This is a genomic window from Collinsella aerofaciens (assembly GCF_005844325.1).
In the GTDB taxonomy this organism is placed as follows: domain Bacteria; phylum Actinomycetota; class Coriobacteriia; order Coriobacteriales; family Coriobacteriaceae; genus Collinsella; species Collinsella aerofaciens_G.
Genome location: NZ_SPFY01000007.1, coordinates 1 through 57,671 on the forward strand (window position 1 = coordinate 1; position 57,671 = coordinate 57,671).

At 59.1% G+C, this 57,671-nt stretch carries 44 protein-coding genes; 14 read left to right on the plus strand and 30 right to left on the minus strand.

The annotated features are described in order from the left end of the window. On the plus strand, positions 1-543 hold a 543-nt coding region (locus FGQ61_RS09795), incomplete at its 5' end, for a transposase (RefSeq protein WP_171021495.1). Positions 544-605: 62 nt separating this feature from the next. On the opposite strand, the gene FGQ61_RS03590 is transcribed toward FGQ61_RS09795, so the two are convergent. Both FGQ61_RS03590 and FGQ61_RS03595 read right to left on the minus strand, forming a co-directional pair. Then, complete coding sequence (locus tag FGQ61_RS03590) at positions 606-1,631, minus strand: aspartate-semialdehyde dehydrogenase (RefSeq protein WP_138374600.1); 1,026 nt, start codon at positions 1,629-1,631, stop codon at positions 606-608. Between the two features lie 173 nt (positions 1,632-1,804). Beyond that, positions 1,805-3,193, minus strand: coding sequence for an aspartate kinase (locus FGQ61_RS03595; RefSeq protein WP_138113249.1), 1,389 nt, complete (start codon positions 3,191-3,193; stop codon positions 1,805-1,807). Positions 3,194-3,297: 104 nt separating this feature from the next. Here FGQ61_RS03595 and thrC point away from each other — a divergent pair, with 104 nt between their 5' ends. Together thrC and thrB are read left to right on the plus strand one after the other, a co-directional pair. After that, complete coding sequence (thrC, locus tag FGQ61_RS03600) at positions 3,298-4,815, plus strand: threonine synthase (protein ID WP_138374601.1); 1,518 nt, start codon at positions 3,298-3,300, stop codon at positions 4,813-4,815. A gap of 203 nt (positions 4,816-5,018) precedes the next feature. Further along, positions 5,019-5,900, plus strand: a complete 882-nt coding sequence (thrB, locus tag FGQ61_RS03605) for a homoserine kinase (RefSeq protein WP_138374602.1) — start codon at positions 5,019-5,021, stop codon at positions 5,898-5,900. A 258-nt stretch (positions 5,901-6,158) separates the two neighbouring features. On the opposite strand, the gene yihA is transcribed toward thrB, so the two are convergent. The 13 genes from yihA to FGQ61_RS03670 all read right to left on the minus strand — a co-directional run bounded on the left by yihA (position 6,159) and on the right by FGQ61_RS03670 (position 21,774). Further along, positions 6,159-6,749, minus strand: coding sequence for a ribosome biogenesis GTP-binding protein YihA/YsxC (yihA, locus tag FGQ61_RS03610; protein WP_055252447.1), 591 nt, complete (start codon positions 6,747-6,749; stop codon positions 6,159-6,161). A gap of 38 nt (positions 6,750-6,787) precedes the next feature. Continuing rightward, positions 6,788-7,528, minus strand: coding sequence for a 5'-methylthioadenosine/S-adenosylhomocysteine nucleosidase (mtnN, locus tag FGQ61_RS03615; RefSeq protein WP_138374603.1), 741 nt, complete (start codon positions 7,526-7,528; stop codon positions 6,788-6,790). 78 nt (positions 7,529-7,606) lie between these two features. After that, a complete protein-coding gene (locus FGQ61_RS03620; protein WP_171021496.1) occupies positions 7,607-8,725 on the minus strand; it encodes a serine hydrolase in 1,119 nt (372 codons plus the stop codon). A gap of 261 nt (positions 8,726-8,986) precedes the next feature. Beyond that, positions 8,987-9,805 carry a pyruvate formate-lyase-activating protein gene (gene pflA / locus FGQ61_RS03625; protein WP_138113263.1) on the minus strand — a complete coding sequence of 273 codons (819 nt, stop codon included), beginning with the start codon at positions 9,803-9,805 and terminating at the stop codon, positions 8,987-8,989. Between the two features lie 186 nt (positions 9,806-9,991). Next, positions 9,992-10,846 (minus strand): DegV family protein, encoded by an 855-nt coding sequence (locus tag FGQ61_RS03630; RefSeq protein ID WP_229025905.1) that lies wholly within the window; start codon positions 10,844-10,846, stop codon positions 9,992-9,994. 276 nt (positions 10,847-11,122) lie between these two features. After that, a complete protein-coding gene (locus FGQ61_RS03635) occupies positions 11,123-12,565 on the minus strand; it encodes a glycoside hydrolase family 32 protein (protein WP_138113267.1) in 1,443 nt (480 codons plus the stop codon). A 101-nt stretch (positions 12,566-12,666) separates the two neighbouring features. Next, a complete protein-coding gene (locus tag FGQ61_RS03640) occupies positions 12,667-14,118 on the minus strand; it encodes a PTS transporter subunit EIIC (RefSeq protein WP_138374604.1) in 1,452 nt (483 codons plus the stop codon). A gap of 45 nt (positions 14,119-14,163) precedes the next feature. Continuing rightward, positions 14,164-15,546, minus strand: a complete 1,383-nt coding sequence (locus FGQ61_RS03645) for a family 43 glycosylhydrolase (protein WP_117743236.1) — start codon at positions 15,544-15,546, stop codon at positions 14,164-14,166. Positions 15,547-15,730: 184 nt separating this feature from the next. Beyond that, entirely contained in the window at positions 15,731-16,741 is a 1,011-nt protein-coding gene (locus FGQ61_RS03650) for a LacI family DNA-binding transcriptional regulator (RefSeq protein ID WP_225093894.1), read from the minus strand. A 303-nt stretch (positions 16,742-17,044) separates the two neighbouring features. Further along, the gene (gene grcA3, locus FGQ61_RS03655) at positions 17,045-17,296 is read right to left on the minus strand and encodes an autonomous glycyl radical cofactor GrcA3 (RefSeq protein WP_117583521.1); all 252 of its coding nucleotides are present in this window, start codon (positions 17,294-17,296) and stop codon (positions 17,045-17,047) included. A gap of 85 nt (positions 17,297-17,381) precedes the next feature. Then, complete coding sequence (gene pflB, locus FGQ61_RS03660) at positions 17,382-19,433, minus strand: formate C-acetyltransferase (RefSeq protein WP_035137643.1); 2,052 nt, start codon at positions 19,431-19,433, stop codon at positions 17,382-17,384. A gap of 466 nt (positions 19,434-19,899) precedes the next feature. After that, positions 19,900-20,916: a 2-keto-3-deoxygluconate permease gene (locus FGQ61_RS03665; RefSeq protein WP_229025906.1), complete on the minus strand. Its 1,017-nt coding sequence runs from the start codon at positions 20,914-20,916 to the stop codon at positions 19,900-19,902. 108 nt (positions 20,917-21,024) lie between these two features. After that, entirely contained in the window at positions 21,025-21,774 is a 750-nt protein-coding gene (locus FGQ61_RS03670; protein WP_006234857.1) for an SDR family NAD(P)-dependent oxidoreductase, read from the minus strand. Between the two features lie 366 nt (positions 21,775-22,140). On the opposite strand from FGQ61_RS03670, the gene FGQ61_RS03675 reads away from it, so the two are divergent. The 4 genes from FGQ61_RS03675 (at position 22,141) to FGQ61_RS03690 (ending at position 28,422) form a co-directional block, all read left to right on the plus strand. Next, positions 22,141-22,590 carry a MarR family winged helix-turn-helix transcriptional regulator gene (locus tag FGQ61_RS03675; RefSeq protein WP_022093916.1) on the plus strand — a complete coding sequence of 150 codons (450 nt, stop codon included), beginning with the start codon at positions 22,141-22,143 and terminating at the stop codon, positions 22,588-22,590. Beyond that, positions 22,587-24,953 carry an ABC transporter ATP-binding protein gene (locus tag FGQ61_RS03680; protein ID WP_138113273.1) on the plus strand — a complete coding sequence of 789 codons (2,367 nt, stop codon included), beginning with the start codon at positions 22,587-22,589 and terminating at the stop codon, positions 24,951-24,953. Before FGQ61_RS03675 ends, FGQ61_RS03680 begins: the two co-directional genes overlap by 4 nt. Beyond that, positions 24,953-26,809: an ABC transporter ATP-binding protein gene (locus FGQ61_RS03685; RefSeq protein ID WP_138113275.1), complete on the plus strand. Its 1,857-nt coding sequence runs from the start codon at positions 24,953-24,955 to the stop codon at positions 26,807-26,809. The genes FGQ61_RS03680 and FGQ61_RS03685 overlap by 1 nt, the downstream gene beginning before the upstream one ends. A gap of 581 nt (positions 26,810-27,390) precedes the next feature. Then, positions 27,391-28,422, plus strand: coding sequence for a 3-deoxy-7-phosphoheptulonate synthase (locus FGQ61_RS03690; protein ID WP_006234851.1), 1,032 nt, complete (start codon positions 27,391-27,393; stop codon positions 28,420-28,422). A 333-nt stretch (positions 28,423-28,755) separates the two neighbouring features. On the opposite strand, the gene FGQ61_RS03695 is transcribed toward FGQ61_RS03690, so the two are convergent. The 4 genes from FGQ61_RS03695 to FGQ61_RS03710 form a co-directional block, all read right to left on the minus strand. Continuing rightward, positions 28,756-29,961 carry an agmatine deiminase family protein gene (locus tag FGQ61_RS03695; protein ID WP_138113277.1) on the minus strand — a complete coding sequence of 402 codons (1,206 nt, stop codon included), beginning with the start codon at positions 29,959-29,961 and terminating at the stop codon, positions 28,756-28,758. 368 nt (positions 29,962-30,329) lie between these two features. Next, positions 30,330-31,760, minus strand: a complete 1,431-nt coding sequence (locus tag FGQ61_RS03700) for an APC family permease (RefSeq protein WP_006234849.1) — start codon at positions 31,758-31,760, stop codon at positions 30,330-30,332. Positions 31,761-32,069: 309 nt separating this feature from the next. Continuing rightward, positions 32,070-34,292, minus strand: coding sequence for an ABC transporter permease (locus FGQ61_RS03705; protein ID WP_138374605.1), 2,223 nt, complete (start codon positions 34,290-34,292; stop codon positions 32,070-32,072). Next, positions 34,282-35,067 (minus strand): ABC transporter ATP-binding protein, encoded by a 786-nt coding sequence (locus FGQ61_RS03710; protein WP_138374606.1) that lies wholly within the window; start codon positions 35,065-35,067, stop codon positions 34,282-34,284. Before FGQ61_RS03710 ends, FGQ61_RS03705 begins: the two co-directional genes overlap by 11 nt. A 148-nt stretch (positions 35,068-35,215) precedes the next feature. Between FGQ61_RS03710 and vsr the strand changes: the two genes are divergently transcribed. Further along, positions 35,216-36,202, plus strand: coding sequence for a DNA mismatch endonuclease Vsr (vsr, locus tag FGQ61_RS09690; protein WP_229025907.1), 987 nt, complete (start codon positions 35,216-35,218; stop codon positions 36,200-36,202). A gap of 705 nt (positions 36,203-36,907) precedes the next feature. Here the strand turns inward: vsr and FGQ61_RS03725 are convergent. Then, on the minus strand, positions 36,908-37,765 hold the full coding sequence (locus FGQ61_RS03725; protein ID WP_138374607.1) for a class II fructose-bisphosphate aldolase: 858 nt from the start codon (positions 37,763-37,765) through the stop codon (positions 36,908-36,910). A 335-nt stretch (positions 37,766-38,100) separates the two neighbouring features. Between FGQ61_RS03725 and FGQ61_RS03730 the strand changes: the two genes are divergently transcribed. Continuing rightward, the gene (locus FGQ61_RS03730) at positions 38,101-38,904 is read left to right on the plus strand and encodes a DeoR/GlpR family DNA-binding transcription regulator (RefSeq protein ID WP_138374608.1); all 804 of its coding nucleotides are present in this window, start codon (positions 38,101-38,103) and stop codon (positions 38,902-38,904) included. A 65-nt stretch (positions 38,905-38,969) separates the two neighbouring features. On the opposite strand, the gene FGQ61_RS03735 is transcribed toward FGQ61_RS03730, so the two are convergent. Both FGQ61_RS03735 and FGQ61_RS03740 read right to left on the minus strand, forming a co-directional pair. After that, positions 38,970-40,130 (minus strand): FprA family A-type flavoprotein, encoded by a 1,161-nt coding sequence (locus FGQ61_RS03735; RefSeq protein WP_171021497.1) that lies wholly within the window; start codon positions 40,128-40,130, stop codon positions 38,970-38,972. A 129-nt stretch (positions 40,131-40,259) separates the two neighbouring features. After that, entirely contained in the window at positions 40,260-41,246 is a 987-nt protein-coding gene (locus FGQ61_RS03740) for a LacI family DNA-binding transcriptional regulator (protein WP_138374625.1), read from the minus strand. A 384-nt stretch (positions 41,247-41,630) separates the two neighbouring features. Here FGQ61_RS03740 and FGQ61_RS03745 point away from each other — a divergent pair, with 384 nt between their 5' ends. Both FGQ61_RS03745 and FGQ61_RS03750 read left to right on the plus strand, forming a co-directional pair. After that, positions 41,631-42,836, plus strand: a complete 1,206-nt coding sequence (locus FGQ61_RS03745) for a galactokinase (protein ID WP_138374610.1) — start codon at positions 41,631-41,633, stop codon at positions 42,834-42,836. Beyond that, positions 42,827-44,455 (plus strand): UDP-glucose--hexose-1-phosphate uridylyltransferase, encoded by a 1,629-nt coding sequence (locus tag FGQ61_RS03750; protein WP_411160858.1) that lies wholly within the window; start codon positions 42,827-42,829, stop codon positions 44,453-44,455. The genes FGQ61_RS03745 and FGQ61_RS03750 overlap by 10 nt, the downstream gene beginning before the upstream one ends. A gap of 343 nt (positions 44,456-44,798) precedes the next feature. Here the strand turns inward: FGQ61_RS03750 and FGQ61_RS03755 are convergent, their stop codons facing one another. The 7 genes from FGQ61_RS03755 to FGQ61_RS03785 form a co-directional block, all read right to left on the minus strand. Further along, positions 44,799-45,734 (minus strand): hexose kinase, encoded by a 936-nt coding sequence (locus tag FGQ61_RS03755; RefSeq protein ID WP_117746107.1) that lies wholly within the window; start codon positions 45,732-45,734, stop codon positions 44,799-44,801. Between the two features lie 56 nt (positions 45,735-45,790). Beyond that, positions 45,791-46,672: an aldose 1-epimerase family protein gene (locus tag FGQ61_RS03760; RefSeq protein ID WP_138113291.1), complete on the minus strand. Its 882-nt coding sequence runs from the start codon at positions 46,670-46,672 to the stop codon at positions 45,791-45,793. A 119-nt stretch (positions 46,673-46,791) separates the two neighbouring features. Beyond that, entirely contained in the window at positions 46,792-47,316 is a 525-nt protein-coding gene (gene lacB, locus FGQ61_RS03765; protein WP_006234831.1) for a galactose-6-phosphate isomerase subunit LacB, read from the minus strand. Positions 47,317-47,379: 63 nt separating this feature from the next. Continuing rightward, the gene (gene lacA / locus FGQ61_RS03770) at positions 47,380-47,808 is read right to left on the minus strand and encodes a galactose-6-phosphate isomerase subunit LacA (RefSeq protein WP_006234830.1); all 429 of its coding nucleotides are present in this window, start codon (positions 47,806-47,808) and stop codon (positions 47,380-47,382) included. Between the two features lie 308 nt (positions 47,809-48,116). Further along, the gene (locus FGQ61_RS03775) at positions 48,117-49,130 is read right to left on the minus strand and encodes a hypothetical protein (protein ID WP_138374611.1); all 1,014 of its coding nucleotides are present in this window, start codon (positions 49,128-49,130) and stop codon (positions 48,117-48,119) included. A gap of 258 nt (positions 49,131-49,388) precedes the next feature. After that, positions 49,389-49,727: a PTS lactose/cellobiose transporter subunit IIA gene (locus FGQ61_RS03780; protein ID WP_055252615.1), complete on the minus strand. Its 339-nt coding sequence runs from the start codon at positions 49,725-49,727 to the stop codon at positions 49,389-49,391. Positions 49,728-49,942: 215 nt separating this feature from the next. Further along, positions 49,943-50,947 carry a LacI family DNA-binding transcriptional regulator gene (locus FGQ61_RS03785; RefSeq protein WP_006234826.1) on the minus strand — a complete coding sequence of 335 codons (1,005 nt, stop codon included), beginning with the start codon at positions 50,945-50,947 and terminating at the stop codon, positions 49,943-49,945. Positions 50,948-51,305: 358 nt separating this feature from the next. On the opposite strand from FGQ61_RS03785, the gene FGQ61_RS03790 reads away from it, so the two are divergent. Both FGQ61_RS03790 and lacG (FGQ61_RS03795) read left to right on the plus strand, forming a co-directional pair. Then, the gene (locus FGQ61_RS03790) at positions 51,306-53,069 is read left to right on the plus strand and encodes a lactose/cellobiose PTS transporter subunit IIB (protein ID WP_138374612.1); all 1,764 of its coding nucleotides are present in this window, start codon (positions 51,306-51,308) and stop codon (positions 53,067-53,069) included. A 66-nt stretch (positions 53,070-53,135) separates the two neighbouring features. After that, the gene (gene lacG, locus FGQ61_RS03795; protein ID WP_138374613.1) at positions 53,136-54,575 is read left to right on the plus strand and encodes a 6-phospho-beta-galactosidase; all 1,440 of its coding nucleotides are present in this window, start codon (positions 53,136-53,138) and stop codon (positions 54,573-54,575) included. 264 nt (positions 54,576-54,839) lie between these two features. Here the strand turns inward: lacG (FGQ61_RS03795) and FGQ61_RS03800 are convergent, their stop codons facing one another. After that, the gene (locus FGQ61_RS03800) at positions 54,840-55,868 is read right to left on the minus strand and encodes a LacI family DNA-binding transcriptional regulator (RefSeq protein WP_229025908.1); all 1,029 of its coding nucleotides are present in this window, start codon (positions 55,866-55,868) and stop codon (positions 54,840-54,842) included. 350 nt (positions 55,869-56,218) lie between these two features. On the opposite strand from FGQ61_RS03800, the gene lacG (FGQ61_RS03805) reads away from it, so the two are divergent. Continuing rightward, positions 56,219-57,661 carry a 6-phospho-beta-galactosidase gene (gene lacG / locus FGQ61_RS03805; protein WP_171021498.1) on the plus strand — a complete coding sequence of 481 codons (1,443 nt, stop codon included), beginning with the start codon at positions 56,219-56,221 and terminating at the stop codon, positions 57,659-57,661. Positions 57,662-57,671: the final 10 nt, after the last annotated feature.

The following is a 57,671-nucleotide window of genomic DNA, read 5'->3' on the forward strand; positions in this document are numbered from 1 at the left end:
TCAGGGAGGCGGGGCTGTCCCTCCCGGAATCGTCCAAATAGGTGTTGCCAATCCAGCCCCATCCCCGCCTCGAGCGGCAAGACCGTGAGGCACAGGCTCAACAGGGGCGGCGACCGGCAGGCGAACAGCGCGCTGCACGAGATCGCGAGGCAGAGGGTCATGCGCGACCCCGAGACCGCCGAGTACGCCGAGAGGGCCAGGGGGCGGGGAAAGAGCGACAGGGAGGTCATGAGGTGCCTCAAGCGCTACGTGGCCAGGGAGGCGTACCGGGCGCTGATGCGCCCGCACGAGATCAGGAGGCCCGAGGACGCCTCGGAGCTCGTGGCGGCCAGGCGCGCGGCGAAGGTCAGCCAGGTGAGGGCGGCGTCCATACTGGGCACCAGCGAGAAGTACATCTCGATGCTGGAGAGGGGCCAAAGGGAGCTCAAGCCCATAAGGAGGGCCTACGAGGCATGGGTCGAGGCCGGACTTCCGCTCGATTGGGACAGGCAAGCCTTCGAGGCCGAGCGCAAAATGGATTCTAAAAAACACCTTGCCAAATAGGAGCGCCACACATGGTCGAGGACGTTCTGAAAACTAAGCCCGGCCCCGCCGGACAGGCCACACTACTCGCAGAGCAGCTTAGCGATCTGGACGGCGTTGGTCGCCGCGCCCTTACGGATTTGGTCGCCGCAGCACCAGAAGGTAATACCGCGCGTGGCCTCGGGGTTCGAGATGTCGCGACGCACGCGACCGACCCAGATCAGGTCCTGGTCGGACGTATCCATCGGCATGGGGAAGCGATCGTGCGCATCCTCGGCGCTCATATCGTCAACCAGCTTCACGCCCGGAGCGGCAGCCAGCGCAGCACGGGCCTCTTCCACCGTGATGTCGCGCTCAAACTCGAGCGTAATGCTCTCGGAGTGCGAACGCAGCACAGGGACGCGCACGCAGGTGCAGTTCACGCGCAGCTCGGGCAGATGCATGATCTTACGGCCCTCGTTCTGCAGTTTCATCTCCTCGGAGGTAAAGCCCTCCTCCTTGACGCCGCCAATCTGCGGAATCAGGTTGCTCGCCAGCTGGGCGGCAAACGCGCGCGGCTCGGGAATCTCCTCGCCACGGCCCAGGGCGGCCAGCTGAGCCTCGAGCTCGGCCATACCGGGCGCGCCAGCGCCCGAAGCTGCCTGATACGTGGACACGATCATACGCTTCACGCCGGCAAGCTGGTGCAGCGGCCAGGTGGGAACCAGGCCGATAATGGTCGCGCAGTTGGGGTTGGCGATAAGGCCGTGATGCCATTTGATATCGTCGGCATTGATCTCGGGCACGACCAGCGGCACCTCGGGATCCATGCGGAAGGCGTGGCTGTTGTCGACCACGACGGCTCCGCGCTTGACGGCCTCGGGCAGCAGCTCCTTAGCGATATCGTCGCCGGCAGCGCCGAGCACGATGTCGCAGCCCTCAAAGGCCTCGGGGCAAGCCTCTTCGATCACGATTTGCTCGCCGCGGAACTCAACGGTCTTGCCCGCGGAGCGTGCGCTTGCCAACAGCTTGAGCTTGCCGACCGGGAACTCCTGCTCGTTGAGGCACTCGAGCATCTGGGTGCCCACGGCTCCCGTCGCGCCCAAAATAGCAACCGTGTACTGTTTCATGCTTCCCCCTTTAAAGGTTGTGGCTTTTGCCCGCACGCCGAGCAGGCCGATTATTGTTGCCAGTTTATACAAGAACGGGGCGGGCACGAAACCCGCCCCGTCGAAACGAAACCGAAACGAAACGCCCCGCCGTAGATTTTGAGGCAACTCCCAAAAATCTAGCGAGATAGCAGCTACTTGTGGAGCGCAGCCAGAGCGGGATCGACCGGCGCGGAAGCCTCCAGGTCGGAGACCTTCACAATGCCGTTCTCATCGGAGAAGGCACGGTAAATGGTCCGAATCGCTAGGTCGAAGTCCTTCTCCTCGACACCGATGATGATGTTGATCTCGTCGCAGCTCTGCGAAATCATACGCACGCTCACGCCGGCCTGGCCAAGCATGCCAAACAGATGGCCCGAGATACCTGCGCGGCCGCGCAGGTTACGACCGACGGTAGCGATAAGCGCCAGACCCTCAACGACCTCGATCTCGAGCGGCTCGACCTCCTGCTGGATGTCGCCCACAAGCGAGTACAGCGAATCGTGCACATCCTGCTCCTGCACCACGGCGCCAAAGCGGTCGACGCCGGTGGGCATATGCTCGACGGAAACGTCATAGCGCTCGAAGACCGAAAGCGCACGGCGCATAAAGCCAACGCGGGGCTTGGTGCGGTCGCGGGCCACGTTGATGGCGACAAAACCGCGCTTGCCGGTCACGCCGGTAATGATGGGCTCTGCCTCGCCCTCGTCAGCCGTCTCGCTAATGATGGTGCCGGGGTCCTGTGGCGCATTGGTGTTCTTGATGACCAGCGGAATGCCGGCCTCGCGCACGGGGAACACGGCCTCCTCGTGCAGGACACTCGCACCCATGTACGAAAGCTCGCGCAGCTCCTCGTAGGTAACGCGGGCGATGGGCTGAGCCTCGGGAACAATACGCGGATCGGCAGAATAGAAGCCCGAGACGTCGGTCCAGTTCTCATACAGATCGGCGCCCAGGCACTTAGCCAAGATCGAGCCCGAGATATCGCCGCCGCCACGATCGAGCAGCTTGATCTGGCCCTCACGCGTCGCGCCGTAGAAACCGGGCATAACAAAGCCGCCCTGCTGACCGTACTCCTGCACCAACTCGGAGGTACGATTCATGCTGAGCGTACCGTCGTGATGGAACGCCACAACCGTCGCGGCGTCCAGGAACGGTAAGCCCAGGTACTCGGCCATCAGGCGGGCGGTAAAGTACTCGCCACGGCTCACAAGCTCCTCGGTGGAGTAGCCGCCCGAGCGGGCGCGCTCGGCAAAGGCCGCGAACTCCTCACGGATGGGATAGGTGAGCTCCAGCTCGTCGGCAATATCAAAGTAGCGCTGGCCGATGTCCTCGAGCAGCTCCTCGCACGACACGTGGTACTTAACGTGCGCGTTAACCAGGTAGAGCAGGTCGGTCACCTTGGTGTCGCCCTTAAAGCGGCGACCGCAGGCGGAAACCACCACAAAACGGCGAGCCGGGTCGGCATCGACGATGGCCTTGATCTTCTTAAAGTGTTCGGCGTCGGCGACCGACGAGCCGCCAAACTTGGCAATCTTAATCATGGGCTGGAGGTTACCTTTCTAAAAAGCCTCTGCGAACCTATTTTGCGCGCTCTGATACCATGGTTTCACCGATTGGGACCAAGGCATCCGAGGAGCAGTGTTATATGGGAACTTATCATAGTACACGAGGACGCACTTTATCGTGCTCAAGTAAGGTGGCAATCCGCACCGGCATCGCTCCCGACGGGGGTCTGTTTGTCTCGGACGAGCTCGGCACCCAGCAGGTCGATATCAGCTCGCTTGCAGATAAATCGTACTTTGAAATCGCTCAAGATGTGTTGGGAGTGTTACTGAATGATTACACGACCGAAGAAATTTCGGCGTGTGTCGACGAGGCATACCGCGGCACGTTCGCGAGTGAAGAGGTTACGCCGCTCGTCAAACTCGACGCTGCGCCGGGCGCTGACGCCCCTCAGACCTATGTGATGGAGCTCTTTGGCGGCCCCACGAGCGCCTTTAAGGACGTCGCCCTGCAGATGCTCCCCCGCTTGATGGCCCGCACTTCCGCCAAGGACGGCGGCGCCGAGCGCATCATGATCGTCACCGCCACGTCGGGCGACACCGGCAAGGCCGCACTTGCCGGTTTTGCCGACGCCCCGGGCACGGGCATCACCGTCTTTTATCCCGAGGGCAAGGTCAGCCGCGTGCAGAATCTGCAGATGTCCACGCAGGAGGGCGGCAACGTCGCCGTCTGCGGCATCCGCGGCAACTTCGACGACGCCCAGAGCGCCGTCAAGCGCATCTTTGCCGATAAGGAGCTGGCCGAGCGCCTTGAAGCCGCCGGCACGGTGCTTTCGAGCGCCAACTCCATCAACGTCGGGCGCCTGGTGCCGCAGGTCGTCTACTACTTTGCCGCCTATGCGCAGCTGCTGCGCGCCGGTGCCATCGAGGCCGGCAATGCCGTGGAGTTCTGCGTGCCGACCGGCAACTTTGGCGATATCCTGGCCGGCTACTACGCCAAGCGCATGGGTCTGCCCGTTGCCAAGCTCATCGTCGCGAGCGACAAGAACAACGTTCTGGCTGACTTCCTGACCACCGGCGTCTACGACCGCAACCGTCCGTTCTTCACGACCATCTCGCCGTCGATGGACATCCTCATCAGCTCCAACCTGGAGCGCATGCTGTACTTCCTGTCCGATGGCGACTGCGAGCTCGTTGCCGGCCTTATGGAGCAGCTGGCACAGACTGGTCGCTATGAGGTTCCCGCCGACCTGCTGGCAAAGATTCAGAGCGTGTTTGGCTGCGGCTGGGCCAGCGAGGACGAGGTCCGCGCCGCCATCAAGAGCTGCTGGGACGCCAACGGCTACGTGATCGACCCGCACACCGCCTGCGGCTATCACGTCTTTGAGCAGGTCGCCCCCGCCGAGGGCGCTAAGGCCCGCGTGCTGCTTTCGACCGCCAGCCCCTACAAGTTCCCACGCGCCTGCTGCGACGCCCTGGGCCTCGACGTTCCCGAGGATGATTTTGAGGCCATGCGTGTACTCGAGCAGGCCACCAACACGGTCGCCCCGACCCAGCTCGCCGAGCTCGAGTCCAAACCCGTCCGCTTCGAAGACGTCTGCGACGTAGCCGACATGGCCAACTACGTAGAGTCTGCAGCAAAAAAGATGGCTACCAACTAAACCCCATATAAGGCGCCGGCGAAAGCCGGCGCACCTTCTTTTATCAGATACCTACCGGGATGATGACGAACGTGCATAGCGTGCCTGGCTGTTTAGTTCGTCGCGAGTTCCGCACGCAAAGGAAAGCACTTAATGTGCTTTCCGTCTTGCGCAGGACTGCCCGAGCAGCGAACTAAACAGCCAGGCACGCCAGGAGGACTCACATGATCAAGATCACCGTCCCAGCAACAAGCGCCAACTTGGGCATTGGCTACGATACCCTCGGCATGGCCGTCAGCCTCTACTCGCACTTTACCTTTGAGCGCGCCGACAAGCTCACCATCACGGGCTGCCCCGAAGAGTTCCAAAACGAGAATAACCTGGTCTATGTAAGCTTTGTCGATGCTCTGGCCGCCTGGGGCGAGCCGGCTTTTCCCGTTGCCATCGACATCCAGACCGACGTGCCCGTCGCCCGCGGCCTGGGCTCCAGCTCCACCTGCGTCGTCGCCGGCATTATGGCCGCCGCCGCACTGACAGGCCACACCGTCGACCGCGCCGAGCTGGTTCGCATCGCCACCGAGGTCGAGGGCCATCCCGATAACGTCGCCCCCGCTATCCTGGGCGGCGCCGTCTGCTCCTTTACGCCGACCGATTCGCTCCCCCAGTGCCTGCGCTACGAGGTGAGCGATCGCCTGCGTTTTATTACCGTGATTCCGCCCTACGAGGTACACACGAGCGAGGCGCGCAAGGTCGTGCCGCAGGAGATTCCGCTCTCCACCGCCGTGTGGCAGATGGGCCGCATCGCCGGTATGACGCGCGGCTTGGAGACCGGTGACCTCAACCTGATTGCCGCCGCCAATGACGACCGCATTCAGGAGCCCTATCGTCGCCGCCTGATTCCCGACTACAACGCCGTGCGCGACACCTGCCTTAACGGCGGCGCTAAGACCATCTGGATTAGCGGCTCGGGCTCGACCCTCATGGCTGTGACCGACGACACCATCGTGGCAAAGTTCCTGCAGGTCAAGCTGCGCGAGCAGTTCCCTAAGTGTGATACGCATATTCTGACGTGCGACACGGAAGGCGCTCAAATCGAGTACCTGTAGACATCGCCGATCGGTCTGTCCGGGCCACCCAGGGGCATCCCCTTAAAAACGTCCTCGCACTTGAGGCCCACTTATCCTGCTCCTTCGGAGCTGCGGATAAGCGGGCCTCGTGCTGCGGAATGTTTTTAAGGGGATGCCCCTGGGTGGCCCTATGGCAACGTAGCTAGCGATGTCTACAGGGACCCACGCTTTGAAGGGGCGCCAGGCTGAAATCATGGCCTTTTATTGATAGGGGCTCTTGCTAGGCTGGGGCACTTATTAGAGGCAGGCTTCGGCGATGCGGCGCTTGAGTTCGTCGATGCCGGTACCGGTCTGGGAGCTTGTGATGATCACGTTCTCGGCCGGGACGTTGAGCTGCTTTTTGATGGCTGCTGCTTGGCGGGCCTGCTGGGTGCGGCTGAGTTTGTCGGCCTTGGTGAGGCAGACGATAAAGTTGAACTCGTTGCCCTGTAGGTAGTCGATCATGTCGTGGTCGAGCTTGCTGGGGTCGTGACGAATGTCCACCAACGAGACGACCAAGTTAAAGCTGCGCTCGGAGTCGAAAAAGTCGCCGATAAGCTCGGCCCAGCGGTCGCGCTCGGCCTTGGAGCGACGGGCGAAACCGTAACCCGGCAGGTCCACGAAATGCACGTCATCGGCCTCAAAGAAGTTGATGTTGCTCGTCTTGCCCGGCGTACTGGAAACCTTGACCAGGTTCTTGCGGCCAAAGAGCTTGTTCATGATGGACGACTTGCCCACGTTGGAGCGGCCGACAAAGCTCACCTCGGGGCAGGTGGACTCGGGGATCTGCGAAACCTTGCCGTAGCTGGCGACGAACTTGGCAAGCTGATAGTTAATGGAATCGGCCATGGACACTCCTTGGTCGTAGGTTCTTACAAATAGACGCGCTATTGCGCAGCGGCAATGCGGCGGACGATATCGAGCGTGATGTCACTTGCGACACGCGCGTACTCGAACAGATCGAACTCGCGCTCGCAAATTGCATCGTACGCCTCGTCACAATTATCGCTGATAGCGCGCAACACCAGGCAATCGACACCATTTTTGGTTGCGACATGGGCAATTGCCGCGCCCTCCATGCCGACACAATCGGCATGCGTCGCCTCGATAGCGTCGTTGCGCATGGTGGCGCCCGTCACAAAGCGGTTACCCGTGGCAATCGTGCCGACCAGGAACTGCTTGGTGCCCTCATTCGAAGCGACTGCATTTGTCGAAGCGTCAACAAACCCACGCTCAGCAAGCACTTCGGCGGCAATATCGACCAGCGCGGGCGTCGAGCCAAACTCCTCGAGCCCCGGTGCGGACTCGGCGATAAGCGCGGTATCGGTATCCAGATAGCGCAGGCGTTTGCCAATGACCACGTCGTCGATATGGAGCTTGGGGTTCAAACCGCCCGCAATGCCCGAAAACACAACAGCCTGCGGAGCATACTTGCTAATGAGGTGCTGTGTTGCAGCGGCGGCGTTCACCGTGCCCATGCCCGCCGTTGTGGCGACAACTGTCAGGCCGTCGAGCTCACCGCTCACAACGGTCAAGCCTGCCTCCCGTGCCTCGCAAACGTCGCTCAGCTCTTCCTTAATCTGCATGATCTCTTTTTCGAGCGCACCGATAATCGCAATGGTAGCCATGCCATTCCCCAAACCTATTCGAAATTCTCAACCACGGTATGGTACCAGCATTTTGTTTGACCTCGTCAAACGAACACGCTAAGCCAGTGCAGCTCGCGTATCAAACAGAGCCTTTGCAATCGCGGCCGTAACCTCGCTCGAGCGGTCGCTCCACGGCATCGATGTCATGATACCCATGACATAGGTACAGCCATCGATGTCGATAAGGCCCGCATCGCATGTCGAGTAGTAACCATCCTCGCTAATCCAGCCTGCCTTGTTGCGCACCAAAACCTGCTCGTCCGCAATGCCATCGCGAATAAACGAGCGCGATGTTGATGCCAGAAGGCCCGACAACCACTGTGAAGTCTCGGTATCCATGCTCAGATACTCGCTCATCTCACGCCATAACCTCGCAGAAGTGCGCGGGCAGTAGGTCGGAAAATCACTCATCGGATTCAGTGCCGTTTCGTCATCAACACCCAGATTGGCAATCCAATCCTCATAGCCATCATGGTCAAACGCCGCGCGTAACGCGATAAACGAATCGTTGTCCGAGTTGACGACCGCGGCCTCGATAAGGTCACGCACTGTCTGCCAGCCCATGCTGTAACCACCATACGTGGCTAAAGGCCCATCGAGCGACACCTGCCCCGATTCGACCAACATCTCGCAAATATAGAGTGCATACAGCGCCTTATAACTGCTCGCTCCATACACCTCAACATCGGCGTTATACGTCACGCCCCTACCACTCGATAGGTCGTAGAACACTACACCCACGTCGCCCAGCTCCTGCGCCCGACACAGGGCATCCTGGAGCGAGGCAAGGCTCTCATCCTCCAAGGCAGGAGTCTTGTTATCCACCAACGAGAAGGTCCGAACGGTATCACCCGAAGGGATATCGTTGAAGTCCGCCTTCGAAAGTCTCGTCTTGAGATCTGCCGTCGACAGAGCTTGATCTGCCGACGCTTTGGACTTTGAAACCTTCTCGTTTTGCAGCTGTACCGTTGACGCATCTGGGCGCCCCGTTCGCTCCGAGGCGTAGGTTTTAACGGTAATTCCGAGGATAATAACCGCCGACGTTAGCATCCCAATAGCGGCAATCTTCCTCACGCGGATGCGAGCGCCGGCAAGGCCACGCGAAGACGTGCCCTTCGTCTTATATCTGCTGCCATGCTGCGGCACATACTCGTCCCGCGATGCGATGTTTCGCACGTGGTCTCCTGACTGCCACCGTTTATATACGAGCAGCATGATACCGAGCAGGCATTTCTTTCCAAAGATATTCAGCAGCGTTTAAGGTGTCTTTAAAGAAACCACAAGCGTATTTATCCAAATGGCACGATTCTGTTGCGCATCTCTACCCAAAACGAAGTTGCGGTGAAATGGTTCCTGTTTGGGCGACATGGGCCTAAAAACAAGAACTATTCCACCGCAACTCAGCTGGGAACGAGGGGATATGAGGGCTATGGCATGCTATCCGATAGCGTTTTTGAGCTCCGCACGGCGCTTTTTCATACCGGCCATAACGGCATTGCGCAGCTCGGGCATGCGCGCGGTATCCATCTGGGGCACGCCCTCGAGCTTATAGGGAATGCCCAGTTGCTCGTACTTGACGACACCCATCGTGTGATACGGCAGCATTTCCAGGCCCACCACGTTGTGCCATGGAGCGATGAGGCGACCGAGCTTCTCGCACTCCTCCGCCGTGTCGGTAATGCCCGGCACAACCACGTGGCGGATAACGACCTTGATATTGCGACGTGCAAGCTCATCGCCAAACGCCAGGATGCGTGCGGGATCACAACCGGTCAGCTTTTTATGCTCGACCGGGTCGGCATGCTTAATATCGAGCAGTACCATGTCGGTCTCGTTGAGCACGGCATCGAACTTCTCGGGATGCTGAGGGTCGAAGGCGTAGCCACAGCTATCCAGGCAGGTATGCACACGACCATCGGGGTTGTTGTGCATTGCACGGAACAGGTCGGCCAAAAACTCGGGCTGCAGAAGCGGCTCGCCGCCCGAAACGGTAATGCCACCGCTGCGGTAAAACTCATGGTTGCTCTGGAACTCGTCCATCAGATGCTCGACGGTCACCATGGTGCCGCCGTTAACCGACCAGGTATCGGGATTGTGGCAATACGCGCAGCGCATGGGACAGCCTTGGACAAACACTACGAAGCGGATGCCGGGACCGTCAACCGTACCCATCGTCTCGATCGAATGTACGCGGCCCAGGGCAAACGCGGAGTCCTCGGGACGAGCGTCCACACCCTCGAGCGTCATCTCAGCCATTCCCGCTACCTTGCCTCTCATTGGTTTTAGTTACATAAATGCCAGAGCCATTCTAGCCCATACATATGATGGCGAAACGGTTTAGAGGTCAATTAGGTCGTCCTATTTGACTCCACGCAAAAGCGGCGGGAGGGTTATCGCAACCCGCCCACCGCCGAGGCAATAGAAATCGATAGACTCCAGGCCTTACGCCTTAAGCGTGAGCACCGCGCCGAAGGCGGTCGGGCCGCAATGGCTCGAGATGACGCCGCCGACCTGAGTCCAGGTAATGTCCTTAAAGCCAAGATCGTGTGCATAGACTTCCATGTCGTCGCGCAGCTCCTCGGAAAGACCTACCGAATACGCCAGGCCAATGTGCGAGTAGTCAATCTCGCCCTTGGCAACCATGTGATCAATAAAGGCGCGGGCGCACTTGAGCATAGAGCCGCGGAACTTCTTGGTTGCCACGAACTTGCCGCCCGTTACCTCAATGCAGGGCTTAATCTTGAGCAGATGGGCGCCCAGGAACGCGACGTTGGACAAGCGACCGCCCGCCTTAAGGAAGGCAAGGTCCGTAGGAACAAAGCCCAACAGCACGCGGTCCATGACGGAGTTCGCGAAGGCGAAGATCTCGTCGACGGTGGCATCGGGGTGAGCCTCGATGTATTTGGCGGTCTCGACGACAACAAGCGACTGGCCTACCGAGACAAAGCGCGTGTCCATGGAGAACACGTAGTCGCGCCCCTGGGCCGCAATCTTTGAGGACTGATGCGAACAGGTCGTGGCCTCGGAATATGCAAGATGCAAAATAGTCGCGTCGGGCTGCTCAGCGTGAATGCGGTCGTACACGTGAGCAAAATCCGCAGGCGCGCAGCCACTGGTCTTGGGCATCACGCCAAACTCATTGCAGCGCGAATAAATCTCGAGCGGATCGATCGAGCCGTCCTCGACGGTCTCGTCACCAATCGTGACATGCATGGGCACGCGCACGATGCCGTAGCGCTCGCAGAGCTCCGGCGTCACATCCGACCCAGACTCGACCACGATTACGTACTTGCCCATTAATATCACGACCCATCTCGACATTGGCTTTTCAATACATGGCACGCACCGCCGCACTGTTGCACAACGGCGTCCAAGCGCCAAAGAGACGCCGCCCCTTGCACACAACAAAGGACAGCGTCTCCCTGGAAAACTCCGTGCTTATCTGAGATTCTACACGGTTTATTAAGGAGTGTTACTTATTCCGCAAACGGTAGCTATACGCGATGAACGGTAGTTCGCTGCAGCGACTGCGACACATTCCGCCCAGCAAGTCCAATCGCGCTCCACACACGGTTAATGCGCGAGGCGGTAGAAATCCATCGACGCCGCACCCTCGGCATGCAACCCCATCGCCGGAACCGCCGGCGAATAGGTACGGCTCGTAAGTGCCGCCTCGCCGCCATTTGCAAAAATCTCGACCATCGTAGTGTCCGAAAGCACGCGCAGGTCGCGAAGCTCGCTGAGCTCGATCGACCTCTGGTCGCGCCCATAGCCTTCGTCACCCATGTCGAGGGTAAGCATCCCGTCTGCATAGCGCACAAAGACACCCTTGCGGATTTCGAGCTCGATCACCTGGGCGCCCTCACAGGAAACCACAAGATCAAACAGGCGGCCCGGCTCCTCAACGGTTTCACCGCCTGTCGCGCAAACGCAGTCGCCGCGCATCCTCTCAATCTCGTGCACCGGCTGCTGACAGAGCTTACCATCGCGCATGCTCAGTTCTCTCGGCACCGTCAACGCGCACTGCCACCCGCGTGCCACCGTCGGGCTTTTTGCCGTCGCATCGGGGCAACCCGACCACCCGATCATCAAACGCCGACCCGCAGCATCCTCAAAAGACTGCGGTGCGTAGAAATCAAAGCCGGCATCGACCATCGGGGGCATGCCCTGCCCGGCGATCTTAAAACTCGGCGCCTCCCAATCGGCCTCGATGGGAAACCACACGCACTGGTGCGGATTGCGGTAACGCCATCCATCGGCGGACACACCCTGCGGACAGCAAACGAGAATAAGCTCACCATCGAGCTCAAACAGATCGGGGCACTCCCACATAAAGCCAAACTTCTCGCCCAACTCAATGCGCGTCGCATAGCTCCAGTCCTCTAGATCGCTCGAGGTATAGACAAGCACGCAGCCGCGGTCGTCTTTCGTACGAGCGCCCAGAACCATGTAGTAGATACCATCGTGTTCAAGGATTTTGGGATCACGCACGTGCGTACCGATATCGTCGGGGTAATCGACCGGCCCAACAGCTATGCGCTTCTCGCCCAATTCGTCGGGGTTCTCGGCAACCACATGAATCTGGTTTTGCTCACGGCCCGTCAACACGTAGTCGTAATCATCGCGGTCAAAATGCTTGACGTTGCCGGTATAGAAGTAGTGAATCTTGCCGTCGTGTACAAAGGCAGAACCAGAATACGCTCCGCTCGAATCCAAATCGGAATCGGGGAACAGCACAGGGCCGCGATTCTCGTACGTCACAAAATCCTTTGTTGTCAGATGATTCCAAATCACTGGACCGCCATGCGCAGCATCGAATGGATCGTATTGGTGATAGATGTGATACGTATCACCGATCTGCACCAAACCGTTGGGGTCGTTGAGCCAGCCAAGCTCAGGCTCCACATGGAACAGGAGCCTATCGGGGTCGGACGCGATGCGACCCGCCGTCTCATCCTGTCCGGCACGCCACTGCTCATAGTCCGCGCGTGTCACCTTATTTTTTTGATTAAACATCGCCGTTGACTTTCTCGTCTATGGGGAAGGACGCTCGACTCACACGAGTCGAACGCCCTTCCCCAAATGGACTTATCCTCAGATTACGCTGAACGGCTCAACTAGAAGCTGACATCGAAGCCAGCACCAGCGCCCTCTTCATCAGTGGTCGGCACGCCCTTTGCCTTGTTGTAGGCAAAGATCAAGACGATCGGCACGATAAAGGCGATGAGATTGCCAGCCACATACCACACGAGCGTCTCGGGCGTGACGATGAGCAGGCCAAGCACGCCGGTCAGACCCTGACCGATGGCGCGCACCTCAAAGAGCTTCACGAAGGCACCGCCGCAGCCTGCACCGATGCAAGCGCAGATGAACGGGATGATCGAGTAGCGCATGTTTGCAGCAAAGATTGCGGGCTCGGAGATACCGACCAGCGTCGGGATAAAGGACGACATGCAGATGTTGCGCTCTTTGGAATGCTTCTTGTGAATGAGGTACATGCCGATGGCGCCACCGCCCTGGGCGATGATGGAAACCGACCAGATTGCCTGGATGTAGTTGAAGCCAGTCGTGGCAACGAGGTTGGCCTCAATACCCTGGATGAACTGATGCGTACCGGTAACGACGAGCGGCTGCAGGAACGCGGCAAAGACAAAGGCGCCAAAGACGCCCATCCTGTTGTACAGGACATCGATTACGCCAGCGAGGACGTCGCCGATCAGGTTGCCGAGCGGGCCGAACACGGTGAACAGGGCAACGTTAGCAAGAATCAGGGTAACGGTCGGGACAAAGACAAACGAGACGACCTCGGGGATGTACTTCTGGGCAATCTTTTCGACCTTGGCCATAAACCAGGCAGTCAGGATTGCAGGGAACACGCCGCCCTGGAAAGCAACCATGGGGATGGAGAGCGGACCAAAGTTCCAGTACTCAGCACCCGACGGATCCATAACGAACGCGTTACGGTTCATAAGGCTCGGGTGAACCATGACGATACCGACGAGGATGCCCAGAATCGGGTTACCGCCAAAACGCTTCACCGCGCTGTACATAACCAGGACAGGCAGGTAGTCAAACGTGGTGGCGATAATGGCAAAGAAGCTTGCGAGGTTCTTGAGGAACTCGCTGTGGTCGGCAAGGCTGCCCTCCATGCCAAAGAGGCCGTTGGCAACGATCAGCGACTTAAGGCCGATGATGATAGCAGCGCCGACGAAAGCGGGAATGATGGGGATAAAGATATCCGAGAATACCTTGAGGACCGAGAAGAACTTGCCCTTCTTGTCCGCCTCGGCGCCCTTGACCTCGGAAGCGCTGATCTCCTTAACGCCCGTCAGAGCCATAAACTCATCGTAGACCTTGTTGACGGTACCGGTACCGAAGATGATCATGAGCTGGCCGCTGTTGTACAGCACGCCCTTGACGCCATCGATGTTCTCGAGCTCGGCCTTGTTGTACTTGCTCGTATCCTTGAGCACCAGACGCAGACGCGTAACGCAATGCGTGGCGCCCTCGATGTTCTCCAGACCGCCGACGTTATCGACGACTTGCTGAGACACTACTTTGTAGTCCATGTTCCTCTCCATTCCCTTACGAAATCATAAAACGTTTTGATGCCATTACAGAGACGCGATCGTTGCATTTGCGCACTTGAGCGTACCGTCGGTGACCGTCAGTGCCACACCCTGGCCCTGCTTATTGCAGAAGCGCGCGTTAAGCGCAACATCATCGACAAAGATGGTCGCGATATCGTCGTCAACGACCAGGCGCACATGATGAGTGCCCTCGCCCTTAAAGAACAACGGACGCTCGAGGCCCATGTTGTTGACCTGGAACCACGGATACTGGGGGGCCGCCGTAAACTCGAGCTTGCCCTCACGCAGGTTGGCGCGGAACTCATAGGCAAGACCGGACTCGGCGTCCTCGGCAAGCTTCACCGAGAAGCCGGCAGCGTCACCGGCGAGCTCGATGTCGGCATCGAGCATATAGGTGGAACCGGCATCCGCGGCGAGCACCTGCTCGACCTTGCCCGACTCGCAGGAAAGCTCAAAGGCCTCGACTGCCTTAGCCTCGCCAAAGGCGCCAAGCATGCTGTCAGGGAGCTTGGTGCCGAGCGTTCCGTCGGCACGCTGAACGATCTCGAGAGGCATAAAGGTGCCACCCCACAGGTAAGAGCTGGGGTCGCCGCCCTCGTCACGCGTAGGAACCCAACCAAAGAGAACGCGGCGCTCGCCATCAAATGCGGTACGCGCGGCATAGTACGCGCGGCCATCGAAGGAATCGTCCGCAGGAGTGATCCAAGGACCGTTGATAGAGCGAGACATGCGGTAACGGGTCTTGTTGCCATCACTGTACTCGGAGAACACCAGATACCACCAGTCGCCCATCTTAAAGAGATCAGGCATTTCGAACATGGTGTACAGGCCCGGATTCCACCAGTCGCCCTGGAACTCCCAGGTATCCAGGTCCTTGGAGGTGAACTTGACCAGACGACCGGTCATCAGACGCTTGTCCTCGCCCACACGCGTGCCGAGGATGAGCATGTACTCTTCGTTCTCCTCATCCCAAAGCACAAAGGGATCGCGCCAGTTGCGGTCATCGTAACCCTCCTGGGGCGGAAGCAGCGTCTCGGCGATGTTCTTCTCCCACTTGACGGCGTCGTCACTCGTTGCGTGAAGAAGAACCTGCTTCATCAAGCGTGCCTTGACCTTATCGCGATTGCAACCAGTGTAGAGCGCATGGTACTTGTCGCCCACCTTAAACACCGTGCCGGCATAAACATACTGGTCGACTTCCTCGTCGCCGCCACGCTCAAGGCTCTCGCCAAAGTCTTTGTAATTGACGAAGTCCTTGGTTGTCGCGAGTGCCCAGCCAAACGGCTCTCCGAAAGGTCCGGGGTTTCGCGTGTCACGCTGATGATAGAGATAGAACGTGCCGTCCTCGCCGTACGGCATGATGTCGCCTACCCAAATTCCCTCAGGCTGGTAATACACCTTGTGCATCCGAGACTTCCTTTCTCACGAGATACTAACTCGGTACAACTGCAAGATATGTCAATCGTTTTCATATGTCAAACGTTTTCACACCAATACGTCTTTTCGCAGTTCCAGTCGTCGGCAAACGGTTGACATATGCCGGCGAACGGTCATCAGAGGTGTTTGAGGAATTCTTTTGGCACGGGATGAACTACGCGGTTTTACCCTCAATGAGTTCAACGGGGAGCTTGATATTCGATTCGGGCTTTTCGCCGTTAATAAGAGCAATGATGGATTGCGCCGCGAGCTCTCCGATGCGATCGATATCTTGGCGAACGGTTGTTAAGTCAGGCATAAACGTCATAGTGCGGCGGGCACCATCCGCGCCCACGACCTTAATATCGCCCGGAGCGCTCAAGCCGCGCTGCTTCATCACGTTAAGACAGATAGCCGCCATCGTGTCGTCTCCCGCAAAGATGCCGTCAATATCGGGGTTCTCATCGAGGATCTTCGCAACGACCGCGCTCTTTTCGTCGTCGGGCTTAACGAACTCGACCTCACGGACAAGCGCGGGCAAACCGGCCTGCTCAACAACATCGAGGTAGGCATCGGTACGCTTATTGGCAGGCATGCGCATGCGGCTATTGCTGCGCAGGCACAGGATGCGCGAACACCCGTCATCGATCAGGCGACGCGTGGCAAGTTCGCCGATACTATAGCTGTCGCTCGCAATCTGAACAGAGGCCTCGCCAAGGTCGCAGTCGATACCAACCAGACTCAAACCCATCTCGGCATACGCCTCGGCACCGATATTAAGCGAGTTGACGATGACGCCATCAACCATATTGCGTCGAAGCATGTCGATATAAGAGCGCTCAAGCTCGGGTCGATTGGCGCTATTGCACAGCAGCATCTTAAAACCGTTTTCGGCCAGGGTATGCTCAATGACTTGAACCACTTGGGCATGAAACGGACTGCTGACATAGGGGACGATCATACCGATAAGATTCAGGCGACCGTTGAGCATGGCACGGGCGATATCGTTGGGCGTATAGTTGATGCGCTTCATCGCGGCATGGACCTTATCGCGGGTCTCTTGGCTAATATAGCCGCGATTATTAAGCACGCGAGATACCGTAGTAGGCGAAACCCCCGCCACCGCCGCAACTTCCTTGATGCCAGGCTTAGCCGTATCCTTAGAACGAGCACTCTCGCGAGCCATAGCACCCTCCCCCATCAACATGTCATACGTTTACATACGAACAAAGCATACCCCAACAAGAGCGGGAAGACGGTAACAGTACAAGTAAGTAAACGACTCATCCAAATAATTAGGAGAGTTCCGCCTAAAGGGTGACTCCAAAGGACCCCACATGGCCGGTTTTGGGTTATTTTCCAAAACATCCCGCAGGACGCAAAGAGGCTCCGCCGCGCAACGCGCGCAGCGGAGCCTCTTTGCATGTCCGAGGACGTTTTGGGAAATAACCCAAAACCGGCCCCAGTAATCCTACAGGAGTTGAACCCTTTAGAACTTGTCGTGGAAGGTACGCGAAATGACCTCGTCCTGCTGCTCCTTGGTGAGCGTGTGGAAGTTCACGGCATAGCCGGAAACGCGGATGGTCAGCTGCGGGTACTTCTCGGGGTGAGCCTGAGCGTCGAGCAACGTCTCACGGTTGAAGACGTTGATGTTCAGGTGGTGGCCACCCTTCTCGGCGTAAGCGTCGAGCATGTGGACCAGGTTATCGGCCTGAGTCTCGGAAACTTCAGAAACCTTCATAATGTGTCTCCTTCGATTAATAGGCGCCGGCCGAAACCGGCGCGCTAATCAGTAATCGTTATTGTTAGTATAGCACTAACAATAGTTACTCGCCCAGCTGATCAAGGTCGATATCGCCAAAGAACACCTGGTCCTCCTTGCCGAGCGCACTCGGGATGATGGAGAAGGTGTTGGAGATGCCGTCCTGAGCATCGCGGAACGGGAGCTTGGAAACCGAAGACAGCGAAGCGATGGCGCCGTGGCTATCGCGCTTGTGCATGGGGTTAGCACCCGGGGCGAACGGCTGGCCAGCCTTGCGGCCGTCGGGCGTGGAGCCGGTCTTCTTACCGTACACGACGTTGGAGGTAATGGTCAGAACCGAGGTCGTAGGCACGGAGTTGCGGTAGGTATCGTTCATGCGGATGTACTCCATGAACTGGTGCACAACGTCGTGAGCGATCTGGTCGACGCGGTCGTCGTCGTTACCGTACTTGGGGAACTCGCCCTCGGTCTCGAAGTCGACGATGATGCCGTTCTCGTCACGGACGGGGTGGACCTTGGCGTACTTGATGGCGGACAGGGAGTCAGCCACGACGGAAAGGCCAGCGATGCCCGTAGCGAACCAGCGGTGCACGTGCTTGTCGTGCAGAGCCATCTGGATGCGCTCGTAGCAGTACTTGTCGTGCATGTAGTGAATGATGTTCAGCGAGTTGACGTACACGCCAGCGAGCCACTTCATCATGTCGTTGTACTTGGCCACAACGTCGTCGTAATCGAGCGTATCGCCCTCGACGGCGCGATACTTGGGGCCGACCTGCTTCTTGGAGACCTCGTCAACACCGCCGTTGAGTGCATACAGCAGGCACTTGGCCAGGTTGGCGCGGGCGCCGAAGAACTGCATCTCCTTGCCGATGCGCATGGAGGACACGCAGCAGGCGATGCCGTAGTCGTCGCCGTGGTAAACGCGCATGAGGTCGTCGTTCTCGTACTGGATCGAGGAGCTGGCGACAGAAGTCTTGGCGCAGAACTTCTTGAAGTTCTCGGGCAGACGGGTCGACCACAGAACGGTCATGTTGGGCTCGGGGCTGGTGCCCATGTTCTCGAGCGTGTGCAGGTAGCGGTAGCTCATCTTGGTAACGAGCGTACGGCCGTCGACACCCATGCCGCCGATGGACTCGGTGACCCACTGCGGGTCGCCGGTGAACAGGGCCTGGTACTCGGGGGTACGGGCAAACTTGACCATGCGGAGCTTCATGATGAAGTGATCCACGAACTCCTGGATCTGCTCCTCGGTGAAGGTACCGTTGGCAAGGTCGCGCTCAGCATAGATGTCGATGAACGTAGAGGTACGGCCGATGGACATAGCGGCGCCGTTCTGCTCCTTGACGGCAGCAAGGTAGGCGAAGTACATCCACTGGATGGCCTCCTGCGTGTTGGTAGCAGGGTTGGAAATGTCGAAACCATAGGTCTCGGCCATCATCTTGAGCTCGCCGAGGGCGCGGATCTGCTCCTGCAGCTCCTCACGGTCGCGGATGTTGTCGGCGGTCATGACCGTCGGAGTGGAAGCCTTCTGGGCCTCCTTGTCCTTGATCAGGTAGTCGACGCCGTACAGGGCAACACGACGGTAGTCGCCGATGATGCGGCCGCGGCCATAGCCATCGGGCAGACCGGTGATGATGTGAGCCGAGCGGCAAGCACGCATCTCGGGGGTGTAAACATCGAAGACGCCGGCGTTGTGGGTCTTGCGCTCAAAGGTGTAGCGCTCAACAACGTTCTCGTCGACCTTGTAGCCGTGCTGGCTGGCAGCCTGGCAAGCGATGCGGATACCACCGTTGACGTGCAGCGCGCGCTTGAGCGGCTTGTCAGTCTGGAGACCGACGATGGTCTCCTTCTCGCGGTGGGCGTTATCGATGTAGCCAGCGGGGTGGCTCACGATACCCGTAACGGTCTTGGTGTCCATATCGAGGACACCACCCTGCTCGCGCTCCTTAAGCAGCAGGTCGAGAACCTCGCCCCACAGCTCCTTGGTACGCTCGGTCGGACCTACGAGGAACGACTCATCGCCCTCGTAGGGGGTGTAGTTCTTCTGGATGAAGTCTCGGACGTCAACCTCTCCCGTCCAGATACCTTCCTTGAAGCCTTCCCATGCCTCCTGCATTGTGTAACCACGCTCCTAGTTACGTGTAATGCGGCGCTCTCTCACACCGCTACTTATTGAATTCTTGAATTATCGGCTTGCACTACCGGCTTCTTCCGTTCTTCACCACACGTTGGTACAGGGAAAAACGTTTGTCCACCTTGGAACTGCAACCCAAAACCCAAGATTTCACCCGTTTGAGAAGGATAACATAGCCACCCCCTTCATCAGGGCTGTTATATGTTTCTTTTTTTATACCATTAGGGCATTTTTAACAAATCCGCAGGAAATGCGAGCGTGAACAACTACCGTTCACCGATTTGTTTGGTTTTTTCCTTGCCTTTGTACGACGTTCACTCTAGCTGTTATGCCAGCTTTATCAGGGTAAAGTGTCCCAAAGACCCTACAGAAACTGCAGGGCGGCCACGGGATCCCCCGTGGCCGCCCTGTGGCGTAGCTAGTTTTTAGCTTTGATTACCGTTTGGCATTAGGCGGCTGCGGAGGCCTTGTCGGTCGTTGCCTTGCCGTTGCTCTGCTGGCCCTCAAAATGCTTGTAGCACCAGCTGGTGACCAGCGGGGTCAAAATAGCCGTAACGATTGCGCAGGCAGCAACCTGTGCCGTGGCCGTCGCGAGCACCGCGCCGCCGTACATGGCCTCGTTGACGCTTGCCATGGCAGCAGGCGTGGCCACATTGGCTCCGGCGCAGCTCGAAATGGCCGCACCTGCGACACCCGTACCGCCCGTGAGCTTATCGACCGCGATGACGGGAATTGCAAAGATCACCGAGCAGATCACGCCGAGCAGGATGCCGGGAAGACCGCCGTTGATAAGCTGGCCAAAAGTCATGGTCGAGCCCATGGCAAAGAAGACGAGCACGATGATGGCGGAAAGTGCCGGTGCCATCATCTTCTTAAAGCTGGGGAACAGGTTACCCAGAATAATGCCGACGACGATCGGCAGAATGGCGCCCACGAGCGACCAGCCGATCGGGGCCTGGCCGGCAGCGCCGAGCACGATCATCGTGACCGGAGGGCCGACAACCAGCGTGGTGATGGCGACAGCGCCACGCTCAGCCTCGTTGCCCATGGTACCCATCAGCCCAGCGTACATAGCGTTGTTGGCGCCGGTGCAAGCCGCCAGCATCACCATGGCAGAGATGCCAAACAAGTTGTCGTTGAACACATAAAGGATGAGCAGCGACATGGCAACGACCACGATCTGCTTGACGGCGATGATGATGGCGCCGCGGGCAGCGGCGGCAGGAGCGCTCTTAAACGAAATCGTCGTACCGACGATGAGCAAAAAAGCGCCCACGAGCGGGCCAGCGCCCTGCTGGGTCATGCCAAGCGTAAAGCTGCCGAGCGTTTTGAACAGGTCAGGGAATAGCGTGTTGAGCAGGCAGCCCAGCAAAAGCGGCACCAAAATATTGGCACCCGGGATGGAGGACATCTTAAAGAACGGCTCCTTTGCCGCCGGCGCCTCCACCGCAGTCGATTCACTCATATATATCTCCTTTGGATGCATGCGAATCGTAGCCGCACGCGCCTATGTCAGAAAGAAGGCGACGGTCCCGAGTCGCAGGAGCCGTCGCCGAATAATCGTCGCGGGGTATTACCCGTCCAGGACGATGCCGCCGTCGCAGTCACCGATCTCGCCGTTCACGAAGCTGGCGAGATCGGAAGCGAAGAACAGCACCATCTGCGCAGGCTCGCTGGCCTGGGCGGCGCGGCCCAGAGGAATACCGTTGATGATGCGCTGAGAGTTCTCGTCAGAGAGAATCGAGGTCATATCAGTAAGGGTGAGCGACGGGCACACGGCGTTGCAGCGAACGCCAAACTTGCCGCCTTCCTTGGCGACTGCCTTGGTTAGACCGTTAACACCGGCCTTGGAGCTCGCGTAGGCCGCGGTGCCGAGCAGGCCACCGCCGATCTTGCCAGCAACGGAACTCACGTTGACGATAGTGCCGGCATGGGCCGCCTTAAAGTGCGGGTACACGGCGTTCATCATGGTAAAGGTGCCGTTGAGGTTGATGTCGATGGTGCGACGCCACTCGGTGTCATCGATCTCATCGAACTTCTTGGTGCTGATGACGCCAGCGCAGTTGATCAGGATGTTGGTTTGCGGCAGGTCCGTAAAAATCTGCTCGACAGTCTCGCGCGCCTTGGGTGCATCGGCGACATCGAGCTGATAGAACTTGTTGCCCTCGCCAAGCTCGGCCACCGCGGCCTCGCCCTTAGCAGCGTTCCTTGCGATGAGCGCGACATGTCCGCCGCCCGCGACGATGCCCTTGGCGATCTCGAGGCCAATGCCCTGAGTGCCGCCCGTGACAATCGCGGTCTTGCCCGTGAAGTCAAATGCCATGACTCCATCCCCCTTTATATAAGGTGTCTCCTCGCGGGAAGTTGGAGCATCGCACGTGGCGATTATATGAGTCCCAGTCGTCATGGTGGTGACAACCCCTCGCCTAACCGCGTGCATAATAGTTCTTTGAAACGCTACAATTATTGAATTATTTTAATTCTTTATACGCTCTTTATATTACCTAGCAACCAGGTATTTTTTTTGGGACATGCCCAGAGATCTACCCCTAACTTTGCTGATACCGACGGTGTACGGAGGTCGCCTAAAGATTGTTTTCTAGGCATGACCCAAAAATCTACCGTATAGGGTGCGCGTGCAAGGGTATCATCTTTCACCGGAAATAGTTTCTAGTGTTAGGGGTTTTCGATGGAAGATACCGATTTCCATGAGCTTGGGCGTCAGCTCTTAACTGAGTTTGGCAGCATGCATCAGCGAATTTCGCGCTTTGCGGACAAAGCTCTCGGCGGCGAGATGGCCGTCATGCGCGCCCTCATGCGCGCCGGCGGCTCACTCACACCGAGCGAACTCGCCGATCGTGCCTGGGTTTCGAGCGCCCGTATCGCCAATATCCTGCGCGCCCTCGAGGCCAAGGGTTGGGTCGAGCGCGAGCACTCAAAGACCGACCGTCGTCGCGTACACGTCACGGTGACCGACAAGGGATTCCAGGTCATCGAAATCAAACGCCGGGAATTCGAGGACCGCACCGCGGCCTTCCTCGAGCAGCTCGGCGAAACAGATACCCAAGAGATGGTGCGCCTTCTAAGACGTGCCAACGAAATTATCGACCGCAATCAAGAAAGGAGAGATGCCGAGTGAGGATTCTCAAGCTCTTTAAAAAGCATATCCTGGCACTACTCGCAGCTATCGTACTCATCGTAATCAGCTGCAACGCCGATCTGGCGCTGCCTACCTATATGAGCGACATCGTCGACGTGGGCGTGCAGCAAGGCGGTATTGCCTCGCCCGTGCCCGACACCATTCGCGCCGAATCGCTCGACGACCTCGAACTCTTTATGAGCGCCAAGGACGCCAAGGCTGTGGAGGCCGTGTTTAGCAAGGCTGGCAAAAACGGCATTCGAGCGTACAAGGGCACCGAGGAAGAGCGTGCCGATGGAGGCAAGATTGCCGACATTATGAGCCTGCCCGAGACTGTCGTACTTTCGTTCAACCAGGGCATTGACGCCGACTCCATGGGCGACATGACCGGCACGTCCGGCGAAAAAGACAGCGACGCCGCCCAGGCCATGCCCACCCCCGAGCAGATGGCGGCGATGACGCCCGAGCAGCTCGCCGAGATGCAGCAGAAGGCCGCAGCGGCGCAGAACATGCAAAAGCAGATTGATGCCGACGGCGGTAAGATCACCATGAAGAGCCTGCGCCTGGGTGTCGAGGGCGGTCTGGTAGACCAAAGCAAGCTCGTCGAGGGCGCCAACGAAATGGCGGATAAAATGGGCTCCATGTCGGGCTCCATCGTGACCCAACGCGCCGTGAGCTATGTGCAAGACGAGTACAAGGCGCAGGGCATCGACCCCGCCGACGTGCAGAACGCCTACCTGGGCCGCATGGCGACCACGATGTTTGGTCTGTGCCTGATCTCGCTCGTCGCCACCATCCTGACCGGTGCCGTGGCTTCGCGCACCGCCTGCTCCATCGCCCGCGACCTGCGCCGCGAGACCTTCAACAAGGTAATGCACTTCTCGCCGGCCGAGGTGGGCAAGTTTAGCCAGGCCTCGCTCATCACCCGCTGCACCAACGACATTCAGCAGATCCAGATGGCCGCAACCCTGTTTATCCGCATGTGCCTGATGGCCCCCGTCATGGGCATCGTCGCCGTTATGCGCGTCCTGGCCAACCACACCGGCCTGGAGTGGACCATCGCCGTGGCCATCATCGCGGTTTCGGCCGTTGTCGGCGTGCTCATGGGCCTCACCATGCCCAAGTTCAAAAAGATGCAGAGCTTTGTGGACCGCGTGAACCTTACCGCCCGCGAGCTGCTCGACGGCCTTATGCCCATCCGCTCGTTCAACCGCGAGGAACATGAGCTCGAGCGTTTTGACAAGGCTTCGCTCGACCTGATGACCACGCAGCTCTACACCAACCGCGCCATGAGCTTTATGATGCCGCTCATGATGCTTGTCATGAACTGCATCACCGTGCTTATCGTCTGGTTTGGCGCGCAGGGCGTGTCCGACGGCGTGATGCAGGTCGGCAACATGATGGCGTTTATCTCCTACACCATGCAGATCGTCATGGCGTTTATGATCCTCACCATGGTGTCGGTCATTCTGCCCCGTGCCGAGGTCGCAGCCGAGCGCGTGGAAGAGGTCATCACCTGCCCCACGAGCATCAACGACCCTGTCTCGCCCAAACTGCCCGCGGCCAGCGCGCCGCGCGGTGAGCTCACCTTCCGCGACGTGAGCTTCCAGTATCCCGATGCCCGTGCCGACGTCATCAGCGGCGTGAACTTCACCACGCATGCCGGTCAGATGCTCGGCATCATTGGCTCCACGGGCTCGGGCAAGTCCACGCTCGTGCAGTTGATTCCGCGCCTGTACGACGTCACGGGCGGCAGCATTTCGCTCGACGGCATCGACGTGCGCGACATGACCCTTTCCGAACTGCGCCGCCGCATTGGTTACATCCCGCAGCAGGGTCGCCTGTTCTCGGGCACTGTCAAGAGCAACCTCAAGTTTGCCGGCGACATGGTAAGCGACGATGACATGCACCAGGCCGCGCGCATCGCCCAGGCCGAGGACTTTATCGCCGAGCGCGAGGGCGGTTACGACTCCCCCATCAGCCAGGGTGGCTCCAATGTTTCGGGCGGTCAGCGCCAGCGTCTGGCCATCGCCCGCGCCCTGGCCAAAAAGCCCGAGGTCGTGGTGTTCGACGACTCGTTTAGCGCGCTTGACTACAAGACCGACGCGCGCCTGCGCGAGGAGCTGGCCAAAAACGTCACCGACGCCGCGCTCGTGGTCGTGGCACAACGCATCGCGACCATCATGCACGCCGACCAGATCATCGTACTCGACGACGGTCACGTAGTGGGCACCGGCACGCACGAGGAGCTACTGCGCAGCTGCCCGGCGTACCTGGAAATCGCACAGTCGCAGCTTTCCGCCGAGGAGCTGGGGCTTACCCAAGAAGAAATTGCAGCCGTTACGGAAGGAGGCGAGCACTAATGGCAGACGAGACCAAGACCCAAATTCCCAAGCCCACCCGTCAGCGTGGACCCATGGGCCGCATGGGCGGCATGCGTCGCGGCGAAAAGGCCAAGGACTTTAAGGGCACCATGAGGCAGCTGCTCGGCTATATCGGCCAGCACAAGATTGCCGTGTTTGCCGCCGTCGCCTTTGCCGTGTGCTCGGTCATCTTTAACATTGTGGGACCCAAGGTGCTCGGCCAGGTTACGACCAAGCTGTTCGAAGGCCTGGTCGCCAAGGTCAACGGCACCGGCGACGTTGACTTTGACTGGATCGCCAAGACGCTCGGCTTTTTGCTCTGCCTGTATCTGGCGAGCTCTGTCTGCAGCCTGGTCCAGGGCTGGCTCATGACCGGCGTCACGCAAAAGATCTGCTACCGCATGCGCAAGGAAATCGCCGCCAAGATTGCCGTCGTGCCGATGAGTTACTTCAACGGCCACAGCAAGGGAGACGTACTCAGCCGCATCACCAACGACGTCGATACGCTGGGTCAGTCGCTCAACCAGAGCGTGACGCAGCTCATCACGTCGGTAACGCAGATTATCGGCGTGCTCGTCATGATGCTTTCGATCAGCCTGCCGCTCACCGGCGTCACCGTGCTCACGCTGCCGGCAGCCGCGATTATCCTGACCGTAATGATTCACTTCTCGCAGCCGTACTTCCGCGAGCAACAGCAGGTTCTGGGCGCCGTCAACGGCATTATCGAGGAGGACTTTGCCGGTCAAAACGTCATTCAGGTGTTCGACCGCGCCGAGGTCTCAATCGAGGAGTTCGACCGTCAAAACGACCGCCTGTTTATTAGTGGCTGGCGTTCGCAGTTCCTGTCGGGCCTGATGATGCCGCTTATGAGCCTGGTGGGCAACATGGGTTACGTGGGCGTTGTCGTGGTGGGCGCGCAGCTCGCGCTGACCGGCAATGCCACGCCCGGCGACATCCAGAGCTTTATCCAGTACGTGCGCAACTTTACGCAACCCGTGCAGCAGCTGGGCAACGTGAGCAACACGATGCAGTCGATGGCAGCTGCCACCGAGCGTGTGTTTGAGTTTTTGGCCGCACCCGAGGAGGAGCAGAAGGCCGACGCGCAGATCCCTGAGAAGCGCCCCGGCCACGTGGAGTTTGACCATGTGAAGTTTGGCTACACGCCCGACAAGACCATCATCCACGACTTTAGCTGCGAGGCGCAGCCCGGCCAGACCATCGCCATCGTCGGCCCCACCGGCGCCGGCAAGACCACGCTCATTAAGCTGCTGCAGCGCTTCTACGACGTGGACGGCGGCTCGCTGCGTGTCGAGGGCGTCGATGTGCGCGACTGGGACCGCGCGGCACTGCGCGGCGAGTTTGCCATGGTGCTGCAGGACACCTGGCTGTTTAACGGCACCATCCGCGAGAACATCCGCTACGGACGCCCCGACGCGAGCGATGCCGAGGTCGAGGCCGCTGCGCGCGCCGCACGCTGCGACCACTTTATTCATACGCTCGCCGGTGGCTACGACTTTATGATCAACGAGGAGGGCACCAACCTGTCGCAGGGTCAGCGCCAGCTCGTGACCATCGCCCGTGCCATTTTGGCCGACCGCCCGGCACTGATTCTGGACGAGGCGACTTCCAACGTCGATACCCGTACCGAGGAGCTTATTCAGCGCGCCATGGATGCGCTGATGCAGGGCCGCACCAGCTTTGTCATCGCGCACCGCCTGTCCACGATCCGCAACGCCGACGTGATCTTGGTGATTCGCGACGGCGACATCGTCGAGAAGGGCACGCACGACGAGCTGCTCGCCCAGGGCGGCTTCTACGCCGACCTGTACAACTCGCAGTTCGACGAAGCGGCGTAAAAACCGGCGGCAAACAACCGCAATGCCAAGAAAACGGGGGCGCAGGACAACCTGCACCCCCGTTTTGTGTCCTTCGAGCCTCGAAACGCCTTCCCTGAGACCTCACTGACGGCGCTTTCCAGACCCCGTGGGCAAAAAAGGGCAAATATGAGTACTGTTACCTTTTTAGTAACAGCCAAAACCGCCTCAAATGCCGCTCCCACGGCTTACACGCGTCCCTAAATTGATCAAACAACACCATAGCGGACTTATATGTGTTTGCGTTAATGAACATATTTTGCTGTTATGTCTATTATTTTGCGAAGGCAATATGATACTAAGATAGCAACCGTACTCATATTTGGCATTTTTTGCCCACAGGGTATTTCCTAGGGAACCGACAACAGCCTTAGGGTCCCGCGCGGCGCCGCTCCCTCCCGGCATCCGCCGACGTTTGCCCAGATAAAACCGACCAAAATAAACCTGTCCCTTTTTGGTCGGTTTCGGGGTGACAAGGGCTTGCACTTTAGCGTGCGACAGCGGATAATGCCGAACACTCGACAATACGCTTATTGCTCTTTCTATAGATTGAGGAGGCCCCTATGGCCATGGAATTCAAACGCAGGCTGCCGATCCCCATGGAGATCCGCGAGGAAATGCCGCTTTCTGCCGAGCTTACCGCCAAAAAGCAGGCATTTGACGCCGAGGTCGCCAAAGTCTTTACCGGCGAGGACGCACGCAAGGTGCTCATCATCGGCCCGTGCTCTGCCGACCGCGAGGATTCGGTGCTTGAGTACATGAACCGACTGGCCAAGACCGCCGAGGAGGTCAAGGACAAGCTCATCATCATTCCGCGCGTCTACACCAATAAGCCGCGCACCAAGGGCACCGGCTACAAGGGTCTTCTGCACAACCCCAACCCCGAGGCTCCCGACGACCTGCTCGAGGGCGTCAAGGCCATCCGCCACATGCACCTGCGCGTCATCGAGGAGACCGGCTTCTTTACCGCCGATGAGATGCTCTACCCGTCCAACTACCAATACCTCGTTGACCTGCTGAGCTATGTTGCCGTGGGCGCACGCTCGGTCGAGAACCAAGAGCATCGCCTGGTGTCGAGCGGCATTTCGGTACCCGTCGGCATGAAGAATCCCACTGCCGGCTCTACCACCGTTATGCTCAACTCCATTTACGCCGCCCAGGCGCACCAGAGCTTCATCTTCCGCAACTGGGAGGTCGAGTGCGACGGCAATCCGCTCGCACACGCCGTTATGCGTGGCTACATCGGTCTCGATGGGCGCACCTACCCCAACTACCACTACGAACACCTGGAACGCTTGGCCGAACGCTATACCGAGCATGCCGGCTATGCCAATCCGGCAGCGGTCATCGACTGCAACCATGACAACTCGGGCAAGCGTCCGCTGGAGCAGTATCGCATTTGCAAGGAGGTGCTCGACAGCTGCCGCCGCAACGAATCCATCTCCAAGCTGGTCAAGGGCTTTATGATCGAGTCCTACCTGGAGGACGGCAACCAGCCGGTCGACGGCGGCGTCTTTGGCAAGTCGATCACCGACCCGTGCCTGGGCTGGGAAAAGACCGACTACCTCATCCACGAGATCGCGGAACGTATTTAGCTACGCGGTTTTACCAAACCGCGTAACGGCTCGACGCTGCAAACCCGCCAGAACGGCAATCTGCCTTTCAACTTCGGCGGCATGATCAAAAGATCAATGCCGCCTCGTTTCAAGGCACCTTGCTCGCTCTGGCGGGTTTTCGCTGACGTTTTTCGACCTGCATTGTTGCCAGGGTTGGCACCAATGACTAATGCGATAGCTAGCTACGTCGGTCCGATTGATCGGCTGGGTTTCCGAGGTGCGGCAGATTCCCGCGAAAGAGGAGGGCATAGACCTTAAGGGTCATGCCCGACGATTGAAGGGCAAGGTGCCGTGCCTCGGGAAGACAGACAGTTACGCCGAGGGCTCCTGCTGCGTAATGCAGTGGATATTTCCGCCACCGAAGACGACCTGCTCGGACTGAACGCCGACGCACTTGTAGACGCCCTCGCCCCAGACCTCGTCGTAGATCTTCTGGAGCGTGTCAACGGCAAGCTGATCGTTCTCGTCGCCGTACTGCGGGACGATAACGCCGTGGTTGGTGACCAGGTAGTTCATGTAGGAGGCGATCAGCGGCTCGTTGGCAACGCGCGGCTCGGCGTTCTCGTCGGCGTCGATGGTGTCGCAGGAAGCCTGGTCCATGAACAGCGGGTTCACAGGCATGCAGAGCTTGTAGACCTTCATCTTGCGGCCCTTGGCGTCAACGGCGTTGGAAAGGGTCTCGTAGACAGCATGGCATTGCTCGTAGAACGGATACTCGGGATCGTCGGTCCAGATGCAGGCCATGACGCCCGGAGCGATGAACGTAGCGACATCATCGATGTGGCCGTTGGTCTCCTCGGGGTCGATGCCCTCCTTAACCCAGATGACCTTCTCGACACCCAGGTAATCCTTGAGGTGCTCGTCCATATAGGCGCGAAGTTCCTCACTCCAGGGCTCAAACTTCTTGTGGAACTTGGGCCAGATGGACTCGGGATCCTCTTCCTCCTCCAGAACCGCAGAGCAGGTGCGGCCCGGGGAAAGCAGGCACTGGTCGGTCACGACCACGGTGCCTTCGCCGTCGACGGTAATGGAGCCGCCCTCGAGGATCATGTCATCGGGACGATAGCGACGGCAGCCGGAAAGCTCAGCCATCTTAAGGGCAATCTGCTCGTCCTTGTCCCACGGGAAATAGAGGCCGTCGACGAGGCCGCCGTAGGCGTTGAAGTGCCAGTGGTTGGCGCGCTTATCGCCCTTGCCATTGATAACAAAAGTGGCAGCGGTGTCGCGGAACCAAGCGTCGTCGGTGGTCATCTCGATAACGGTGACGTTCTCGTCTTCCTCAAAGGCGGCCTTGCAGTTGGCGTAGTCGGCCTGGTTTGCGCACATGGTGACCGGGGTGAACTCGGCGATGGCGCGAGCGATGGCGGCATACTGCTTCTGAGCCGGCTTGGCGCCGTGGGCCCAGGTGTCGGTGCGGTGGGGCCAACCCATCCACACGCGATCCTGCGGAGCGAACTCAGCGGGCATAAAGAAGCCGTCGGCCTTAGGGGTGGACTCGGACTCGGTGATCGTACGCATAAGATTTCCTCCAAATCGAACGATCGCTTGCTGCGGGCGGGTTACCCTCAGCCTAAAACCAAGAGATGGTAGGCGCCCATTCCCCGGCAAAGGTCGGGGCGCCTGGCACCGGTTTTCACGGATGTCGCACCGGCAAGCGACGACGTAACCCGGTGCGCGGAGACAAAACGCACGAAGGATACGGAAGAGAGATTGGGGCGGGCGGTGGTTACCGGAGCAATAGCTCACACCCACCTCAGAGAAAGGTTAGCAAACCTGTTGCTTGGGCACGCCTCCGAAGAGGCTAGAGCGTCCCGAGTCGGGAGCGACAAGCCCGACGAAGCGTACGTTGGTACGCGAGGAAGGTTGGAGCCCCGAATCCGGGTGCTCTAGTCCTCCTCGGACTCCTCAGCGAGGCGCTGAGCAGCCAGCTCGGGAGTGAGACCCTTGTACTCGGTCTCGCGGCCCTTAGCACTGACGACGCGGACAACCTCGCCAATAAGCAAGAGCACGATGAAGATGACGATCATCGGGACCTTATCGCCAATCTCATCGACAGAGAACGGAATCAGCGTTGCAACGATAGCCAGAATCAGCTCAATGCAGGGAATAGCCAGCATGACCTTCATCATGGCGCCCTTAAACGGGAACGTAAAGATACGCTCACGGTTGGGGTCGTTCTTACGAAGGTTGAGGAATGCCGGGAACATCGGGATGTAGGTCAGCAGCAGGAAGACAACGGAGGTACCGAAGAGCATCCAGAAGACACCGTTGGAGATGGCGTCGATGGGAACCAGCTGCAGGCACAGCACCAGGGAGGCAACGATGGCGTTGACCAGGTTGGCGCCGTTGGGCATGTCGTCATCCGAGATCATCGAGGCGAAGACCTTGGGCATGTTGCCATGCTCGGCAGCATAGCGAGCGACGGAGTTGACGCCGAAGGACCAGGCAGCCATGTTGGCGAACAGCGTGATCAGGAAGGCGATGCAGATGACCTTAAAGATCATGGAATCGCCCACAATAGTCTGGACAGCGTAGATCATGCCGTAGTCGGGATCGATGGAATCGGCCGACACAGCAGCGCCGATGCCAAAGCCAGCGAACAAGTAGATCACGGCGATGGACAGGCCGCCGACGATGATAGCCTTGGGGATATCGCGAGCGGGATCGGCCATATCGTCGGTCATGGTGCAGATGACCTCGAAGCCCATGAAGTTAAAGATGATGATCGACAGGTAGCCAAGCGCGTTGGTGTTGGTGAGCTCGGGCAAGAAGGTGGCAGCGGACATATCGTTCGCAAAGCCGTTCTCCATGGCGTACCAGATGCCCAAAGCGCCGACGATAACGGCAACGGCAACCTTGATGATGGCGCCGCCGTTCAGGACCCACTCGGAGTCGGCAGCCTTGGAGCGACCCATAAGATAGACGATCCACACAAAGGCAAGGTCGATACCAATCTTGGCAATCAGATTGAACTCGACGCCAAAGACCATGCCCAAAATGTCCGGGAACATAGTGGCCAGCGAGGCAATCCACAGCGGGTAGTTAACCCAGTAGTAGTACGAAATGCGGGCGCCCCACTTGTCGCCCAGGCCATCGCGTACCCAGTCGTAAATGCCACCCTCACCGTCATAGGTAGTGCCGAGCTCGGCAACGACCATGCCATAAGGGAGCAGGAAGGTCAGAATCAGGAAGATCCACCAGAAGAACTGCTGGTTGCCAATGGCAGCAGCAGGTGCGGCGGCCTCGCAAACGAAGACGACGCAGATGATGGTCGAGATGACCGTCAAGAAGGAAAGCTTTTTCTTTCCGTCGCTCATGATGAGCTCCTTCGCTCAGTCTTGGACAAATCGAGGTCCTTAAGATATTAAGGCAATTGCCGGGCCTCGGTGAGCGGGCGACAGGAGACGAGCATCCGCCGCCCGCAAGCGTGCTTCTACGATGAAGTTACGCGGTTTTACCAAACCGCGTAACGGCTCGACGCTGCAAACGCCCCTAAGCGGCAATCTGACGTTCAATCGTCGGTCGCGTACCGAAGTACGCTTCCCTCCTCTTTCACGTCACCTTGCTCGCTTAGGGGCGTTTTCGCTGACCTATGGTCAACCTACGATAATTCCAAGCTGAACGAGTTACTCGCTGTAGCGGGTGGCGATGGCGGCTCGCACCATGCCGGTGCTCATGAGGTAGGTCACCAGGAAGTAGCCGCCGTAGGCTGCCAGGAAGATTGCACAGGTGAGGCCCACGGTGCCACCGATGCTCATATTTCCGAATATGCTCACCAGCTCGATGATCACCTTAAGTGCCACAAAGGAGTGCGCCAGGCCCACTGCCAGCGGGAACAGGAAGAATACCGCTTGCTGCGCCATCACCGAATGGCGAATCTGGCGGTCGTCACAGCCGATCTGTGCCAGCACACGATAGCTGCGGCTGCCGTCGGCCACGTTGGAGAGTTGCTGGATCGACAGAATCGCCGCGCATGCAACGACCAATACAAAGCCGATGTAAATGGCTAGGTAGCTAATAAGACCGTTCATTTGCGCTGCTTGCGTGTACATCTCGGAGCGTGTGATGAAGGTTCCCCACGACCCCGACTCCTTGCCGTCAACGAGCAGATTGTCGAGCACAGTGTATTTAATGCTCTCGTCTGCCTCGGTTGTATCCATCCCCTGTTTGTAGTTAACGAGCAGGCTACTGGAATACGGCTGCAGATTAAGCTGGGACAACAGCTCGTCGGCAACGACGACGGTACCCGGATTACTGCCCATCGCCGAGTTGGCGATGGCCGCCGTATCTTCGTCCGACTTATCGGTTGCGGGCTTGAGCGTATGCCCGCCCAAGGTAAGGGCATGGCCGCCAGCCATATACTTGGTGTACAGGTCGACCAGCTCGCCGCCCATATCACACGTGAGCAGATACTGGTCGTGACCGATGTGCACCGGCTCCTCGCCCATCATCTGACGCAGTTTGTTGTACTGGCTCGCCGGCGTCACAAACAGACCCATCGTATCGGCATTGCTACCCCCGAACGCCTTGGGAAGCTTTTCGCCCATGGCCTTGCACATTTCACTTGGAGTCACCGAAGGATCCGAACCGCCAAGCGGGTAACTCAGATACGAATCGATCTGCACATGCTCACCGGCAACATCGGCAATATTGACCTTCTTGCCGGTCTCGTCGTTGTTGTCCGCCGACTTGCCCTTACGATCGCCGTGCCATGGATCGCCGTGCCATGCGGAGTACAAATCGACCGTACTATCGGCCAGCACCATTCGATCGGCCTCAGACGGATTGAAAGACTCTTTGTAGAAGTCGAGCGTATCGGGCGTGTAATAGACATACCTCTGCGACATGTCGGCCGGATTATAGCGCTCCAGATTCTCGTTCATCACGTTGGCAATCGACATACCGCACGTCACCGAGGTGATGGCCAAAAACAGGAGCATCGCGATGACGCCCATCGAAAAGCACACCGTGTTGACCTTGGCCGCAAGCTGGCGCACGGTAAACATGTTGAGGCCGCGCCAATACACGCCGCGCAGGCTCTGCAGCAGCTTGATGAGCATGCCCGAGAGTCCCCAGAACAGGGCAAAGGTGCCCACGGTAACCATAGCGGTCGTAATACCAAACTGGGTCATGGCCTCTTGCAGCTTGCTGTCCGTCGCGGTTAGCGGGAACCCATCACGTAGCAGACGGTAATAGGCCACGCCCACAAGCGCCACGCCCACGGTAAAGATGGCAATCGAGATCCAGGGGTTGCGTGTCTTGATGCTCTCGTTGCGACGCTCGGCACCCATAAGCTCGATGAGTTTGGTACGACGCACGGCGCGAAGGTTCAACAGTAGCGTGAGCACGAACATTACGAGCATGCAGGCAAGGGTCAGATTGAACGCATGCACCGAGAAAAAGAAGTGGAAATTGGCGATCTGTGTCTTAAAGAGCGAGGCCGTAAAGAACGTCATGAGCTGGGAGAGTCCCACACCCAGCACAATGCCGGCGACAAAGGCCACGACCGACACTATCACGGTCTCGAGCGCCATGATCGTGGCGACGCGCCCACGCCCCATGCCGAGCACCTGGTACAGGCCAAACTCCTTCTTGCGGCGTTTCATGATGAAGTTATTGGCATACACCATCAAAAAGGCCATGACACCGGCCAAAAAGTACGTCAGGTCGCCGAGCATGCTGCCCATTACCTGCGCCAAGCCCTCTTCATCGATTCCGGCGATGTCGACCTGCATCGAGATGGTGTTAAAAGCATAGAAGACCGTGACGCCCAGGGTGAGCGTCAAAAGGTAGACAAGGTAGTCGCGACCGGCGCGGCGGACGTTGCCCCAAGCGAGTTTACAGAGCATCGGAGCCCTCACCGCCCATCATGGCAACGACCTCCATAATGCGGTCGAAGAACTCTCGGCGGTCGGTGTCGCCGCGGCGCAGCTCGGTGAAGATCTTGCCGTCGCGGATAAACAGCACACGGCTCGTGTAGCTGGCGGCAAAGCTGTCGTGCGTGACCATGAGCACGGTGGCGCGCAGGCGGCGATTGAGGGCCTCCAGGCTCTCGAGCAGCAGGCGAGCGCTCTTGGAATCGAGGGCGCCGGTGGGCTCGTCGGCCATAATCATGGTGGGGTCGGTGACGAGCGCGCGAGCCGCGGCAACGCGCTGCTGCTGACCGCCGGACATCTGGTAGGGATACTTGTCGAGAACCTGACTGATAGACAGACGCGCGGCTACATCCTGCACGCGGGTTGAGATCTCTGCCGAGTTTGTGCGGGCGATGGTGAGCGGCAGGGCGATGTTCTCGCGTGCCGTGAGCGTATCGAGCAGGTTGGAGTCCTGGAAGATAAAGCCGAGCTCCTCGCGGCGGAACTGCGAAAGCTTAGCCTGCTTCATACGCGTCACGTCCTGGCCGTTGATGCGGATGGTGCCGCTCGTGGCGCTATCGATGGTCGAGACGCAGTTGAGCAACGTCGACTTGCCCGAGCCCGAGGCGCCCATGATGCCAACGAATTCGGCGCGGTTGACGGTAAAGCTGACGTCGTTGAGCGCGCGGGTCACGTTGCCCAGCGCTCCATATACCTTTTCGAGATGCGCGACCTCCAGTACCGGGGTCGCCATGTGCGTGGTTTGCATACCGAGTCCTTTCTTGCAATTAGTCTACGGCATCTATAGTCGCAAGAAGACGAGTCGGCTACCATCGATATGGCTTACGCTTGCCTTACCGTTGTGTAAGGTACGGGTAGCTAGCCTGTCACGTGTTGATGTTGAGAGAGGACTCCTGTTGAAGACTGTTCATGTTGCCGCTGGGATCATTCGCAAGGAAGGATCCGACGAGCTACTGGCCGTGCAGCGCGGCTATGGCGACATGCAGGGACTTTGGGAGTTCCCAGGTGGCAAGCTCATGCGCGGCGAGACGCCCGAGGACGCCGTGCGCCGCGAGCTCATGGAAGAGCTGCAGGTAAAAGTCACCAACCTGCGCGATTTCTATACCGTTGAGTATGACTACCCCGATTTTCATCTCTCCATGGAGTGCTACTACTGCTCGCTCGCTGATAAATCCGATGAGCCCCAGAAGCACGACCGCCAGCTCGATATCCGCTGGATTCCGCGCACTTCGCTTGCCACGGTGGAATGGATGCCCGCCGATAAGGGGCTTATCGATGCTCTGATTGAGTTGAAGGAAGATCGGCTCGAGGCAAGCTCCGCCGATGACGCCGCGCCCAACACAGCCGACAAACCCGCCGCCAAACCCAAGCGCGCACCTAAGCGCCGTAGCAAAAAGCGCCCCAAGCCCGGCCTGCTGGACGGCATCGATACCTCGGACCTTTCTGCCGACGAGCGTGAGCTCGTGCGCCGTCGCGCCGCTATAAAAAAGTCCATGAAGGGCAACAAGCGTGCGAACACCAAACCTGAGCTGCTCGTTCGCCAGCGCCTGCGCGCCGCAGGCCTTACGGGATACCGTCTGGAATGGAAGGTGCCCGGAAAACCCGACATCGCCTTTCCCGGGCGCAAGATCGCCATCTTCGTCAACGGCTGCTTTTGGCATCGCTGCCCCAAATGCAACCCAAGTCAGCCCAAGCGCAATGTTGAGTTTTGGGAGGCAAAGTTCCGCCGCAACGTCGAGCGCGACCGCGCTGCCGTGGCAGCACTCACTCAAATGGGCTGGACACCCATAACCATCTGGGAATGTGAGCTCAAAAAGGACCGCATCGACGCCACGATGGAAAAGGTCATCGAGCAGGTGCGCACCGCAGAGCCGCAGCGCTAGGAACGAGCCATCCACACGCCCCGCACAGGCGAGCCACATCCGCACCACAAACCTTAGAAAGTCCTTAAGCTCAAAACCTTTCAAGAGTGTTACTCGATACTTCTGACCTGCAGTTTCATCGTAAAACCAAACCAGGTTAAGCCTTTCTTTAGCGCTTCTTTGCAGCAGCCGCGGCATAATACTGCCAGCGCACGGGACCTAGCAGCACACCCCATGCGCAACCTTTTGGTGGACATCGAGGAGGCCGCATAAGCATGCATTCTTCCAATGCCGTAGCACGGCAGCCATCCCTAAAACATGCAGACCTTTTCTCCTTCCCCCCGACACAGAGAAACGGCCTCCTCGACTCCCCCACCACAAAAGCCAAACGCTCAACCGACCAGAGCCACAACTTGCAAGCATCGTTCGAAAAGCTCCAAGCATCCCTAGACAAAACCTTCCCCAACCAAGCCCGGGCATACTAGCCCCTCATCAACAAAGCGCCCCTCGCGCCCCACCCCTTTCCGCCCCAACGCCACAAGGGCGACGACCTCGAGTAGGTCAACCTGGGAGGGACGAGGGCTTAGTTCCCCAATCTTTCCGCAGGGGGCAAAAAGCCTCGCCGCACGAAGTGCGCAGCGAGGCTTTTTGCATGCCCGAGGACGATTGGGGAACTAAGCCCTCGTCCCTCCCCGGGATATATAGCGAGTCGGAGTACCCTTGCTGTTACTCTGCTTTGCCCACAGAGTTGAGGTTGGTCATGCGGATCTTAACCAGCTCGGTGATCTCACGCATACCCTCCTTAGCCGGCTTCTTGGGGTCGAAGCAGGCGGGGTTCTCGGCCATGTAGGCCATGAAGCCCTTGGTGTAGGCCTGACGCAGCTCGGTGGCGTAGTTAACCTTGCAGATGCCGTTCTTCACAGCCTCGGCAACCTGCTCATCGGGCACACCGGAGGTGCCGTGCAGAACCAGCGGCACGTCGACGGCGTCGCGGATGGCCTTGACCACGGACTGCTCGATGTGCGGATCGCTCGTGTACACACCGTGGCTGGTGCCAACGCCAATAGCCAGCGAGGTGCAGCCGGTACGCTCGACGAACTCCTTGGCCTCGGCCGGATCGGTGTAGGGGCTCTCGCCCTCAACCGCGGGACCGTCGTCCTCCTTGCCGCCAACCTTACCGAGCTCGGCCTCGACGGGCACGCCCATGGCGCGGCCAGCGTCGGCGACGGACTTGGTCAGGGCGATGTTGTCCTCGAAGGACTCGTGCGAACCGTCGATCATGACAGAGGTATAGCCGGTGCGGAAAGCCTGCATGCAGCGGTCATAGCCATCGCCGTGATCGAGGTGCAGAGCGACGGGCACGGAAGCGCGCTCGGCAGCAGCCTTGACCATGCCGTAGAAGTAGTCCAGACCAGCGGACTTGATGGTGCCCGGGGTGGTCTGCATGATGACGGGGGACTTGGTCTCCTCGGCAGCGGCCAGAACGGCCATAACAAACTCGAGGTTCTCGACGTTGAACGCGCCAACGGCGTAATGGCCGGCCTGAGCGTCCTTGAGCATCTTTTCGGTGGTAACAAGTGCCATGAGCGTTTGCTCCTCTCCCTCGCCCGCATCTGGACATCGGGCGTAGTTGTTCGCAAAGCGTTTTACCTTGCGTTTTACTGCGCTCATTGTATGAAATTCAGCGTCTTTGCATGTGCGAGATATTGAGCCCATGCAGGTCAATACAGTCGTTTTTGAAAAGTAAACGGAAGGAATTGGGGCTGGGCGGGCGTGTTCGATATTGAATTTTGGGCGTTCAGCGTCTTTCTTTTATAGAAAAGATAAGTAATCGAAAGGCGTTTTCTTACTAAAAAAGAAAATGAACGAAAATAGTTTCAACATAATTCCTGCAAATTTCGGTTCAGGATGGAGCAGCAATGACCCACGCAACAAACCGCGCTTTCGCCGATGAGCGTCGTGCCGCCATCATGGAAATGCTCGAGCACAACGCCTCGGTGCAGGTAGCAGAAATTGCCCAAACCTTTGGCGTGTCCTCTGTCACCGCTCGCGCCGACCTGAACGCACTCGCCGAGTCTGGCAAGCTGCGCCGCACGCATGGCGGCGCCGTATCGCTCCACAAACGCCTGACCGTCTCCACGCAGGATCGCCGCATCAATGTCAACGTCGCCGCCAAGCAGGCCATCGCGCAAAGCGCCATCGAGCTCGTCAATGACGGCGACACGCTGCTCGTTGACTCGGGCACCACGGCGCTCGAGTTCGTCCGGCTCCTCGATCAGCGCAACGGCATCACCGTTATCACGGCCGACATTACCATCGCCGATTATATCGACGAGAGCATGCCCTCGGTCGATGTCGTCATGCTGGGCGGGGCGCTGCGCAAAGGCCATCGTTATCTGTACGGTCCACTTACCATGCAGGCGCTCCAAATGGTCCATGCCGATCTGGCCGTCATGTGCCCTGGCGCTTTTGTTCCCGGCTGCGGCTTTACGACCGACTTTCCGCAGATGGCCGAGACCAAAACGGCTATGATCGCCGCAGCCCATCAAAGCGTCGCCCTCATGGACGCCAGTAAGGTCAACGGACGCGGCATGTACCGTTTTGCCGAGCTGACCGATGTCGACGCCATCGTGATGGACCGAGACCCCGAAGGCGCCGTCGCCACCTCAATCGCCAAGACCGCCGACGGCGCACGTCCAGCACTCATCATCGCCGCCAACTAAATAAAAACCACCACAAAGGTGCCTGTCCCCTTTGTGGTGGTTGAGCGTCAAAAGTAAACGTGTCGCTACTTGGAAAGCTCGTCGGCGAGGACCTCGATCTGAGCGCGCGAGGCGTCGTTGAGCGAGCCCAGCACGGTCACCTTGTTCTGCGCCAGGGTGATGTCCTTCATGCCCTCGAGCTCCTTGGCCATAACCTTGGCAGCGGTGGGCGCCCAGGAGCCGGCCTCGACGAGTGCCACCGTACGGTTCTGATAGGCGTGCTCGGCAAGCGTATGGATAAAGGTGCTCATGAACGGGAAGATCTCACCCTGATAGGTGATGGAAGCGAGCACCAGACGGTCGTAGCGGAACGCATCCTCAACGGCCTCGGCCATGTCGTCGCGAGCCAGGTCAAAGACGGAGACCTTCTGGCCGCGAGCCTCAAGCGCTGCGGCGAGCTCCTCGACGGCAGCCTTCAGATGGCCATACACGCTCGCATAGGCGATCGTGATGCCCTCGTCCTCGGGCTGATAGCTCGACCAGGTGTTATAGGTGTCGAGGTAGTAGCCCAGGTTCTCGGTCAGCACGGGGCCGTGGAGCGGACAGATGATCTGAATGTCCAGGTCGGCGGCCTTCTTGAGCACGGCCTGCACGAACTTGCCGAACTTACCGACGATGCCAAAGTAGTAGCGGCGAGCTTCGCAAGCCCACCCCTCGGGGTCCTCGATGTCGTTGGCGCCGAACTTGCCAAAGCCGTCGGCGCTAAAGAGCACCTTGTCGGTTGCCTCGTAAGAGAACAGTACCTCGGGCCAGTGCACGTTGGGGGCGCCGATAAAGGTCAGGCTGTGGCCACCCAGGTCGAGCACGTCGCCCTCTTTGACGACCATCTTGCGCTCGGGGTAGTCGGTGCCAAAGTAGTTGACCATCATGCGGAAGGCGCCCATGCTGGCCACAATCTGTGCCTGGGGATAGCGCTCCATAAAGGCGGCGATACCGGCGGAGTGATCGGGCTCCATGTGATGGACAACCAGGTAGTCGGGCGTACGGCCATCGAGCACGGCCTCGAGGTTGCCGAGCCACTCGTCAACAAAGCCAGCGTCAACCGAATCGGCGACAGCGATTTTATCGCCCAAGATAACATAGCTGTTGTATGCCATGCCGTTCTCGGACACGTCGTACTGGCCCTCGAACAGGTCAATGTCGTGATCGTCGACACCGATGTAGCGGATATCCTTGGTGATCTCCATCAGGCAAAGCCTCCTAGATAGACAAAAGAACCCGTCTATCATAACACTCGCCTTCATAGCCACGGCTATCTGCCAGCATCCTTATCGATTGTTATTGAGGCGGAATATATCGCCATTGACCTGCAAAAACTATGTGCGCGGAGCTGCCGTGGTATGTCGAACGATAAGCTGGCCGGGAATACGAATGGCAACGGTTTTGTCCGTTGCCCCCGCCTTGGGAACCGCGTGCTCGAACACCTCGCGTCCACGCTGATGCAAATCGAATCGAACGGTCGTGAGCTCGTTGTGTGCCACAAAATCATCGAGCGAATCGTCGACGCCCACCACGCTCACGTCCTCGGGCACGCGCAGACCGCTATCGCGCAGCGCTGCAATCGCGCCATTTGCCATCTGGTCGTTTGCCGCGTAAATCGCCGTCATGGTGCGATCGTGCTCGGCCAGGTACCTGCCGGCCTCGTAGCCGCTGTTGGCAGACCAGTCGCCCTCGAGCGGCTCTGCCGGCTCGATGTGTTTACGCTCGAGTGCATCCTGCCAACCGGCGCGACGAAATTGCTCGTCGACCGAGAATGACGGGCCGCCAATATAGCGAATCTGCTCGTGCCCTAGCTCAAACAGGTGATCCATAAGCAATAGCGAGCAGCCGTAATGGTCGGAATCGACCGTGGTCACCTGCGGGTGCGCGTACATGGTAACGATGACCGTGCCAATGCCCGGCAGTGGATCAAACGTCTCAAAATCGGGCGCCATGCGACTCATACCGATGATGATGCCGTCCACCGGCAATGCGGCCATACGACGCGTGGCCTCGGCAAGCGAAAACTCTTCGGTCTTGGACATCTCGACCAGCGTGATGGCGCAATTATGCTCGCGAGCAGCGCTGGCGATGCCGTCGATCATTGAGAGGTTGCCGAACTTGGTCACATCGTTGACGCACAGGCCGACCGAATGGTAACGGCCGTCGCGCAGCGAGCGACCGGCATAACTCGGACGAAAGCCGAGCTCTTGCATCGCGGCCTGTACGCGCTGGCGCGTCTGCTCGTTCACATTGGGCAAGCCGTTGGCAACGCGCGAGACCGTCTGCTGCGAAACGCCGGCAGCGCGGGCGACGTCGGCCATGGAGACCGGACGCGAACTGGTATCGTTGGACGGGCGCCTTGCCACAGGATCACCTTCACTCTTGCGAGATCTGAATAGCGTGAATGCCGGCCCGGGCAGAAATACATCCCGCGCCGAGGCCCGCTATCGTCGGACGCATGTTAACGTACTCTACTTTTTCTATCGGCGGTTCTTTTGCTCCATATGTCCATACAGCCACACCGTTCACGGCCGAAAATCTACCGATTACCAGATTCTCAAAAATAGATATGCGTTGTGTTATGAGTACGTTAACATACCCATTAACGTGCGGCACCGCGACCGTCTGGTTTGTGGTGCTCAAAATTGTTAACGTACTCATAATGACACGGACCAGTCTCTCCCGCGTCAAGGAAAGGACCCCCCATGACCACCCCCGACGAAAAGACACTCGCCACGCTCACCAAGCTGTTTGAGGAGGAGTTTGGCACCGTCGGCGATCGCCAGGTGCTCTATGTGCACGCGCCCGGCCGTTCCGAGATCAGTGGCAACCACACCGACCACGAGGGCGGCCACGTCATCGCCGGCTCGCTCGATGTCGCCGTTGACGGCATCGCCGTAGCGACCGACACCAACAAGGTCCGCGTTGCCGATGAGGGCTACCCCACCTTTGAGATCACGCTCGACACGCTGGATATTCAAGAGTCCGAGAAGGGCACGTCCGCAAGCCTCGTCCGCGGCATGGCCCATGAGATTGCAGCCCTTGGCGTTGAGCCCCAGGGCTTCGACTTCGCCTTCACCTGCTCCGTCCCCTCGGGCGGCGGTCTTTCGAGCTCCGCTGCCGTCGAGGCGGCATACGGTCGTGCCATGGAGACGCTCTGGGGAGCGCCCGCCATTGAGCCCGTCGCACTCGCCCAGATGAGCCAGCGCACCGAGAACAACTACTACGGCAAGCCCTGCGGCCTGATGGACCAGGCCGCCGTTTGCTTGGGCGGCCTCGCCTACATGGACTTTGAGGATCAGGCCCAGCCTAAGACCCAGAAGCTCGAGCTCAACTTTGAGGATCACGGCTACGCGCTCGTGCTCGTCAAGGTCGGCGCCGACCACGTGGCCGCTACCGACGACTACGCCGCCGTTCCGCGCGAAATGCAAGACGTCGCCGCCGAGTTTGGCAAGGCACGCCTGTGCGAGGTAAACGTTGCCGATTTTGACGCCAAGCTCCCCGAGCTGCGTGCTAAGCTGGGCGACCGTGCCTGCCTGCGCGCCGTTCACTACTGGTACGAGAACGGCCTGGTCGACAAGCGCTGGGCAGCCCTGAACGCCGGCGACATCGACCAGTTCCTGGTCCTGACACGCGAGTCCGGCGCCAGCTCTGCCATGTACCTGCAGAATGTCGTTGCCAAGCTGGGCTCCGAGCAGCCCTCGATGTATGCCCTGGCACTGGCCGAGCACGTGCTCGACGGCCGCGGCGCCGTCCGTATCCACGGCGGCGGCTTTGGTGGCACCATCCAGGCCTTTGTGCCACTCGATCTGGTCGACACCTTTATCACCAAGATGAACAGCTGGCTGGGCGAGGGCTCTGCCCGTCACTACGCTATCTCTGACAAGGGGGCTTACGCGGCATGGCTGTAATGACCGACGCGCGCGAGGCTGCGCAGAACCTGATCGAGTACGCTATCCACCGATCGATGATCGGACAGGACGACCGCATCTGGGCCTACAACACCATTCTGGAGTGCATCGGCGCCACGGGCCCCGCGCTCAACATGGCCTGGGCGCTCAAGACCGAGAAGATTTCGCTCTTGCACCCCGATACCCTGCCCGATTTTGACCTGGAGGGCACGCTCGCCGCGCTTTCCGAGGCCGCCGTTGCCAACGGTGCTGCCGAAGACACGGTGTCGGGCCGCGACCGCATCGCCATGCGCATCATGGGCGCGCTCATGCCGAGGCCTTCGGTTGTAAACGAGGAGTTCAACGGCCGCATGGGCGTCAACGAGCCCCGCGCCGCGACCGACTGGTTCTACGGTCTGTGCTGCGACGCCGGCTACGTGCGCCGTGCCGCCATCGCGCGCAACATCAAATGGCGCACCCCCACCAACTGGGGCGACCTGGAGATCACCATCAACCTGTCGAAGCCCGAGAAGGACCCGCGCGACATTGCCGCAGCCGGCGCCGCAAAGAACACGGGCGAGAAGTATCCCGCCTGCCAGCTGTGCATCGAGAACGAGGGCTATCCCGGACGCTCCGCCGCAGCCGACGGCGGCGCCCATCCCGCCCGCCAGAACCTACGCGTTATCCCCATTCAGCTCAACGACGAGCGCTGGGGCTTCCAGTACAGCCCGTACGCATACTTTAACGAGCACTGCATTGCTATGAGCTCCGAGCATCGCCCGATGCACGTCGACCGCAAGGGGCTGACCTGCCTGCTCGATTTTGTGGACCTGTTCCCGCACTACTTTATTGGCTCCAACGCCGACCTGCCCATCGTGGGCGGCTCGATTCTGTCGCACGACCACTTCCAGGGCGGCGCGCACGAGTTCCCCATGATGCATGCCGCCGAGGTCTCGCAGTTTAGCGTGCCCGGCTTTGACCAGGTCAGCGGCACCGTGTTGCAGTGGCCGCTTTCGGTGCTGCGACTGCGCTCGCACGACCGCACCCAGCTGCTCGATGCTGCCGAGAAGATTATCCTCGCCTGGCGCGAGTGGACCGACGAGTCCGTGGGCGTTATCGCACACACAGCCGACGGCGTAGCGCACAACACCGTAACGCCCGTCATCCGCCGCGTCGACTCCCGCGGCAACGCCGGCGGCGAAATCTACGAGGCCTACCTGGCGCTTCGCTGCAATATCACGACCGACGAGCATCCGCTGGGCGTATTCCACCCGCATGCCGAGTACCACCACATTAAAAAGGAGAACATCGGCCTGATCGAGGTCATGGGCCTGGCAATTCTGCCGCCGCGCCTGGTTCCCGAGCTTGGCGCTGTCCGCGAGCATCTGCTGGCAGCCAAGGCCGATGCCAGCTACGACCTTGCCGGTGCACTCGAGGGCGATGATCTATGCCGCAGCCACGCCGCATGGGCCGAGGATGTCTATGCCCGCCGCGCCAACGAGCTTACGGCCGACAACGCCATCGATATCCTGCACGAGGAGGTCGGCGTGGTGTTTGGCCACGTGCTCGACAACGCCGGCGTCTTTAAGTGGGACGAAGCCGGCCGCGCCGCCCAACAGCGCTTTATCGACTCACTGTAATGGTCCCTTGGGGACGGAGGAAAACAGATCATTTCGTCTTCAAGACAACGGCGCCCGCCGGCAACATCACCGACGGGCGCCGTTTTTGAGTGTAGTCATTGGGGTCATTCTTAAGGGGCGTTCTTAAACGACTAGTCATTAAAGAGCGTCCCCAATGACTATTTGCGACCAAGGCAACGCCGGTGTCTTGGCAACGACAGCGAAAACGCCCCTAAGCGAGCAAGGTGACGTGAAAGAGGAGGGCATTGACCTTTTGGTCATGCCCGACGATTGAACGTCAGATTGCCGCTTAGGGGCGTTTGCAGCGTCGCGCCGTTACGCGGTTTGGTAAAACCGCGTAACCCTACAGTTCAGTCACGACAACGCTGTTGTAGACCTCGTCCCAGCGGTCCATGACCAGGTGGCCGGTCTTGGGATCCATGGCGTTGAGCTTGCCGCAGGTATTGGCGGTCTTGAGCACCGTGACGTCGTCGGCACCAGCAGCAATGGCATGCGCAAAACCGGCAATGGTCGAGTCACCGGAACCCGTCGCGTTCACAGCCGCAATCGCGGGCGTCTTGGCGCGGAACGCGCGGCCCTCATGGAAGCCCACCGAACCGGCAGCGCCCATCGAAACGACAACCCAGGGGATACCGGCAAAACGGTCATCGGCGGCAAGCGCCTCGCGCAGGGCATCGACATCATCGGTCGTAAAGGACGTACCCAGCAGGCCGTTAATCTCGGTCAGGTTGGGCTTTACGAGCTCAGGCTTAGCGTCGGACTCCAGCGCGGCCTCCAGCGATGCACCCGAGGTGTCGAGCAGCACCTTGGCGCCCGCCTCCTCGGCAATCTTGACGAGCTCGGCATAGTAGCCGGCATCGACACCACGCGGCAGCGAGCCCGAAAGCGTCACAACGTCCGCCTTTGCTGCAAGCTCGGCGAATTTTGCCGTAAAGGCCTCGAGCTCGGCCGGGGCGATCTGCGGGCCGCTCTCCAAAAGCTCGGTCTGATTACCCTCGTGCAGAATATTCAGGCAAATGCGCGTCTCACCGGCGATGGGCACAAAGTCGTTCTTGACGCCGTCGGCATCCATAAGCTCGGCCATATAGGCACCCATGTGGCCGCCGAGCAGACCGGTCGCGAGCACATCGTCGCCCAACTGCAGCAGCACACGGCTCACGTTAAGGCCCTTGCCGCCAGCGGTCTTTTCGGGCGTCACGCGGTTTACATCGTCGATGATCAGCTTGTCGAGCTGATAGCGCGTATCAATCGACGGGTTCATGGTAACGGTCAGAATCATATTGAACTCCTGTTTCCGGGGCACGACACGCGCGGCCCCAAACATACGATAGCTCGTTAAAGGATCTCGATCTCAAAGCCGCGGGTAACGGTCTCCCCCGGCTTGGCCACCAGGCAGCCGCGCTTGTGCTCCAGGATATCGTCCTCGTCGGAGCAGGTGGACAGGCCGCCCCACGGTTCCACGGCCACAAAGTCACCCTCGGGCTTGCTCCACACAATCAGGTACGGCATATCGGGGAACGTCAGTCGCACGCCCTTGTCCTCGGTCTTCTTGGTCAGCGTAACCACGCGGCTCTCGAGCACGTCAAAGATGGTCTCCGCGAAGTCAAAGAGTTCGTGGGTCAGCGGCAGGTCATGGCCAACCATCGGGTTCTTGCTGCGATGCTCAACATCAATCAGGCCCGTCGAGGGAACGGCAGTACAGAGCTCGGCGGCCTCGCGCTGCTCAAAACGGAGCTCGTAGTCGTCATAGGACTCGCCCTCGTCAAGCGGGCACTTAAAGCCAGGGTGACCGCCCACAAAGAACGGCATGTCCTCGGTGCCCTCATTGGTCACCTCGTACGACACGGCCACCTTCTCCGCATCGATCGTGTAACGAGCAACGATCTTAAACGGATACGGGTACTGCTCGAGCAACTCGGCATGGTCGGCAGAGCTTAGACTCAGCGCAACCATGTTGTCGCTCTGCTCCTCGAGCTTCCACTCCTGTTTGCGCGCAAAGCCGTGGCGGGCGAACTTTACCTCGCGGCCGCCCATGGTCATTGCGTGACCATCACGAAGGCCGCCGCAGATCGGGAAGCAAATGGGTGCCTGGCCCGACCAGACCGAAGGATCGCCCTGCCACAGGTACTCGCGACCGTTGGCTTTAATCGAAGTGAACGATCCGCCAGCCGTGCTCAGTACCACGCGAACAGAACCGTTATCAAGAACAAACTCCATAGGAGCCTTCCCTTTCTTACGACAGCCCGCCAAGTCAATAGGGCTGATAGAAAACCGGCTCGCGCCCCCTCACAGAAACGCGAGCCGTCAACGGACTAGTTAATTACGCCGGATACCCGCTAATCGTGGTATTCGCCGCGGTCCCACTTCTCGAGGAACTCGTCAAAGAAGTGCGGGTCAGCCTGAGCCTCGGCATCGGCCTTATTGCAGGCATCGATCTTGGCGATCAGGGCATCGTGCTCGGGGGTCTTCTCGTAGGGCTCCTCCAGGAAGGCAAGCATGATATCGGCCATCAGGAACTCGCCGGTGATCTTGCCGCCAAAGCCCACGATGTTGGCGTTGAGCTCGCGACGGGCATACAGGGCAGAGGTCATATCGCGGACCAGGGCGCAGCGGGCGCCGGGAACCTTGTTGACGGCGTTGGTGATGCCGATGCCGGTGCCGCACAGGGCCACGCCAAAATCGGCCTTGCCGCTGGCGACAGCCTCGCCCACGGCCTTACCGTAGATGGGATAGTGCGTACGGGTGTGGCTGTAGGTGCCGCAGTCGAGCACCTTGTAGCCAGCCTGCTCCAGGCGGTCGGCCAGATAGATCTTCTCGTCCGTAACGATATGGTCGCAACCGATTGCGATGGTCTTCTTCATCAGAACGTCCTTTCGTCTGAATTCACAAGTTGAGGTAGAAGTTCGAGTTCTCGGTGGCTCTCGTTAGGCCATCTTGTTGAGCATGTCGACACGGATCTGGTGACGGCCGCCGGCGTACTGGGCACGCAGGAACTCGCGGGCGATCTTCTTGGCGACCTCGGTGCCCACAACGCCCGGGCCCATGGTGACCATGCGCGAGCCGTTGTGCTCGCGGGTCATGTAAGCGGAACGCTCGTCGGAAATGTTGGCGACGACCATGCCCTTGATCTTGACGGCGGCCATATAGGAGCCGACGCCGTACTTATCGAATGCGAAGCCCTGGGAATCCTTGTGCTCCAGCAGGTCCTTGGCAACGGCGGTCGCGGAATCGACAAAGTCCGCGGCAGGGGTCTCGGAATAGTCGACGACCTCGTGACCGTCGGCGATGAGCATCTCCTTGATGGACTCCTTCATCGACATACCGTCGGCATCGGAAGCGATTACAACCCTCATGACATCCTCCTTGAGAGATACGCAGGTGCGTAGTTTCTGTTTGGAAGTGTTGAATCGCGTTCAGGTCCGGGCATCTGAATGTGCGGTTCTTCACTGTTCATGTTTATTTGAACACATTCGAACATCAACTGCAAGAATTATTTGTTTGTCTTTGTTCTTTTTTGAACAAATACCGTTCGCGGATGATTGCTGACCGTTTGGAATCGGGGAAAGCCCACCCTGCCACGTATTCAACAAACAAAAGGGCGGCCGAGAACGTGTCTCGGCCGCCCTTCGGCGGTATTCCCCGGTATATACAGCTGTTTTAGCTACTCGGACTGCCCGCCCTTTTTGGCGTGCTTGGACGGAGCGCTCAGAAAGCGACCCGTCAAATAGTTCGCCGGGCCGGAAATATCAATCCCCAGCAGGGTGTGCCCCAGCCACAAAAACGCCGCGAGCACCAGCAATGGAATCACGCACGAGGTCACGATCATCACGATGACGCCTTCGATAAGGTCGGTCACCTGCTGCACGATCTCGTCGGTCATCTGCTTGGCACCACTGGTTACCGACGTGACCAGGCTTGAGGCACCGTCGGCAAGCTGCTCAAGCACGTTCTTGGACTCTGTGGACTCGGTCTTTTTCTTGCTTGCTTTGGAGCTATCACTATTTGCCGTACCCGCAGCGTCGGCCGCCTTTTGCTCGGCCGCTTCGATGCTCACTCGATACGTTTCGTCGACCTTTTGCGACACCCATACGCTTGCAGGCACCAACGCCATGCCGATCGTGGCGACCACCAGCACGCGAGTCGCCACGCGGCGCAGGACGGCGCTCGTGCTCCAGCGCCCGTGAATGCCGAGCGACACCGCAAGGAGCACCAGCGCAAACGGGATCAGGATGCCCAGGCCAACCGACCACAAAATGGTCAGCAGGTATTTCTCGAGGTAGAGCACGGCAAGCACGATGCCCAAGTTACCCGAAAGCTGCGCGAGCTGCTCGGCAACCGGCGTTCCCGTATCGCCCGGCAGCGCAGTGATACCCGCAGATAGGGCGACGCACGAGGTCGTGAGCGCCAAAACATTGCCCTTCTTTTGATCGATGACCTCGATGGTGGAGTCCCAAGTCTTGGTATCGGCGAAATGCGGACGAGCTACAAAGCCCGACAGCAGCGCCAGTACCACGAGCGCAACGATAAAGCCAATCTGCAGCTTTTTGTTTGCGCACACGACATCGGACAGACTGGGCTGCAGCTCGGTTACCGTCGTGTGCTCGGTTATCTGGACAGGACGCCCATGAGCCATCTCGTGCGCGTCTCTTTTTTGTATTGACCCGTTATCCGGCATTTGGATACCTCCTCAGTCCGGGGCTTAATGCGAAAGGAAGTATACCCACCGAGCAAAAAACGAACGGGAAGACGAACAGAGCGCACCAAGACTGTCCCCAATGACTATCTCCGGATGAGTTGCGGTGGAATAGGGATTGTTTTGCGCCCGTCGGCCCCTATTCAGTCCCTATTTCACCGCAACTTGGAGGAGGACAGAAAAAGCCCTGCCGCGGGTAGCGGCAGAGCTTTTGGAAGGGGACTTGGTTGTGAGGGCTCGTTAGGCGAGCTTGGCCTCGAGCTCGGCGATGCGCTTGTAGGCATCGATGGTAAAGCGGGCCTGCTTCTCCAGGATCATAGTGGTCATGAGAGTGTCCTGAGCGTGAGCCATGATGAAGGTCATCTCCATCTCGCCACCGCCGGCCTCCTGCGAAAGCAGCTTGGTCTGCGTGTCGTGGGCGCCGATAAGTGCATCGCTGGCATCCTTGTGCAGCTGTTCGGCCTTCTCAAAATCGCCCTCGCGAGCAGCATCGAGCGCTGCAAGCAGATCGGTCTGGGCGTCACCTGCGTATGCGACAATCTCGAATCCAACCATCGAGATTTCTTCTTTGGTTGCCATATTGCGTTCCTTTCACATATGAACCAATGGAGAGCATCGCGTCCGGGCATACGCGCTGCGTTCTGTATGACAGAAACATTAACATTCAAACAAAAAAGAACAGCGCAAAACGTGATTTCGAGCTATGAACGGTCGCTTTTCGCCCGTGAACGGTTTTTAAACCAATCTGAACAATATCGAACACAATTAGCGGCAACCCAAACAGACCTGCGCCCCTAGCGTACATCGCGCACCGTATCGCCCTCGACGAGCACGCCCGGAAACAGCATGTGCTCCACACCGGGCGCAACGCCCTCGGCGCCGGCAATCTTGTCGACCGCCCACATGCCGACGCGCTTGTTGTCAAAGCGCACCGTGGTCAGGCGACGGTCGGGCACGATATCGCCCAGGCTGTCATCAACACCCACCACACTCACGTCCTCGGGCACGCGCTTTCCGCGCGACTCGAGCCCGCGAATGCAGCCGTAGGCCATGGCGTCGTTGGAAGCATAAATGGCCGTACAGGTCGGATCATCCGCCAGGGCCTGACCTGCGGCATATCCGCTCTGCGCCGTCCAATCGCCACGGATAAGTCGCGGTGGCTCAATGCCATGCGCGCGCAATGTCTCGCGCCAGCCTTCCTCGCGCCGCATGCCCGAAAGCGAGCGCTCGGGACACGAGATAAAGTGCACGGTCTTGTGCCCCCGCTCCAGCAAGTACTCGACCACCTGGCGCGAGCAATCGAACTGGTCGTTATCGACCGTTGAACAGAGCGGGTGCTCCAACATCGTAACGAGCACCGTCTGCATGCCGGGCAGCGGCTCAAAAGTGCCAAAGTCTGCCGGCATGCGATTCATGATCACAACCATACCGTCCACTGGCAGTGCGCTCATGCGCGACGATGCGCTCTCGAGGGTATACGGATGCCCGTCTACTTTAGTGAGGGTGATGGCATAGCCGTGCTTATCGGCCGCGGCGGCAAAGCCCTCCATACGGTCGAGATTGCCGGTGCCGGTAATGTTGAACATGGCGACGCCGACGGTCTTAAACTTACCGCGGCGCAGCGATCGACCGGCAAAATTGGGGCGATACCCCAGCTCGCGCATGGCGGCACGCACGCGTTCCTTGGTCTCGGGGCGCACGCTGGGCGAATCGTGCACGGTGCGCGAGACCGTCTGCTCCGAGACGCCCGCGAGACGCGCCACATCCTTAACGGATACCGATTTTTTAACAGCGGCCATAGGTCGATCTTTCTATGTCAACGATGCCATTGATGGCACCTTGCGCAGTCATTTTTACCGCCTTCAAGTATATCCAACGCCTCCCCCACCATACGCTCACCACCCAAAACCTACCGTTCACCGACATTTTTGCTTCCCCAAACGGCTTTTGTCGACCAAATGTTAACGTTGCCATTGTGCAAACACAGAGCCACCGGGCGGCTCAAACGTTTACGCGTAAGGAATCGACGGTTCGCAGGCACAGGAACCACCGGTTCGCTTCTTTTTTTTGTGTCACAAAATGGCAACGTCAACATTTTGGCAACCGAAAGTCAAAAGCTACCATCGTTGCTAACCCACCGACTCTTAGGAGCATTGCATGGAGCAACTCATCGCCATCATCGAAAAGGGCCAGCCCTTTTTCAACGCGATCGCCCGCAACAAGTACCTCAAGGCGATCCGCGACGGCTTTATCTCCGTCATCCCCATCATCATCTTCTCGTCCATCTTCTGCCTGGTAGCCTCGGTCCCCAACATCTGGGGTTTCTACTGGCCCGATGACATCAACAACGCCCTGTGGAAGTGCTACAACTACTCCATGGGCATCCTGGCCATCGCCTGCGCCGCCACCACGGCCAAGCACTTCGCCGACGCTCAGAACCGCGATCTGCCCAAGAACAACCAGATCAACTTCATCTCGTGCATGTGCGCGGCCATCATCGGCTTCTTGCTCCTTTCGAGCGACACGATCGCCACGGACGCCGCCAGCGGTTTCAACACCACCTACCTTGGTTCCAAGGGCCTGCTGACCGCTTTCATCGCTGCGTTTGTGACTGGCATCATCTACAAGTTCTTCATTAAGCGCAACATCACCGTCAAGATGCCCGAGCAGGTTCCGCCCAACATCTCGCAGACCTTTAAGGACATCATCCCCTTCTCCGTCTGCATCACCGTCTTTTGGGTTTTTGACATCGTCTTCCGCGCTGCTTTTGGCTTCTGCTTTGCCCAGGGTGTCATCCAGGTGTTCCAGCCCCTGTTCACCGCTGCCGATGGCTACATCGGCCTCGCTGTGATCTACGGCGCCATGAGCCTCTTCTGGTTCGTGGGCGTCCACGGCCCCTCAATCGTCGAGCCCGCCATCGCCGCCGCTCTCGTTGCCAACATGACCGACAACCTGGCTGCGTTCCAGGCCGGCCAGCACGCTTCCGCTGTCCTGACCCAGGGTGCCCAGTACTTCGTCGTCTGCATGGGCGGCACCGGCGCCACGCTCGTCCTGGTCTTTATGTTCTGCTTCCTGGCCAAGTCTCAGGAGATGCGCGCCGTCGGTAAGGCCGCCATCGTCCCCGTCTGCTTTGCCGTCAACGAGCCGCTGCTGTTCGCCGCGCCCATCGTACTCAACCCCGTCTTCTTTGTCCCGTTTGTCTTTGCCCCGATCGCCAACATCTGGATCCTCAAGATCTTTATCGACTTCTTGGGCATGAACGGCTTTATGTACACCCTGCCTTGGACCGTCCCCGGCCCCATCGGCACCATCATGGGCCTGGGCTTCCAGCCGCTCGCCTTTGTGATGCTCGCCCTTATCCTGGTCGTCGACTTCGTTCTGTACTATCCGTTCTTCCGTGCCTATGACGCCCAGAAGTGCGCCGAGGAGGCCGAGATTTCCCAGGAGGAGCTCGCAGCCAAGAACGCCGAGAAGGCCGCTAAGCTCAACGATGCCTTCCAGGGCAAGGCTGACGCCAAGAGCGTTGCCGCCGGCGCTGCTGCCGAGGCCGTGAAGTCCGACGTCGCTCCCGCCGCCACCGAGGCAACGACCGCCAGCGACCTCAACGGCAAGCGCGTGCTCGTGCTCTGCCAGGGCGGCGGAACCTCGGGCCTGCTCGCCAACGCGCTGGCCAAGGCCGCCAAGGAGCGCGGCATCAATCTTGAGACCGCTGCCGAGGCCTATGGCAACCACGTGGACATGCTCCCCGACTTCGATCTGGTCGTCCTGGCCCCGCAGGCCGCCAGTTACCTGGCCGACCTGCAGAAGGACTGCGAGCGCGTGGGCAACAAGTGCGTCGCCTGCCGCGGTAAGCAGTACATCGAGCTTTCCCAAAACGGCGATAAGTCTCTCGCCTTCGTAAGCGAGCAACTCTCGAAGTAAGTAACGCTCAGGGCCAGCCGACCATCCAAGACCGGCTGGCCCTTCGATTTAGACGATTGGATCATCATGTCCGTTAACCCTGCTAGCGTCACCAACCCGCCTGCGCAGTTTCCCGAGGACTTTGTCTTTGGCGGCGCTACCGCTGCCTACCAGGTAGAGGGCGAGACCCGCACCCATGGTAAAGGCAAAGTCGCCTGGGACGACTTCCTGGAGGCCCAGGGGCGCTTCTCCCCCGATCCCGCTTCGGACTTCTACAACCAGTACCCCGTCGATTTGGAGCTGTGCGAGGAGTTCGGCATCAACGGCATTCGCCTCTCTATCGCCTGGAGCCGCATCTTCCCCAACGGTACCGGTGAGATTAACCCCGAGGGCGTGCAGTTCTATCACGACCTCTTCGCCGAGTGCCATAAGCACCACGTTGAGCCGTTTGTCACGCTGCATCACTTTGACACGCCGCTGTCCCTCTTTGAGAAGGGCGACTTCCTCAACCGCGAGACCATCGACGCCTTTGTGGACTTTGCTACCTTCTGCTTTAAGGAGTACGCCGACCAGGTGACCTACTGGTTCACCTTTAACGAGATCTGGGCCGACGCCTCCAACACCTACATCGAGGGCACCTTCCCCGGTGGCGTCAAGGCGCATCTGGCCGAGGCCTTCCAGTGCGAGCACAACATGATGCTCGCCCACGCCAAGGCCGTGCTGGCCTTCCACAACGGCGGCTTTAAGGGCAAGATCGGCGTCATTCAGTCGCTGGAGTTTAAGTATCCGCTCAACGAGAACGACCCCGCCGACATCAAGGCCGCCAACAACGAGCACGTGCTGCAAAACCAGTTCTTGCTCGACGCCACCTTCCGCGGCGACTATGCGCCCGACACCCTCGAGTGCGCCAACCGCCTGGCTGCCGTCTCGGGCGGCACCATCGAGATCCTAGACGAGGATCTGGAAATCATGCGCGAGGCCGCGCTCTACAACGACTACCTGGGCGTTAACAACTACCAGTGCCGTTTCTTGAAGGCTTACGATGGCGAGAACGACCTGCACCACAACGGTACGGGCGAGAAGGGCACCGGCCGCTGGCGCGTCAAGGGCATTGGCGAGCACGTGAACAAGCCTGGCATCCCCACCACCGACTGGGACTGGATCATCTATCCCGAGGGTCTGTTCGATCTGCTCGTCTACATTAAGCAGCGCTACCCCAACTACAAGCAGATCTTCATCACCGAGAACGGCATGGGCTACAAGGACCCCTACAAGGACGGTTTTGTGGACGACCAGCCGCGCATCGACTACATCGAGCAGCACCTGCGCTGGTTGCTCAAGGCCATGGAGGTGGGCGTCAACGTGGGCGGCTACTTCCTGTGGAGCCTGCAGGATCAGTTCTCCTGGACCAATGGCTACAACAAGCGTTACGGCTTCTTCTACGTTGACTTTGAAACCCAGAAGCGCACACCCAAGGCAAGCGCATACTGGTATAAGCACGTGGCGCAGACCCGTCGTCTGGACTAGTGACTGGCGGGGTTGCCCGCTCACATAACCTGTCCCCATTTCTCAGCCGGGGGCGGCACGTCACACGGCGCGCCGCCCCCGGCCTTTTTTGGGCGGACCGTGTCGCACGTTTGTCTCGATCTGTAACATCTAGCCGAGTTTTTTGGTCCTAGCTGTTACAGATTGAGACGAACAGGATTGCTCTTTCCGAAGAATCTAAATCTGTAACACGTAGCCCGCTTTTGACCGTCTACCTGTTACAAATCGAGACAAACGGAGTAGGACCTAACCCCGCATGTCCCTAACAGTCGAGCGTTCGACCAGCGTACTCGGCACATGAATCGCCTCGATAGACGAGCTCTCTCCAATCGCCGCCTCAAACGCAAGCTTACCGACACCGCGCAAATCAAATCGCAGCGTCGTCAGTCGATTGTGAGGAACAAGTCCCTCGAGTGCGTCGTCGATACCAACCACGCTCACGTCGTCGGGCACGGACAGGCCCGCGTTCTCGAGCGCGGCGATAACGCCCAGCGCCATCTGGTCATTTGCCGCAAGCACGGCAGTCGGCGCCTGCGACCCGCCGGCAAGCACCTCGGCCGCAATCCGCTCGCCCATGGCGTACCCACTGTCCGCACTCCAATCGCCACGCAGCATCGGAGCGGCATCGACATGAGCACGACCCAGCGTATCGCGCCAACCGGCCTCACGAAAACGCGAGGAAATCGAGTTTTCCGGACCCGCCACAAACCGCATATTCGAGTGACCATGTTCCAGCAGATAATTGGTCAACAGCTCGCACGAACCATACTGGTCGGAGTCGATCGTCGTGCAGCGCGGATGCGCATACATGGACAGGATGACCGTTCGCACTCCCGGCTGGGGAACAAACTCCTCAAAATCGGGAGCCATGCGGTTCATGTTGAGAATCATGCCGTCGACGGGTCGCTCGACCATGCGGCGCGAGGCATCGGCAAGTGTATAGGGCTTGTCGCCGCCCATCTCGATCATAGTGACGGCAAAATCGTGCTCGCGCGCCGCTTGCATGATACCCTCGAGCGTCGCCAGGTTACCGACACGTGTGATGTTGTACATGCACAGGCCAATAGAACGATACGACCCGCCGCGCAACGCCGCTCCAGCAAAATTGGGACGAAAGCCCAGCTCTTCCATGGCGGCCAGCACACGCTTGCGCGTCTTTTCCGTCACGTTGGGCACACCGTTGACCACGCGAGACACAGTCTGGCGGCTCACGCCAGCGAGCGCCGCAACCTCTGCCGCGCTCGCCGAATGACCATTCCTTGTCTGCTGAGCCATGCCTTCCACGCTAACCTGCTTCCCAACTATTCCCCGCGCCCATGGCGCATCGTACATACATCGATAACGTGCTCATGATACCCGAGCCATATACCACAACATGAAAACTTCTGTCAATCAAAACCGCTTACCGAACAAATACAACCGTTCGCGGCTGTTTGAAGTTGTTTTGTTTCTATACATCCCAGCCGGATGTTAACGTGCTCATTGTCAAATGTTCACGTGCTCATTTTGGTTCTAATCATTTTAAGATAGTGTTTATCGGGCTTTTTCACCGCTGAACGCTAACCAGGGAGCCTCCTGAGCGCAAACGCACAATATCGAACAGCGAGACGAGAGGGTGTATGCATATGTCTTTGCTAAACCGCGTACAGCAGCTGCCGAAGGGCTTTGTTTGGGGCGCCGCAACCGCCGCGTACCAAACGGAAGGTTCCACGAAGGTGGCAGGCAAGGGTAAGACCATGTGGGACGATTACCTTGTCGCCCAGGGTCGCTTTTTGCCCGACCCGGCCAGTGATTTCTACAACCGCTACGAGGAGGATATCCGCCTTTCTGCCGAGCATGGACTCAACGCCATCCGTGTGTCCATCGCCTGGACCCGCATCTTCCCCAACGGCGACGATGCCGAGCCCCTCGCCGAGGGCGTTAAGCACTACCACGAGCTGTTCGCCTGCTGCAAAAAGTATGGCGTCGAGCCCTATGTGTCCCTGCATCACTTTGACTCCCCCGCCGCCCTGTTCAACCAGGGCGACTGGCTCAACCGCAAGACCGTCGACGCCTATGTGCGCTATGCCGAGTTCTGCTTCCGCGAGTTCCGCGAGGTCAAGAATTGGTTCACCATCAACGAGCTCATCAGCCTCTCGCACTCCCAATACATCCAAGGCAACTTCCCGCCCAACCATCACTTTGATGTGACGAGCGGCATCCAGAGCCAGCACAACGAGCTCGTTGCCCACGCCCGCGCCGTCAACCTGTATAAGGATCTTGACGAGACCGAGCACCTGGGCGGACGCATTGGCATGGTCAACGTCCTGACGCCGGCATATCCTGCCACAGACTCGCCCGCCGACCAGCACGCCGCCGACCTGTACAACGCCTTCTACACCGACTTCATCATGGACGGCGCCTTCCTGGGTCACTACTCCGCGCGCACCCTCTCACTCATCAACGAGATTCTGCGTGCCAACAACGCCACGCTTACGGTTGAGGACAGCGACATGGAGGAGCTCGCCAAGGCGGCGCCCCGCAACGATATGTTCGGCCTCAACTACTATCAGTCGGCGTTTATCGCCGCCTACGATGGCGAGTCCACCAACAGCTTTAACGGCACCGGAGACAAGGGCACCTCGTGCTTTAAGTTTAAGGGCGTCGGGCAGCAGGTCGATATGCCGGGTATCCCCACCACCGACTGGGATTGGCTCATCTACCCGCAAGGCCTCTACGACACGCTCAAGCACATCAGCGCCACCTATCCCAACCTCCCCGTCATCTATATCACCGAAAACGGCCTGGGCCACAAGGACCCCGAGCCCGGCGCAAACGGCATCGTCGCCGATCCCGAGCGCATCGACTTTGTCGACCAGCACATGGAGAAGGTGCTCCGGGCGCGCGCCGAGGGCGTCGACGTCCAGGGCTACTTTATCTGGAGCCTGCAGGACCAGTTCTCGTGGGCCAACGGCTATAACAAGCGCTACGGCCTGTTCTACATCGACTTCGACACGCAAAAACGCTACATCAAGCAGTCGGCACTCTGGTACAAGGAGCTCGCCGACACTATGGCGGACGCGCAGTAGCGCATCGCCT

What these genes read in the sequence shown, in the direction of transcription:
- FGQ61_RS03590 (WP_138374600.1), bottom strand. Translation starts at nt 1,631, where the DNA reads ATGAAACAGTACACGGTTGCTATTTTGGGCGCGACGGGAGCCGTGGGC.
- FGQ61_RS03595 (WP_138113249.1), bottom strand. Translation starts at nt 3,193, where the DNA reads ATGATTAAGATTGCCAAGTTTGGCGGCTCGTCGGTCGCCGACGCCGAA.
- thrC (WP_138374601.1), top strand. Translation starts at nt 3,298, where the DNA reads ATGGGAACTTATCATAGTACACGAGGACGCACTTTATCGTGCTCAAGT.
- thrB (WP_138374602.1), top strand. Translation starts at nt 5,019, where the DNA reads ATGATCAAGATCACCGTCCCAGCAACAAGCGCCAACTTGGGCATTGGC.
- yihA (WP_055252447.1), bottom strand. Translation starts at nt 6,749, where the DNA reads ATGGCCGATTCCATTAACTATCAGCTTGCCAAGTTCGTCGCCAGCTAC.
- mtnN (WP_138374603.1), bottom strand. Translation starts at nt 7,528, where the DNA reads ATGGCTACCATTGCGATTATCGGTGCGCTCGAAAAAGAGATCATGCAG.
- pflA (WP_138113263.1), bottom strand. Translation starts at nt 9,805, where the DNA reads ATGGCTGAGATGACGCTCGAGGGTGTGGACGCTCGTCCCGAGGACTCC.
- FGQ61_RS03630 (WP_229025905.1), bottom strand. Translation starts at nt 10,846, where the DNA reads ATGGGCAAGTACGTAATCGTGGTCGAGTCTGGGTCGGATGTGACGCCG.
- FGQ61_RS03635 (WP_138113267.1), bottom strand. Translation starts at nt 12,565, where the DNA reads ATGTTTAATCAAAAAAATAAGGTGACACGCGCGGACTATGAGCAGTGG.
- FGQ61_RS03640 (WP_138374604.1), bottom strand. Translation starts at nt 14,118, where the DNA reads ATGGACTACAAAGTAGTGTCTCAGCAAGTCGTCGATAACGTCGGCGGT.
- FGQ61_RS03645 (WP_117743236.1), bottom strand. Translation starts at nt 15,546, where the DNA reads ATGCACAAGGTGTATTACCAGCCTGAGGGAATTTGGGTAGGCGACATC.
- FGQ61_RS03650 (WP_225093894.1), bottom strand. Translation starts at nt 16,741, where the DNA reads ATGGCTCGCGAGAGTGCTCGTTCTAAGGATACGGCTAAGCCTGGCATC.
- grcA3 (WP_117583521.1), bottom strand. Translation starts at nt 17,296, where the DNA reads ATGAAGGTTTCTGAAGTTTCCGAGACTCAGGCCGATAACCTGGTCCAC.
- pflB (WP_035137643.1), bottom strand. Translation starts at nt 19,433, where the DNA reads ATGCAGGAGGCATGGGAAGGCTTCAAGGAAGGTATCTGGACGGGAGAG.
- FGQ61_RS03665 (WP_229025906.1), bottom strand. Translation starts at nt 20,916, where the DNA reads ATGAGTGAATCGACTGCGGTGGAGGCGCCGGCGGCAAAGGAGCCGTTC.
- FGQ61_RS03670 (WP_006234857.1), bottom strand. Translation starts at nt 21,774, where the DNA reads ATGGCATTTGACTTCACGGGCAAGACCGCGATTGTCACGGGCGGCACT.
- FGQ61_RS03675 (WP_022093916.1), top strand. Translation starts at nt 22,141, where the DNA reads ATGGAAGATACCGATTTCCATGAGCTTGGGCGTCAGCTCTTAACTGAG.
- FGQ61_RS03685 (WP_138113275.1), top strand. Translation starts at nt 24,953, where the DNA reads ATGGCAGACGAGACCAAGACCCAAATTCCCAAGCCCACCCGTCAGCGT.
- FGQ61_RS03690 (WP_006234851.1), top strand. Translation starts at nt 27,391, where the DNA reads ATGGCCATGGAATTCAAACGCAGGCTGCCGATCCCCATGGAGATCCGC.
- FGQ61_RS03695 (WP_138113277.1), bottom strand. Translation starts at nt 29,961, where the DNA reads ATGCGTACGATCACCGAGTCCGAGTCCACCCCTAAGGCCGACGGCTTC.
- FGQ61_RS03700 (WP_006234849.1), bottom strand. Translation starts at nt 31,760, where the DNA reads ATGAGCGACGGAAAGAAAAAGCTTTCCTTCTTGACGGTCATCTCGACC.
- FGQ61_RS03705 (WP_138374605.1), bottom strand. Translation starts at nt 34,292, where the DNA reads ATGCTCTGTAAACTCGCTTGGGGCAACGTCCGCCGCGCCGGTCGCGAC.
- FGQ61_RS03710 (WP_138374606.1), bottom strand. Translation starts at nt 35,067, where the DNA reads ATGCAAACCACGCACATGGCGACCCCGGTACTGGAGGTCGCGCATCTC.
- FGQ61_RS03725 (WP_138374607.1), bottom strand. Translation starts at nt 37,765, where the DNA reads ATGGCACTTGTTACCACCGAAAAGATGCTCAAGGACGCTCAGGCCGGC.
- FGQ61_RS03730 (WP_138374608.1), top strand. Translation starts at nt 38,101, where the DNA reads ATGACCCACGCAACAAACCGCGCTTTCGCCGATGAGCGTCGTGCCGCC.
- FGQ61_RS03735 (WP_171021497.1), bottom strand. Translation starts at nt 40,130, where the DNA reads ATGGAGATCACCAAGGATATCCGCTACATCGGTGTCGACGATCACGAC.
- FGQ61_RS03740 (WP_138374625.1), bottom strand. Translation starts at nt 41,246, where the DNA reads ATGGCCGACGTCGCCCGCGCTGCCGGCGTTTCGCAGCAGACGGTCTCG.
- FGQ61_RS03745 (WP_138374610.1), top strand. Translation starts at nt 41,631, where the DNA reads ATGACCACCCCCGACGAAAAGACACTCGCCACGCTCACCAAGCTGTTT.
- FGQ61_RS03750 (WP_411160858.1), top strand. Translation starts at nt 42,827, where the DNA reads ATGGCTGTAATGACCGACGCGCGCGAGGCTGCGCAGAACCTGATCGAG.
- FGQ61_RS03755 (WP_117746107.1), bottom strand. Translation starts at nt 45,734, where the DNA reads ATGATTCTGACCGTTACCATGAACCCGTCGATTGATACGCGCTATCAG.
- FGQ61_RS03760 (WP_138113291.1), bottom strand. Translation starts at nt 46,672, where the DNA reads ATGGAGTTTGTTCTTGATAACGGTTCTGTTCGCGTGGTACTGAGCACG.
- lacB (WP_006234831.1), bottom strand. Translation starts at nt 47,316, where the DNA reads ATGAAGAAGACCATCGCAATCGGTTGCGACCATATCGTTACGGACGAG.
- lacA (WP_006234830.1), bottom strand. Translation starts at nt 47,808, where the DNA reads ATGAGGGTTGTAATCGCTTCCGATGCCGACGGTATGTCGATGAAGGAG.
- FGQ61_RS03775 (WP_138374611.1), bottom strand. Translation starts at nt 49,130, where the DNA reads ATGCCGGATAACGGGTCAATACAAAAAAGAGACGCGCACGAGATGGCT.
- FGQ61_RS03780 (WP_055252615.1), bottom strand. Translation starts at nt 49,727, where the DNA reads ATGGCAACCAAAGAAGAAATCTCGATGGTTGGATTCGAGATTGTCGCA.
- FGQ61_RS03785 (WP_006234826.1), bottom strand. Translation starts at nt 50,947, where the DNA reads ATGGCCGCTGTTAAAAAATCGGTATCCGTTAAGGATGTGGCGCGTCTC.
- FGQ61_RS03790 (WP_138374612.1), top strand. Translation starts at nt 51,306, where the DNA reads ATGGAGCAACTCATCGCCATCATCGAAAAGGGCCAGCCCTTTTTCAAC.
- lacG (WP_138374613.1), top strand. Translation starts at nt 53,136, where the DNA reads ATGTCCGTTAACCCTGCTAGCGTCACCAACCCGCCTGCGCAGTTTCCC.
- FGQ61_RS03800 (WP_229025908.1), bottom strand. Translation starts at nt 55,868, where the DNA reads ATGGCTCAGCAGACAAGGAATGGTCATTCGGCGAGCGCGGCAGAGGTT.
- lacG (WP_171021498.1), top strand. Translation starts at nt 56,219, where the DNA reads ATGTCTTTGCTAAACCGCGTACAGCAGCTGCCGAAGGGCTTTGTTTGG.